A 50,153-nucleotide genomic window follows, 5' to 3' on the forward strand; every position below is an offset into this window, starting at 1 on the left:
GCCTTCCTCCGCGATCGCCAGCACCGCCAGCGCGTTCGGCCCCGCCTTGGCGGTGATCGTCGTTCCTTCCAATGGATCGAGCGCGATGTCGATGCGCGGTCCTTTGCCCGGCGCATTGCCGACCTTTTCCCCGATGAACAGCATCGGCGCCTCGTCCCGCTCGCCCTCGCCGATCACGACGGTGCCATCCATGTAGAGGTCGTTCAGCGCCTCGCGCATCGCCTCGACCGCTGCCGCGTCAGCGGCCTTTTCATCGCCGCGACCGACCAGCCGTGCCGCAGAGATCGCGGCCGCCTCGGTCACGCGGACCATTTCGAGGACGAGAACGCGATCGAGTACGGAGCTGGCGACGGGCATGATCGGACGGTTCCCCTGAATACCTATGCACTGGCGCGATAGGCGAGGGGCCGCGGCTTGTCGAGCGGTCAGCGCGATGGCTGCCACATTTCCGCCCGGATGGGGGGAGAGCATCTGCACCGGGAGCGAAAGGGGGGCGCGATGATGGTCATGGCGATGGCGATGGCGTTGGCGATGCTGGCCCAGCCCCAGCCCCAGCCAGTCGTGCAGTCGGATGCCGACACCCTGCTCGCCGCGCACCGGCAACGCACGAGCGCGCGGGTGCCGTGCTCGACGACTGCGGATGAAGGGGAAACCATCGTCTGTGCCCGTCGCGGGGCGGACCGCGACCGGGTACCGCTGATCACCTATGACATGGGCGATCCCCGTCGGCCCGACGCGCTTGGCGAGCGGGAACGGCTGATCGCGCAGCGCACCCCGTGTCAGGAAATGGGCCCTTACCTGGTCGGGTGCGGGCATGTCGGCGTGACGGTCAGCAGCCGGACGGGGCTGACGGGCGCGCGGATGCGGCCGCTGGCCCCCTGACCCCCTTCGGTCAAGCCAGGATGTGCATCCACATCGGCTGGCCGATGATGCTTGGGCTGCCCGTCAGCTTGTCCAGCGCATGGGCGACGGCGCGTTCCGGGCCGTCATGGGTGACGATGACCACCAGCACGCTGCCGTCGCTGGCCGCGCCGCGCTGGATCAGGCTTTCGATGGAAACACCGGCATCGCGCATGGCTGCGGCGATTTCAGCGAGCACGCCCACTTTGTCCGCGACGGTCAGGCGCAGATAGGCGCGGCCACGGCGTTCGCCTGCCGCTTCCGGCTCTGCAGCCGCCAGCGCATCGGCGGGCATGGCATAGGGCGGGCCATATTCACCGCGTGCGATGTCGATCAGGTCGGCGACGACCGCGCTGGCGGTCGGGCCCTCGCCCGCGCCGCGCCCCTGGAACAAGAGCGGGCCGACGAAATTGCCCTCCGCCATTACTGCGTTCAGCGATCCGGTGACATGCGCCAGCGGATGATCCATCGGCACCAGATGCGGGTGAACCCGCTGGAACAGGCCGTGCGATCCGGCCTCTGCAATTCCGATCAGCCGGATGCGATATCCAAGCGCCGCTGCCTCGGCGATGTCGGCGGCGATGACATGGCGGATGCCGCCGATGGCGACATCGTTAAAAGCGGGGCGCGTGCCGAATGCCAGCGCGGACAGGATCGACAGCTTGTGCGCCGCGTCCACCCCGTCGATGTCGAAGCTGGGGTCCGCCTCTGCAAAGCCGAGCCGCTGCGCCTCGGCCAGCACCTCCGCAAAATCGCGGCCCTCCGCCTCCATCTTGGACAGGATGAAGTTGCAGGTGCCGTTCAGGATGCCCGCCACGCGGGTCAGTTCATTGGCGGCCGCGCCCTCGCGCAGCCCCTTGATGACCGGTACGCCGCCTGCGACCGCCGCCTCGAACTTCAGCGGAACCGATGCGGATTCGGCGGCGCGGGCCAGCTCCAGCCCGTGATGCGCGATCATCGCCTTGTTGGCGGTCACCAGCCCCTTGCCACCGCCCAGCGTCGCGCGGGCCAGAGCCAGCGCCGGTCCGTCCGATCCGCCGACCAGCTCGACAACCACATCGACATCGGCATGACGGGCCAGATCGACGGGATCGTCCATCCAGTCGAACCGGGCAATGTCGACGCCCCGATCCTTGTTCCGGTCGCGGGCGGAAACCGCCACCACCTCGATCCGGCGACCGGCGCGACGGGAAATCAGTCCGGCATTGGTATCGATCAGGCGAATGACGCCCGCGCCCACCGTACCCAGTCCCGCAATCGCCACCCGCAAGCTGTCGCCCATCTTACCCTCGATCATTCCATGGTCGTGGGGCGACTAGCCGCGAAAGCAGGGGGCGTCCAGCTTCGCGCAGCTTTGCACGCCCATACCGGCGGTTATGCGAAATCTTGTTACGCGGCGCGGGCCAGCGCTTCGCCCATGAGACTGTTCGGGCCGGCATCGGCGATGCGCACGGTCACGATGTCGCCGATGGCATGATCGCCCGCGATCACCACCGATTGCAGCCAGGGCGATTTGCCCAGCATCTGGCCGGGATATTTGCCGATGCGCTCGATGAGGACGTCGCAGGTCCGGCCAACCGTCGCCCGGTTGAACGCCATCTGATCGCGGTTCAGCGCCGCCTGAAGCCGTTGCAGGCGATCGTCCATCACCTCCGGCGCAACCTGATCGTCCATCGTCGCGGCGGGCGTGCCGGGGCGGGGGGAGTATTTGAAGCTGAAACACTGCGCATAGCCGACGGCATCGACCAGGCTGAGCGTATCGGCGAACTCCGCTTCGGTTTCGCCGGGAAATCCGACGATGAAATCGCCGGACAGGGCGATGTCGGGCCGGACGGCACGCACGCGGTCGAGGATGCGCAAATAGCTGTCGCGGTCGTGGCTGCGGTTCATCGCGCGCAGGATACGGTCGTTGCCCGATTGCACCGGCAGATGCAGGAAGGGCATCAGTTGCGGCAGATCGCGGTGCGCGGCGATCAGGCCGTCGGTCATGTCGTTGGGATGGCTGGTGGTATAGCGGATGCGCGCCAGGCCGGGGATGGCGGCCAGGGCCTCGGCCAGCTTTTCCAGCCCGCGCCCGTCCGCATCGCGCCAGGCATTGACGTTCTGGCCCAGGAGCGTGATTTCCCGCGCGCCGGCGTCCACCAGCGACTTCGCCTCATCGACGATCGCGGCGAACGGGCGGCTGACCTCTGCCCCGCGCGTATAGGGCACGACGCAATAGGTGCAGAATTTGTCGCACCCTTCCTGCACCGTCAGGAATGCCGAGGGGCCGACTTTTCGCCGCGCCGGCAAGGCCGCGAACTTGAGTTCGGGCGGCATGTCGGTGTCGAGTGCCAGCCCCTTTTCCGCCGCATCGCTGACCAGTGCGGGCAGGTTGTGATAGGCTTGCGGCCCGACCACCACGTCGACCTTTGCCCGACGCGCAATCTCCTCGCCCTCCGCCTGGGCGACGCAGCCGGCCACCGCGATCATCGGCTTGCGCCCGTTCTTTCGCAGGCGGCCGATTTCCGAATAGACCTTTTCCGTCGCCTTTTCGCGGATATGACAGGTGTTCAGGATCACCAGGTCGGCATCGGTGGCATCGGCGGCAGAGAGGCCCTGTTCGGCCATCAGTTCGGCCATGCGCTCGCCGTCATAGACGTTCATCTGGCAGCCGAACGACTTGACGGCATAGGTTTTGGGCGCGGGTTTCATGATGGCGGCCGCTATAGGCGAGGCGGCAGAGGGGCGCAAATCGGCTGGCACCGCAGCAAGCGGGATCGGGACATACCCGGGCGCACCCTAAACCGGTTCTGCGGGCGGCGTGCCCTCTCCCTTGTACCGCACCGCCTCGACGATATGGGCGAACGGGCGGGGCGGCTGGCCGAGCAGGCTGGTCAGGCGTTCCTCGATCCGGCGGCGGCTTTCGGCGGCGATCGCCTTTCGGCCCGGAAAGTCGTTGGGGTCGAAGGGTTCCAGATAATGCAGCGCAACGGTAAAGCTGCCCCGGCGTGACAACAGGCGGCGGGCGTTGTTCAGTCCGCCTTCCTGCCCGATCCAACCGATCTCTTCACCAACATCTCCGTAGAACAGCACGACCGGCTGAACCATCACGCCCGGTGGCGGCGGCTCCAGCACGCGGAGCATCGGCGTCTTGAACGGCAGCAGGGACCGGTTGTCGGTCGTCGTGCCTTCGGGAAACACCGTGATCGACCAGTTGTCGGCCAGGGCGCCGCGCAGCGTGTTGATCTGTTCGGCCACCCCCATCCGGTTCTCGCGCTTGACATAGACCGTGCGGTTGAGCCCGGCGAGCCAGCCGACCACCGGTGCGCTGGCCAGTTCGGCCTTGGCGACGAACGCCGTGCCGCTGGCCCCGCCGAGCGCAAGGATGTCGATCCACGATACGTGATTGGCGACGAAGAACACGTCGCGGCGCAGCGGCGTACCGACGGTATCGACCCGCGCCCCGCAAATCCGCGCCGCCAGTCCCAGAAACAGCTTTGGCCAGGGGGAGGTGAGCCGAACCAGGCGGAACAGGTAATGCAACGGCACGCACAGGATCAGGGCAAGCAACAGGCCGGTCGCTCGGGCGATGATGCGGACCCGACCGATGGTATCGACCGGCGTCGCTTCACCCGCAATCGCCCGGTCGCGTAGTTCGGCTGGGGTCATCGCCGCTGCGGCTCAAACCTTGCGGTCGAGCGCGACGCCGTAGAGTTCCATCCGGTGATCGACCAGCCGAAAGCCGAGCCGTTCGGCGATCTGTTTCTGGAGCAATTCGATTTCGGGATCGACAAATTCGATCACCCTGCCGGTTTCAACGTCGATCAGATGATCGTGATGGGTTTCGGGCGCGGGTTCGTAGCGTGCCCGGCCGTCGCCAAATTCGTGCCTGTCGAGGATACCCGCCTCTTCGAACAAGCGGACGGTGCGATAGACCGTGGCGATGGAGATGCCGCTGTCGATGGCGGATGCGCGCTCATAGACCTTTTCGACGTCCGGATGATCGTCGGCTTCGGACAGGACGCGGGCGATGACGCGCCGTTGTTCGGTGATGCGCAGCCCCTTTTCGTGGCACAGTGCTTCCAGGTCGATCTTACGGGGCATCGCCGGTTCCTTGTCCTTCGCTTGTGTCGTGTAGTCACTCCGGCGCTCGGAAAAAAGAGGGGTGCCGCGGCATTGGCTGCCGGGCACCCCCTTTTCCGGTCTGGTGACGATGGATCAGCGGCCAGTCTTGCGACGCTGGGTACCCAGTCCGATCTTCTTGGCCAGGCTGCGCCGCTGTTCGGCATAGTTGGGCGCGACCATCGGGTAATCCGCAGGCAGGTTCCATTTGGCCCGATACTGTTCCGGCGTCATCTGATAATGCGTCATCAGGTGCCGCTTCAGCATCTTGAGCTTCTTACCGTCCTCAAGGCAGACGATATAGTCGGGCTTGATCGACGCGCGCACCGAAACCGCCGGCTCCTGCTTGACCTCCGGTTCGGGGACTACCGTGCCCAGCGAAGCCAGCGCATTGTGAACATTGTGAATGATCAGCGGCAGGTCCGACACCGCAACGCTGTTGTTGCTGACATGAGCGGCCACGATATCCGCGGTCAACGTCACTAGCGTTTCGTTGATTTCGACGGTTCCAGACATGATGTTTCCTTTCGACCCGATGCTCGTTGTTCTTTACTCGACAACGGCGCTCTATCGGTCCGTTTCGGATCAAACGCAAGTGCATTCGCCGCGGACCAATGCGGGTCATTCGAAGCGCAGGCTATAGCTATGCGCATCGTATAATTGGCGATCGACCCCCCGATAATAACCTGGCCGAACACCGGACTGCACGAAGCCGACCCGCCGATACAAAGCAATTGCTGGATTGTTAGCGCGAACTTCAAGATGAAGATGATGAACACCATGCATTCTACATTCGTCAATGACGCTGCGAAGTAATGCCCCGCCGATCCCGCGTTTGCGGGCGGCGGGATCGACCGCAAGCAGCAGCAATTCGGCTTCGTCCAGAATGCGCCGGGTCAGGGCAAAGCCAATCGCCGCGCCCTCCGCCGCCGCCAAGACAAGCGCGACGCCGGGCAGAGCGAGCATTCCGCCGACCTGCGCCTGCGTCCATGCCTCGCCAAAGCGCGGGTCGAACGCGGCACGCATGATGCGGTCGACGCCCGCAAGGTGCGTGGCGTTGCCGGAGAGCAATTGAACCGTGGCAATCCGCGTCACCGCGCCGCGACCTTGGCATCGGGTGCGCGGCCATAGATGGGCCGGGGTGCAAGATCGCGGAAGGCAGGCGGCAAATGCATGGCCCCGGCGGCATCGGGCAGGGCGTCCAGCGCATCCAGTGCCGGGTTCAGGGCCAGCAGCCGCGCCACGCCGCTGCCGACCAGTGGCAGGGTGTCGGCATATGCCAGTGCAGGTTCGGGCGGCAGCGACTGCAGCTCGTCCATTGCCAGCAGGGGGGCCCGGTCGAACCGCTGGACGAACACCTCGCCGTGCCCACCCTCAAGCACCACTGCGACTAGGCCATTGCCCGGCGCACTGGCGGCGATCAATGCCAGCGAAGAATATCCGCGCACCGGCACGCCCCAGCCGATCCCAAGGCCGATTGCCGCAGCCAGTCCCACCCGGACCCCGGTAAAGCTGCCCGGGCCGCAATCGACGAGCACCCGGTCGGCGCGACCGGCGCCCGGCAGCGCGGCGATCATCGGCACCAGCCGTTCGGCATGGCCACGGCCGACGACAGCATGGTCATGGGCAATCAGCGAGTCTCCGTCGAACAGCGCGACGGAACAGGCAGCGGTGGCGGTATCGATGACAAGCGTTTTCACGCCGCCGTCGTCAGTCGATCCGGTTGAACTTGTCAAATGCCGGACGCGGGCTGCGGTCGAAAATCGTCGACGGATCGCCGACGCCCAGCGTCGAGATAAAGTTGGCGGTCACGCCGGGCTGATCGGCAAAGAACGTCGCATTCAGCTTGTCGGCGTCGAACCCCGACATCGGGCCGGTATCCAGGCCGATCGCCCGCGCCGCCAGGATGAAATAGGCACCCTGCAGCGAGGAATTGCGCATCGCGCTGATCCGCCGTGCCTCGACCTTGTCATCGCCCGCGAACCAGCTTTTCGCATCGGTATGGGGGAACAGCCAGGGCAGTTCGTCGTGGAAGTTTTCGTCCATGCCGATGATGACGCTGGCCGGCGCGGCGCGGATCTTGTCCGGATTGCTGCCGGTCGCGCAATCGGCCAGCCGGTCCTTTGCCGACTGGCTGAGGCACCAGACGAAGCGGGCGGGCTGCTGGTTGGCCGATGTCGGCCCCATCTTGAGCAGATCGTAGATCGCATGGACGTGATCCGGCGTCACCGGCGCGTCGGTAAAGCCATTATAAGTGCGTGCGGTGCGGAACAGCGTGTCGAGCGCAGCGTCGTCGAGCGGCTTGCCCATCGGCATTCTCCCAGGATGGCGTTGAACAGGGCGCGGGATCAGACCTCGCGGACCTCGGTCACTTCGGGCACATAATATTTCAGCAGCTGCTCGATGCCGTTCTTCAGCGTCGCGGTGGACGACGGGCAGCCGGAACAGGCACCCTGCATCTGCAGGAACACCTTACCCTCCTTGAACCCGCGATAGACGATGTCGCCGCCGTCATTGGCGACGGCAGGGCGGACGCGGGTGTCGATCAGGTCGCGGATCTGGGCCACGATTTCGGCGTCGGCGGGATCGTCGGCAACCGCCTCTTCCTCCGACGGTACCGCGATGCCCGCCGCCGATCCGGGGGCGAACAGGGGCATGCCGGCCGAGAAGTGATCGAGCAGGATGTTCAGCACATCGGGCTTCACATCCGACCAGGATGCGCCGGGCGCGATCGACACCGATACGAAGTCGCGGCCGAAGAACACGCCGGTCACGTCCCCCAGTCCGAAGATCGCCTCTGCCAGCGGGGACGCCACAGCTTCCTCCGGGCTAGCGAAGTCGCGGGTCCCGGCATCCATCACGGTGCGGCCCGGCAGGAACTTCAAGGTTGCGGGATTGGGTGTCGGTTCGGTTTCGATCAGCATGGTGCGCATGTGGGCCGCTCGCGCTGTCGGATCAACCGGGATCGGCAAAAAGCTGACGCAAGGCGCGGCGGGTGTCGGCTTCACTGGCCGTTCAGGTTAAAGCCAGCTAGGCTTGGTTCATGAACCTGATCCAGCGTTTGCCGCGTCTGTTGGCGCTTGGCGCCGTCCTTTGTGCACCCGTGGCGGGCCTTGCCCAGACCCAGCCAGCCCCCTCTGCCCCGCCCGCAGCGGCGGCGCCCGCTGCGACGGACGACATACCGTGGCTGTTCAAGGGCAGCGACATTCCGCCCGACCGGTCCTGGACCTTTGGCGTATTGTCGAACGGCGTGCGCTATGCCGTGCGCAACAACGGGGTGCCGCCGCAACAGGTTTCGGTGCGCGTTGCCATCGATGCGGGGTCGTTGATGGAACGCGATCACGAACGCGGCTTTGCGCATCTGCTGGAACATCTGTCGGTGCGCGGGTCCGAGCATGTGCCGGACGGCGAATCCAAGCGGGTATGGCAGCGGCTGGGCGTGACCTTTGGCGCGGACAGCAATGCATCGACCAGTTTCACCCAGACGATCTACAAACTGGATCTGCCGGCCGCGACGCCGCAGGGGCTAGACGACAGTATGCGCATCCTGGCGGGCATGATGACCGGCCCGGTGCTGACCCAGGCTGCGCTGGATGCCGAACGGCCAGTCGTGCTGGCCGAGCTGCGCGAGCGGCCGGGCGCGCAGGTCCGCCTGTCGGATGCCAGCCGCGAGCATCTGTTCCAGGGTCAGCCCATCGCCAACCGGTCGCCCATCGGCACGGTCGAGACGTTGCAGGGGGCGACGGCCGAAACCGTCGCCGAGTTCCATCGCCGCTGGTACCGGCCCGAACGCGCGGTGGTGATCGTGGTCGGCGACGCCGAACCGGCGGTGCTGGAAGCGGCAGTGAAGAAGCATTTTTCCGCCTGGACCGCCGATGGCCCGCCGCCGCCCGAGCCGGATTTCGGCAAGCCCCGCGCCGACGGACCGGAAGTGCGCGTGGTCAGCGAGGCCGCGCTGCCGTCGATCCTGTCCTATGGCTATGTTCGCCCATGGGCGATCGAGGCGGATACGATCCTGTTCAACCAGGAACGGATGATCGACTGGCTGGCGGTTCAGGTGCTGAACCGGCGGCTCGAATCGCGGGCGCGAGCCGGGGGCAGCTTCATCAGCGCGCAGGCGTCGCTGGACGATGTGTCGCGTTCGGCAAATGTCACCAGCCTGCAGATCCTGCCGCTGGGCAGTGACTGGCAGGCCGCGCTGCGCGACGTGCGGACAGCGGTGGCCGAATTGATCGCCGTGCCCCCAACCCAGGCCGAAATCGATCAGGAGGTGGCCGTATTCCGGTCCAGCCTGGAAACCGCCGTGGCGACGCAGCGGGTGGAGGCGGGTGCGCGCATCGCGGACAATATGGCCGATGCGGTCGGCATCCGCGAAACGGTGGCCGGCCCGGACATGTCGCTGGAAATCTTCAAGGGCGCGGTGGACAAGGGCTTTTTCGTGCCCGAACGGATCAAGGCGTCGCTTGAACGGCTGATGCAGGGGACGGCGCGTCGGGCATTGATCAACGCGCCGCAGGGCGGGGCCGATATCGGCAACCAGCTGGCAGCCGCACTGGATGCGCCCGTGGTGGTGCCGACCACCCAGAGCGAGCGTCGGACGGTCAGTTTCGATGCGTTGCCCGCGCTCGGCAAGCCGGGGACGGTGGCCGAACGGCGCACGGTGTTGACCGACCCGGCCATCGAACAGGTGGATTACCGCAACGGCACCCGGATGCTGTTGTTTCCGAACGATGCCGAAACCGGCAAGGTTTATGTCAAGATGCGGTTCGGGCGAGGACGCCAGGCGTTGCCGCCGGGCCGCGAAAGCGCCGCCTGGGCCGCTTCGCTGGCGCTGCTTCCGGGCGGCATCGGCGACCTGTCGCAGGACGAACTGGACCGGATGACCGCCGGCCGCCAGATCGGCATGAGCTTTTCGGTCGAGGACGATGCCTTTGTCCTGAGCGGTCAGACGACGCCGGCCGATCTGCGCGATCAATTGCGGCTGATGACGGCAAAGCTGGCCAAGCCGGCCTGGGACCCGCGCCCGGTGGAACGCGCCCGGGCCGTGGCGCTGGCGGGTTACGACACCCGCGACCTGTCGCCCGATGCCGTGCTGTCGGCACAGCTCGACCGGCTGATGATGAACGGCGATCCCCGCTGGGGTCAGCCGGATCGGGCAACGATCGAGGCGACGACGCCCGCTGCGTTCCGCAAGCTGTGGGAGCCATTGCTGGCTGCCGGACCGATCGAGGTGCAGATTTTCGGTGACGTGCCCCGCGAAACCGCCGTGGCCCTGGTTGCCGAAACCGTGGGTGCGCTGCCCAAGCGGCGCGCGGCGCGCGGTTCGGATCAGAACATCCGGTTTGCCGCGCCCAATGCGGAGCCGATGACCCTGGTCCATCGCGGGCAGCCGGATCAGGCCGCAGCGGTCATCGCCTGGCCGACGGGCGGCGGGGTGGCGGGGATCGCCGAAAGCCGCAAGCTGGAGCTGCTCGCGGCGATCTTCCGCGACCGGTTGTTGGACCAGCTGCGGTCGCAGGCGGGGATCAGCTATACCCCGAATGTCGGCAATCAATGGCCCGTGGGCCTGCCCGCCGGCGGATCGATGCTGGCGATCGGCCAGGTGCCGCCCGACAAGACGGCGTTCTTTTTCGAGCTGGCCAGCGGCATTGCCGCCGATTTGGTGGCCAAGCCCGTCGAAGCCGACGAGTTCCGCCGGGCGATCGTGCCGACCCTCCAGCTGATCTCGCGCTATGCCAGCGGCAACATGTTCTGGATGCAGCAGACCGAAGGCGGAACCCAGGAACCGGCGCGGCTGGCGGCCGTCGATTCGCTGATCGACGATTTCACGCGCACGACGCCGCAGGAGCTGCAGGGACTGGCGGCGAAATATCTGGTGCCGGAACGCGCATGGAAGCTGCAGGTGGTGCCGCAGGGTGCGAATGCCACGGCCCAGCAGGGCCGCTGAACGCGCAAAAGAAAACGGGGGCGGCGCGTCAGTCCCGCGCCGCCCCCGATGAAGCGTTGGTCAGGACGGGCCGATCAGCCCTTGGGCGTCAGCTTTAGCAGCCGTCCCTGCGAGCCGCGGCCGCCATCTTCCAGCACGAACAGCTCGCCCTTCGGCCCCTGTTCCACTTCGCGGATGCGCGCGCCCATGTCCCACTGATTGCCCTTGGTCGCATCGGTGCCGTTGACCTTCACATGCACCAGCGCCTGTGACGACAGGCCCCCGATGAACAGGTCGCCCTGATAATCCGGGAACATGGCCCCCGAATAGACGATCAGGCCACCGGGCGAGATCACCGGGTTCCAGACGACCTTCGGCTTCTCGAATTCGGGCCGGGTCGAATGGTCGGGAATGTCGCGGCCGTCATAATGGTCGCCGTCGGACACGATGGGATAACCATAGTTGCGACCGGGCAGGACCAGATTGACCTCGTCACCGCCCTTTGGCCCCATTTCCTGTTCCCACAGATTGCCCGCACCGTCGAAGGCGATTCCGAGCAGGTTGCGGTGCCCATAGGACCAGATGGCGGGATGGAACCCCTTTGCCGTCAGACCGGGATCGCCCGCCGGGCTGCCATCGTCCTTCAGCCGCAGCACCTTGCCCAGCGTCGCTTTCGGATCCTGCGCCGGATCGAACTGCTGCCGCTCGCCATTGGTGAAGAACAGATGCCCGTCGGGGGCAAAGGCGATGCGGCCCGAATAATGGCCGCTGCCTTCGACGAACGGATTGGCGGTAAAGATGGTCTGGACGCTGTCCAGCTTGGCGGCCGGCCCGTCGATGAACTTGCCGCGCGCCAGCGACACCGCCTTGCCGCCGGGGCCGCCGCCCGAATAGCTGAGATAGACCATGCCGTTTTCGGCGAACTTGGGATGCAGGACAACATCCATCAGGCCGCCCTGACCCTCTGCATCCACATCCATCTTGATCAGCTGGGTCTTGGTCTTGCCATCGGCGGACAGCAGCATCAGCGCGCCCTGCTTTTCGGTGACCAGGGCCCGGCCATCCGGCAGGAACGTCATCGCCCATGGCGCATCGAAATCCGCGACCTCAGTGATGGTGAAGGCATCGGCGGCCTTGCCCGTGGACGGGCTGTTCTGTGCCACCGCATCGCTCAGCGCGCCACAGGCGGCAAGCAGGGTCGCAGTCGATGCGAGCAGGGACAGGCGCGAGAGGATCATGGCAATTCCTTTGCTAACAGGCCGGACGGCGTCGATCATTCACAACCTGTGTGGGGCTGAAACGATCCATCCGCAACCGGCCGATCAGAGGGTAAAGCGCGGCGCTTGATTCGCAGGACCGTTCGGCGTATAGCGGCAGTGCTTTCTCGACATTTGAACCATGACGAGGTCGGGCCCAACCGGGTCCGGCGCCAAAGCTGCTTGGATAACTCGACCGGAGTGCCGATGGCCGATCTTGCCGCCCTGACCCAGATTATCGAGCCGGAGGCGCGTGCGCTCGGCCTGGCCCTGGTCCGCGTCAAGATGTATGGCGGCACGTCCGATCCCACATTGCAGGTAATGGCCGAACGGCCGGATACCCGCCAGTTGACGATCGACGACTGCGCCACCCTGTCGCGCCGCATTTCGGATGCGATGGACGCGCTGGAGGCGGCAGGCCGCGATCCGATCGATCATGCCTATCGGCTGGAGGTTTCCTCGCCCGGCATCGACCGGCCGCTCACCCGGATCGGCGATTTCGCCGACTGGGCGGGGCACGAGGCGCGGATCACGCTGGCCGAAAAGCTGGACGGCCGCAAACAGTTCAAGGGCGATCTGACCGGCGTCGACGGCGACCGGGTCGGCATCGTCGATCCGCAGGGCGTGCAGCATTGGCTGCCCTTTGCGATGGTCGAGGATGCCAAGCTGGTCATGACCGACCGGCTGATCGCTGCAACCCAACCCCTTTCGGCCAATGGTGCCGATACGATTATCGAAGAAGAGGTCTGACGATGGTCACTGCCGTTACTGCCAACCGCGCCGAATTGATCGCCATCGCCGATGCCGTTGCGCGCGAAAAGCTGATCGACAAGGCGATCGTGATCGAGGCGCTGGAAGAAGCGATCCAGCGGGCGGCAAAGACCCGCTATGGCGCGGAAAACGACATCCGGGCCAAGCTGGACCCCCAGACCGGCGACCTGCGCCTGTGGCGCGTCGTCGAAGTGGTCGAGGCGGTCGACGATTTCTTCAAGCAGGTCGATGTCGCCAGCGCACAGAAGCTGCAGAAAGGCGCGGTCGTCGGCGACTATATCGTCGATCCGCTGCCCCCCATCGAATTCGGCCGCATTCAGGCCCAGGCATCGAAGCAGATCATCTTTCAGAAGGTCCGCGATGCCGAGCGCGAGCGCCAGTTCGAGGAATTCAAGGACCGCCAGGGCGAGATCATCACCGGCGTCGTCAAGCGCGTCGAGTTCGGCCATGTCGTCGTCGATCTGGGCCGCGCCGAAGGCGTGATCCGCCGCGACCAGCAGATCCCGCGCGAAGTCGTCCGCGTGAACGACCGGGTGCGGTCGATCATCCTGAACGTCCGCCGCGAAAATCGCGGGCCGCAGATTTTCCTGAGCCGCGCGCATCCCGATTTCATGAAGAAGCTGTTCGCGCAGGAAGTGCCCGAAATCTATGACGGCATCATCGAGATCAAGGCAGCCGCCCGCGATCCGGGCAGCCGGGCAAAGATCGGCGTCATCAGCAATGATTCCAGCATCGATCCGGTCGGCGCCTGTGTCGGCATGAAGGGCAGCCGCGTGCAGGCGGTGGTGCAGGAAATGCAGGGCGAAAAGATCGACATCATCCCCTGGTCGCCCGACACCGCGACCTTCGTCGTCAACGCGCTGCAGCCGGCCAATGTCGCCCGCGTCGTCATCGACGAGGAAGAGGACCGGATCGAGGTGGTGGTGCCCGACGACCAGCTGTCGCTGGCGATCGGTCGTCGCGGCCAGAACGTCCGACTGGCCAGCCAGCTGACCGGCAAGGCCATCGACATCCTGACCGAAACCGACGCCAGCGAAAAGCGCCAGCAGGAGTTTGTCGAGCGTTCGGCGATGTTCGAAAAGGAGCTGGACGTCGACGAGACGCTGGCCCAGCTGTTGGTGGCCGAAGGCTTCACCGAGCTGGAGGAAGTCGCCTATGTCGAGCTGGACGAGCTGGCTGGCATCGAAGGGTTCGACGAGGAACTCGGCCAGGAATTGCAGAGCCGCGCCCAGGAGGCGCTGGACCGGCGCGAGGAAGCCAATCGCGAGGCGCGTCGCGCCCTGGGGGTCGAGGACGCGCTGGCCGAGCTGCCCTACCTGACCGAGGCCATGCTGGTGACGCTGGGCAAGGCCGGTATCAGGACGCTGGACGACCTGGCCGATCTGGCCACCGACGAACTGGTCGCCAAGAAGCGGGCCGAGCCGCGTCGCCGGGGCAATGATGCGCCCGCGCCGCAGCGGGCGGAGGACAAGGGCGGCGTGCTGGCCGAATATGGCCTGAGCGAGGAACAGGGCAACGAGATCATCATGGCCGCGCGCGCGCATTGGTTCGCCGATGAGGACGCGGCTGAAGCTCAGGAGGACGCAGTTGCGGAATCCGAGCAATGATCACGCGGGCTTAGACAGCACCGAACAGCGGCCGTCGCGGGGGGCAACCCTCGCGATGCGGACCTGTGTCCTTACCCGGACGGAAGCGCCGCAGGATCAGCTGATCCGGCTGGCGCTGTCGCCGGATGGCGAGGTGCTGCCCGACATTCGCGCCAAGGCGCCGGGGCGGGGTGCGTGGATCGGCGTCGATCATCCGGCGCTGGCCGAGGCGATTGCGCGCGGGAAGCTGCGCGGTGCGCTGGCGCGAGCGTTCAAGACCAATATACTGACCATCCCGGACGACCTTGCCGACCAGGTAGCGGATCGGCTGCGACAGGCCGCGCTCGACCGGCTGGGGCTGGAAGCGCGGGCGGGCACCGTGTTGACCGGATCGGAAAAGATCGCTGCGGAGGCCCGCTCGGGAAAGTTGACGCTGCTGCTTCATGCCGCCGATGCCGCCGACGACGGCGCGGCGAAGCTGGCCCAGGCATGGCGGGTTGGCATGGGTGAGGAGGGGGGTGGCCGCCGGGGGCTGACATTACCGGTCGGACGTCCCATATTGTCCGCAGCGCTGGGCCGCGAAAATGTGGTCCATATCGGGGTCGTCGATCCTGGTGCTGGCAGGCGGGTATTCGGCGCTATCGAACGCTGGCTGCGATTTATCGGACCCGCACCCAATGCCTAACCTTGCGAAAGCGCCTCGCAAGAGGCATTCGGCTGTCGGCGGCTGACGAAACGAATTGAAAAGACGGACGGGCCGATCCCGTCCGACATGGGAAATCAGAGTAACCGGATGAGCGATACCGACAACGACAAGCCGAAACTGGGCGCACGCGCGCCGCTGGGTCTGAAGCGCACGGTGGAAACGGGCAAGGTGAAGCAGAGCTTCAGCCATGGCCGGTCGAACACCGTCGTCGTGGAGGTCAAGCGGCGCCGGGTGATCGGTCGTCCGGGTGAAGAGGCACCGCAGCAAACCGCCCCGCAGCCGGCAGCCCCACCGCCTCCGCCGCCGCCACCTCCGCCGCCCCCGTCGCGGGCACCGGCCGGCGAAACCGCGCAGGAACGCCAGGCGCGCATGCTGCGCGAGGCAGAGGAACAGCGCATGACCGCGCTGGAGGAAGCGCGCCGGCGCGAGGAGCGCGAGCGTCAGGAAGCGATCGAGGAAGAGCGGCGTCGTGCAGAGGCAAAGGCCCGCGCAGAAGCCGAAGCGGCCGCCGCGCCGCCCGAGGCCGACGTGGCCGCTGCGCCCGAACCCGCATCCCCGCCCGCCCCGGCACCGGTGGCGGCCCCGACCCCGGCACCTGCTCCGGAGCCGGTCGTCGAGTTGCGGCTGGACCCCGGCCTGCCCGCTCCGCGCCGCTTTACGCCGGTCCAGCGACCGGAAATCCCGAAGCGCGAAGAGCAGCGCCCGGCAGCGGCGACGGTAGATGCCGCCGCGCCCGCCGCAGCGCCGACTTCGCCCGCCGGCCCGGTCAACCGTGGTGGCCCCGCCCCGGCGCCGAAGCGTGCCGAGCCGCCGGCCAAGCAGCCGTCGCGCGGTCGCCAGGGCGATGATCGCCGTCAGTCGGGCAAGCTGACCGTCAACCGTGCGCTTGGCGGCGACGAAGGTGCGCGTGCGCGGAGCCTGGCCGCGCTGAAGCGGGCGCGCGAGAAGGAAAAGCGGTCGCACATGGGCGGCAGCGGCCAGCCCCGTGAAAAGCAGGTCCGCGATGTTGTGGTGCCGGAAACGATCACGGTCCAGGAACTGGCCAACCGCATGGCCGAAAAGGGCGCGGACCTCGTCAAGACCCTGTTTAAGATGGGTTCGCCCGTCACCATGACGCAGACGATCGATCAAGACACGGCCGAATTGCTGGTGACCGAATTCGGCCACAACATCGTTCGCGTCAGCGACGCCGATATCGATCTGGTCCAGAACATGGTTCCCGATGACGAGGGGACGCAATTGCCGCGCCCTGCGGTCGTCACGATCATGGGCCATGTCGATCACGGCAAGACGTCGCTGCTCGACGCGCTGCGCGGGACCGATGTGGTCAAGGGCGAAGCCGGCGGCATCACCCAGCATATCGGCGCCTATCAGGTGACGTTGAAGGACAAGTCGAAGATCACCTTCCTCGACACGCCGGGCCATGAGGCGTTCACGGAGATGCGGGCACGCGGTGCCAATGTTACCGACATCGTCGTGCTGGTGGTGGCGGCCAATGACGGGCTGATGCCGCAGACGATCGAGGCGATCAACCACACCAAGGCGGCCGGCGTGCCGATGATCGTGGCGATCAACAAGGTCGATCTGGACAGTGCCAATCCCCAGCGTGTGCGCGAGCGCCTGCTGGAGCATGAGGTGATGGTCGAGGCGATGGGCGGCGAGACCCAGGATGTCGAGGTATCCGCGCTGAAGAAGACCGGGTTGGACGACCTGATCGAGAAGATCCAGCTTCAGGCGGAACTGCTCGAATTGCGTGCCAACCCTGACCGCGATGCCGAGGGTACGGTGGTCGAGGCCAAGCTGGACAAGGGCCGCGGGCCGGTTGCGACCATTTTGGTCAATCGCGGTACGCTGAAAGTCGGCGACATCTTTGTCGTCGGTGCCGAAAGCGGCAAGGTGCGCGCGCTGGTCGACGACAAGGGGCGGCAGATCAAGGAAGCCGGGCCGTCCGTGCCTGTGGAGGTGCTGGGCCTGTCCGGCGTGCCGATGGCCGGCGACCTGTTGCAGGTCGTTGAGAACGAGGCGCGCGCCCGCGAGGTCGCGGCGTACCGCGCCGGCGTCATTCAGCAGAAGCGCACGACCCAGGCCCCGGCCAGCCTGGAATCGATGTTCAGCGCGCTGAAGGACAAGCAGGCGATGGAATATCCGCTTGTCGTCAAGGCGGATACGCAAGGTACTGTCGAGGCGATCGTTGCCGCGATCAACAAGATCAGCACCGACGACATCAAGGCGCGGGTGCTGCATTCGGGCGTCGGCGGCATCACCGAAAGCGACGTGACGCTGGCGGCCGCCAGCGGTGCGCCGATCATCGGCTTCAACGTCCGCCCGAACGCCAAGGCACGGGAGATCGCCGAGCGCCAGAAGGTCGCGTTCAAATATTATGACGTGATCTATGACCTGACCGACGAAATCCGCGCCGGGATGGCGGGTCAGCTTGGCCCGGAAGCGTTCGAAACGGTCGTCGGCCGCGCCGAAATCCGCGAGGTGTTTTCGGCAGGCAAGCATGGCAAGGCCGCTGGTCTGCTGGTGGTCGATGGTGCGATCCGCAAGGCGCTCAAGGCCCGCATCACGCGGGACGACGTCATCATCTATCAGGGCGAGATCGCTTCGCTGCGCCGGTTCAAGGACGATGTGGCGGAAGTGCGCGCGGGTCTGGAATGCGGTGTGACGTTCAGCCAGAACTTCACCGACATCAAGCCGGGCGATTTCCTGGAAACGTTCGAAGTGGAACTGCGCGAACGGACGCTTTGAGCGGCCCTATACAAGACGAGCAAAAAGGGGCGGTCCGGGAACGGGCCGCCCCTTTTCTGCGTCAGTCTGCGCAACCGCAATGGCAGTTTGCCGGGCACAAATGGCGGTCAGCGGTCGGGAATGATGGATTGTTCCGGCGGCGGGCGGGGTTGGTGGAGCTGAGGGGAATCGAACCCCTGACCTCTGCAGTGCGATTGCAGCGCTCTCCCATCTGAGCTACAGCCCCGCACCCGCCCGGCACCGCCGGAAGGCGCTCCCCTTAGCCAGCTCAACCGGCCAATGCAACGGACATTTGCGGCACCAACCGGCGCGCTCCCTTGGCCGTCCGTCGCAACCACGCCGATTAGACCGGATCGCAAGGAACCTTAACCGGCCTGACCGTTTCCCCAACCATGGACGCGCGGCATCGATGCGCCGCGCGATGGCAAGGAGGAGAGGATCAATGTCCGACAATCGCTATCCCCGCTATGTATCGGGTGCTCCGGAGGACTATCGCGACCTGTACAGCGGCGGGCGCCGGACCGAGCAGGCGCGCAGCACCGGCCGGCTATACGAGGCAGCACGCGACGAGGACTGGCGGACCCGCTGGCGGGATCGGGACGAACGCGCGTTCGATGACCGCGACGACCGCAGTGACCGGGACGATCATGATCGCAATTACTCCGGGCGTCCTGGCAACGACCGGTCATATGGGTATCCAAGCGACCGCAACCGTGGCTATCGTCAGGACTGGCGTGACCGCGAGGCTCGGGGCAGCCGTTACGACAGTCGGCCCCAGCGTCAACATGGCATGAACGACCGCGATTACGACTACGAGGATCGCGGCTTCATGGCCCGTGCCGGCGACGAGATGGCGTCCTGGTTCGGCGACGACGAAGCCGCGCGTCGGCGTGAACTCGACCGGCGCTACGACGAACGCCATGGGCAGGCCAGCGACGCCTTTTACAGCAAGTGGCGGCAGGACCGGATCAGCGAGCTTGATCGCGACTATGACGAATATCGTCGCGAACATGCCGACCGGTTTCACCAGGAATTTCAGGGCTGGCGCACCGAGCGCCAAGGGCAGCGGGACAGCCTGTCGCGAGTAGCCGAACATATGGAGGTCGTCGGGTCCGATGGGACCCATGTCGGCACCGTGGACAAGGTCCGTGGCGACCGCATCATCCTGACCAAGAACGACCGGGATGCGGACGGACGCCATCATTCCATCCCGTCGCGCTGGATACAGACCGTCGATGACAAGGTCATGTTGCGCAAGACTGCGGACGAGGCACAGTCCCACTGGCGGGACGAGGATCGCTCCAGTCAGGAATCGACCGGCGGCGCCACTATCGGCCAGTCGCAGTCGGGTGACCGGTGGCAGGCAACCGGATGGCGCAACGACTGATCGGCGCGCGGTATCCGAATGTGGAAAGGCCCCGGCATCGCCGGGGCCTTTTTCGGATCGGAAGGATGGATCGGTCCGTCGATAACGGGTCAGTCGATCGGGCCGGTTTCAACGATTTCGATTGCGTCCGTTTTGCCATGCCAGTCGGCAGTATCGCCGGGGGCAAGGCCCATCAATGCCTGAGCCAGCGGCGCAGTGAACGGAATACGTCCCGCAGCCGCGTCGGCCTCGTCGCTGCCGACCAGGTCGACCACGCGCTCCGCCCCGTTCAGGCGAATGCGCACCCGCGATCCGAAGGCGACCTCGCTGTCGTCGGGCAGCGGCTGAACTTCGGCGGTCGAGAACCGCGTCTGCCAGTAATGCTGGTCGCGGCGGGCCGCCTTCAGCGCGTCGGCATCGCCGGTTGCCGCTTCGACCGCCGCATTCCGTTCGGCCAGTCGCTGTTCGATCATCGCCAGGCCCGCCGCCGTCACCCAGTTGGGACCGGGGGGCAGGGGCAGGGCGAATTGCGGCTCTAGATGCGCTTCATCCGATTCGCGGCGGAATGCGACGCTCATATCGGCTGACCGAAGGTGTCGCAGGCAGCGGGATTGCCGCTCTCCAGGCCGATGCGTAGCCATTTCTGGCGCTGGGCCGACGATCCATGCGTGAAGCTGTCGGGCACGACGCGGCCCTGCGCCTGGCGCTGGAGCGTGTCGTCACCGATCGCTTCGGCCGCGCGCAGCCCCTCTTCGATGTCGCCTGCCTCCAGATACTGCCGGTTCCGGTTGGCCCAGACGCCGGCATAGCAGTCCGCCTGCAATTCCATGCGGACGGACAGCTGATTGCCCTCCCGCTCGCCCACCCGCGCCTGTTCGCGGCGGACGCGTTCCGACGTGCCGGTGACGGTCTGGATATGATGGCCGACCTCATGCGCGATGACATAGGCTTGCGCGAAATCGCCCGCCGCGCCGAAGCGGCCCGCCAATTCGTCGAAGAAACTGGTGTCGAGGAACACCCCCTGATCCGCCGGGCAATAATAGGGGCCGACCGCCGAGGAGGCGAAGCCGCAGCCGGAGGTCGCACCGCCCTGATAGAAGTTCAGGGTGGGAGCCGGGTATCGCTGACCGCTTTCGGCAAAGATGCGCTGCCAGGTCTGTTCGGTGCTGGCCAGTACCTGACAGGAAAAACGGCGCTCTGGCGTGTTGCAGGCCGCCGCACCCGTCGCGCCGCCACCGCTGCCCGCAGGCGCCTGAACGCCGGATTGTGGCGCGATCAGACCGCCGCCACCGCCCATCGAGAAGAACAGGACTGCGCCGATTGCCAGGATGGCCAGCGTTCCACAGCCCAGCCGCCTGCCCAGCAGCAACGGCAACAGGCCGAGCAGGATGTTGCCCCCGCCGCCAAAGCCGCCGCCACTCGGCCCGGACGAGCTGCCCAGATCGCGCACATTTTCGCTGGGATCGAAATCGTCGAGCCGCATCGGCCCATTCCCCCTGATGATTGGTCTATCGTAACAATGCCCGAACGAACCCGTCGTTGCATCCCCCCGATCGCAATTCGGCACGGCCGGGGATTTGGCAGTTGATGCGCCGCACCATCGCCCCCATTTTGACGGCATGGCCGATGCCGAACCCAGCCGCCCGCGCCGTCGCGCCAAGGCGATGCCCCTGCCGGACAGCGTTGCGCTGGTGCTGCAGGGCGGCGGCGCGCTTGGCAGCTATCAGGCCGGGGTGTTCGAGGGGCTGGCAGAAGCCGGCGTGCCGATCGACTGGGTCGCCGGCATTTCCATCGGCGCGGTCAATGCCGCGATCATCGCTGGCAATCCGCCCGAAGTGCGGATGGAGCGGCTTGCCGAATTCTGGGCTTTGGTCACCAGCGGCCTGCCGAGTTTCCCGCTCTATCCCGACGTCCGGCTGCGCGAGGCGGTACATGAGGGCGCGGCCATGTGGGTCGCTGCCTTTGGCGTGCCCGGATTTTTCCAGCCGCGATGGATGCACCCGCTGTTCTCCACGCCGGGCAGCTGCGAGGCGCTCAGCTTCTACGACACAGCGCCGCTGATCGAAACGCTGAACCGGCTCATTGACTGGGATCGGCTGAACAGCGGCGAGACGCGGGTTTCGATCGGTGCGGTCAATGTCGAGACGGGGAACTTCCGGTTCTTCGACACGATGACCGACCGGATCGATGCGCGGCACATCATGGCATCGGGCGCGCTGCCGCCCGGCCTGCCGCCCGTCGAGATCGACGGATGCTGGTGGTGGGACGGGGGATTGGTATCCAACACGCCGCTGACGCATGTGCTGGACAACCAGACCGGATCGATGCTGGTGTTCCAGGTCGATCTGTTCCCGGCGCGGGGCCACCGTCCGGCCACCCTGAGCGAAGTGACGGCGCGCGAAAAGGAAATCCGCTATTCCAGCCGGACCCGCCAGATCACCGACGAACGGATGCGGTTGCGCGCCGAGCGGGAAGTGGTCCAGCGCCTGCTGGGCAAGCTGCCGACCGAGCTGGCAGAAGATGCGGACGTAAAGGCGCTGGCGGCATGGGCCGAGCACAAGCCGGTCAGCATCGTCCATCTGATCCACCGGCGACCCGATTGGGAAGGCGGCAACCGTGATTTCGAGTTCTCGGCGCGGACCATGCGGGATCATTGGCAGGCTGGACAGCGGGACGTCGCGACCACCCTTGCCAATTCGGCCATCCTGGCGACCAATATCGAGGACGGCAAGACTGCCGTCTATGACCTGACCCGATAACCGTTTCGGAGGCGTTTGAATGTTCCTGAAGGGCAAGACCGCGATCATCACCGGTTCGACGAGCGGCATCGGCCTGGCCTATGCCAAGGCGCTGGCCGCCGAAGGGGCGGCGATCGTCATCAATGGCTTTGGCGATGCCGATGCCATCGAACAGGAGCGGGTGGCGCTGGCGGGGCTTTCCGGGGCCGGTGCCCTGTATGATGCAGCCGACATGACCAAGCCCGATCAGATCGCGGCGATGGTCCAGCGATGCCATGAAGAACTGGGCGGGCCGGACATCGTCATCAACAATGCCGGTATCCAGCACGTGGCGAAGATCGAGGAATTTCCGCCGGAAAAATGGGATGCGATCATCGCGATCAACCTGTCGTCCGCATGGCACATGATGCGGGCCGCCGTGCCCCACATGAAGGAAAAGGGCTGGGGCCGGATCATCAGCACCGCCTCTGCCCATTCGCTGGTCGCCAGCCCCGGCAAGTCCGCCTATGTCGCCGCCAAGCACGGCATTGCCGGCCTGACCAAGACCATTGCTCTCGAAGTGGCGGAGCACGGCGTGACCGTGAACTGCATCTCGCCCGGCTATGTCTGGACCCCGCTGGTCGAGCAGCAGATCCCCGACACGATGAAGGCGCGCGGGCTGACCCGCGAACAGGTGATCAACGACGTGCTGCTGGATGCGCAGCCGACGAAGGAGTTCGTGACGTCCGAACAGGTGGCGGCGCTCGCCCTGTTCCTGTGCCGGGACGAGGCGGCGTCGATTACGGGTGCGAACCTGAACATGGACGGCGGCTGGACAGCCGCCTGACCGCTAGGCGAAGGCGGCAAGCCGGGGTAGGAGCATCGGATGCGCCATCCCATCCTGTCCGCCCTGATTCCGCCCGCCCTGGCCCTGTCGGCCCTGACCGGCTGCACATCGCGCGATCGGTTGCAGGTGCCCGAAAGCGTCAGTGCAGTCGTGCCGGCGGGCGCCGAACAGGGCATGGTGTGGCGTGCCATCGCCACGCCGGACGACCGGACCCGACTGCGGAAATGGCGGGCGACGTGGATGGAGGTGCTGGACAGCGTGCGGCCGGCAGCGGCCTCGGCGTTGGCCGCAGAAGGCGCATTGTTCGATCCCGACCTGGCAGTCGAAATGCCGTTGCCGCCCAGCGGGCAGTATCGCTGCCGCTGGTTCAAGCTGGGCACGCAGGGGCGGGCGACTGACCCCTTTTCCCAGCTTCCGGCGCAGCAATGCACGCTGTGGCGCGACGGCGATCACGGGGGCATCCGGTTTGAGGATGGCGCTCAGCGGCCCATTGCCATGCTGCTGCCCGAAAACAGTGCCCGGGCCATGGTGCTCGGGTCGCTGATGCTGGCCGATGAAACCGTGCCTCATGCCTATGGCCGCGACCCGTTGCGCGATTTGGCCGGCTATATCGAACGGATCGGAGAGGCGCGCTGGCGGATCGTCCTGCCCCGCCCACGCTTTGAATCGCAACTGGACATCATCGAAATCGCGCCAGTCGGCTGAACCCTCTTTCCCGGTTGGAAAAGAGGGTTCGATCCCGACCTAAGCTTCGGTCGGAGCCGATTTTCGGCCGCCCTTGCGCTTGGCCTTTTTCGGCGGGGCCGCGACCATTTCAAAGGCAAGCGCCCCGTCCTTCAGCTTGACGCTGACTTCGCCGCCATGAATCAGCTTTCCGAACAACAGCTCCTCAGCCAGGGGCTGCTTGATCTTTTCCTGGATCAGTCGGCCCATCGGGCGCGCGCCGTAGAGCTTGTCATAGCCGCGCTCTGTCAGCCACGCCTTGGCCGCATCGTCCAGCTGAATATGGACGCCGCGGTCCGACAGCTGCAATTCCAGCTGCAGGATGAACTTGTCCACGACCCGCGCAACCACTTCCGGTGGCAGATAGCCAAAGGGCACGATCGCATCGAGCCGGTTGCGGAATTCCGGCGTGAAGAGCTTCTTGACCGCGTCCTCCTGAACATCCTCCCGCGTGAAATCGCCGAAGCCGATCGATTCCCGGGCCATGTCGGACGCGCCGGCATTGGTCGTCATGATCAGGATGGTGTTGCGGAAATCCACCGTCTTGCCGTGGTGATCGGTCAGCTTGCCGTTGTCCATCACCTGCAGCAGGATATTGAACAGATCGGGATGAGCCTTTTCGATTTCGTCCAGCAGCAACACGCTGTGCGGATTCTGGTCGACCGCATCCGTCAGCAGGCCGCCCTGATCATAGCCGACATAGCCGGGAGGCGCGCCGATCAGGCGGCTGACCGAATGGCGCTCCATATATTCCGACATGTCGAACCGCTGGAGCGGGATGCCGAGCAATTCTGCGACCTGCTTGGCCACTTCCGTCTTGCCGACGCCGGTGGGACCGCTGAACAGATAGTTGCCGATCGGCTTTTCGAGTTCGCGCAGACCCGCACGGCTGAGCTTGATCGCGGAGGACAGGACCTCGATCGCCTTGTCCTGACCGAAAACGACCCGCTTCAGATCGGTTTCCAGGTTGGCGAGGACGCGCGTGTCGTCGGTGCTGACCGTTTTCGGCGGGATGCGCGCCATGGTGGCGATCACCTGTTCGATCTCCTTGACGGTGATCGTCTTTTTCCGCTTCGACGGCGGCACCAGCATCTGCATCGCGCCCACTTCGTCGATCACGTCGATCGCCTTGTCGGGCAGCTTGCGGTCGTTGATGTAGCGGCTGGAGAGTTCCACCGCCGCCTTGATCGCATCGGGCGTGTATTTGACCGAGTGATGCTCCTCGAATGCCGAGCGCAGTCCCGCGAGGATCTTGATCGTATCTTCCACCGTCGGCTCGTTCACGTCGATCTTCTGGAACCGGCGCAGCAGGGCGCGGTCCTTTTCGAAGTGATTGCGGAACTCCTTGTAGGTGGTCGAGCCGATGCAGCGGATCGTGCCGCCGGACAGGGCGGGCTTCAGCAGGTTGGACGCATCCATCGCCCCGCCGCTGGTCGCACCCGCGCCGATCACCGTGTGGATTTCGTCAATGAACAAAACCGCATGGGGCAGCTTTTCCAGTTCGGAAACGACCTGTTTCAGCCGCTCCTCGAAATCACCGCGATAGCGGGTGCCCGCCAGCAACGCGCCCATGTCGAGCGAATAGATGACGGCAGGCTTCAGCACCTCCGGCACGTCGCCCTCGACGATCTTGCGGGCCAGCCCCTCGGCAATCGCGGTTTTGCCGACGCCGGGATCGCCCACATAGAGCGGGTTGTTCTTGCTGCGGCGGCAGAGGATCTGGACGGTGCGATCGACCTCTGGCCCGCGACCGATCAGCGGATCGACCTTGCCGTTCTTCGCCTTTTCATTCAGGTCGACGCAGAACTGCTTGAGCGCGCTTTCGCCCTTGCCGCCCTTTTGCTCCGGCTTGGCCGCTTTTTCTTCCTCGGCCGCACCCTTGACCTCTCGGTTTTCGGTGGGCGTACCCCCCTTACCGACGCCGTGGCTGATATAGCTGACCGCATCCAGTCGACTCATATCCTGTTGCTGCAGGAAATAGACGGCATAGCTTTCCCGCTCGCTGAACAGCGCGACCAGGACATTGGCGCCGGTCACTTCGTCGCGGCCCGATGACTGGACGTGCAGGATCGCGCGCTGGACGACGCGCTGAAAGCCGCTGGTCGGCGAGGGGTCTGTCTGGGTATCGACCTTCAGCGCCTCAAGCTCGGTATCCAGATATTTGGCGACCGCCGCCTTCAGGTCGCCCAGTTCGACGCCGCATGCGCTCATCACCTTGGACGCATGTTCATCGTCGATCAGCGCCAGCAACAGATGTTCCAATGTCGCATATTCATGGCGGCGCGCGGACGCGGCCTCCAGCGCCTTGTGCAGCGTGGATTCCAGGGCAGAGGCAAAGGATGGCATTTATTTTACTCCGGGCGGGGCGGATGGGACGCGCGCCCCGGACTGCGTATGTCGGGTCTCGATGGCGGCGCATCAAGCACCAGGGGATGCGTGACGGATCGACGGGTGGAGTCGGCGATCATCGGTTGAACAGGGCATCGGCACTGGCGCGGTGGCTTGCCGCGCGCTGCCGATGTGCCTGAACGCGTTCGATTTCCCGCTGAAGCGCGACGATCCGCGCATCCAGTTCGGCCAGGGACAGGGGATCGAGATCCTGTTGGGACAGCAGCGGGATCAGGTCGCCTGCGCGAGCGCGGGGTGGATCGTCCATATCCATATGCGTGATGCTTGCGCGGCAGGACGGGCAAGTCAATCGCTTCCGGCCAGAAATCGCCGCAGTCCGCCGTTAACGACCGGTTGACCGGGGCGAGCGCCGCAGCGTAAGCGGACGATGCGGTGCCATGGGGGGGCCGTAACGGCGCGATTCAAGAACGGGGGCGGAAATCGGCATGGCGATTCCCGACAGGATGCGTGCAATCGATCCGACGGAGGCCGGCGGCCCGGCGGTGCTGGTGCCGGTCGAACGACCGGTGCCTTTGCCCGGCGATGGCGAGGTGCTGATCCGCGTTGCGGCGGCCGGGGTCAACCGGCCCGACATCCTGCAACGCCAGGGCATGTACCCGCCGCCGCCCGGTGCGCCGAGCATCCCCGGCCTTGAGGTTGCGGGTCAGGTTGTGGCGATCGGTACCGGCGTCGGACAGGAATGGATGGGCCAGAGCGTCTGTGCCCTGCTGTCCGGCGGTGGATATGCCGATTATGTGTCGGCCCCCGCTGGCCAGTGCCTGCCGGTGCCGGAATCGTTGAGCCTTGTCGAGGCGGCGGCCATGCCGGAGACGTTGTTCACCGTGTGGACCAACCTGTTCGAGCGTGCCTATGCCAGCGAGGGCGATATGGTGCTCGTGCATGGCGGGACCAGTGGCATCGGCACCATGGCAATCAGCCTGGCCCGCTTGTTCGGGTTGAAGATCATCGTAACGGCCGGTTCGGACGCCAAGTGCGAGGCCGCGATCGCCCATGGCGCGCACCATGCGATCAATTACCGGACGCACGACTTTGTCGAAGCGGTCAGGGCGCTGACCGGCGGGGCGGGGGTTCAGGTGGTACTGGACATGGTCGGCGGCGATTATGTCGCGCGCAACATCGCCTGCCTGGCTGATGACGGTCGGCACGTGTCGATCGCGGTCCAGGGCGGGTCGATGGCCACGATTCCGGTTTTCGAGGTGATGCGCCGTCGGCTGACGCTGACCGGATCGACGCTGCGGCCGCGTGACCGAGGGTTCAAGACGCTGGTCTGCGACGAGCTGTTCCGGATCGTCTGGCCGCTGGTCCGCGAGGGCAGGCTGAAGCCGCTGGTGGACACCACCTTTCCGTTGGAACAGGCTGCTGCCGCTCACGCCCGGATGGAAGCCGGCAACCATGTCGGCAAGATCGTCCTGACCATGGAATGACGCCGCGGTGCGGGATCGACGCCGCGTCGCCGTGCGGGCACCTGGTCCTGCCCCACAGGCTTGCGCGGGTTGCAATCGCCCCGAAGCTGCTTTCTAAGGGCCATGTGACCGCTATCATGGTGCAGGACTGGGAATGACGCGTCCGTTGAAGCTAGACCCCGACCGGCTGTTTCCCGTCGAGGAACGTGCGCGGTCGATCGCGCGCGCACTGTACGAAACGGTCGCGCCGTTGCCGATCATCAGCCCGCATGGCCATACCGATGCCGGCTGGTTCGCGTCGGACGAGCATTGGACCAATGCCACGGAATTGCTGCTGGCGCCGGATCACTACGTCTTTCGGATGCTGTATTCCCAGGGGATCGCGCTTGCCGATCTGGGCGTGCCGGACCGCAACGGCCCACCGGCCCACGACCCGCGCGCCGCATGGCGGACCTTTGCCGCGCACTATCATCTGTTCCGGGGCACGCCGTCCCGCCTGTGGCTGGACCATGTATTTGCCGAAGTGTTCGGCATGGACGTCGCGCTGGATGATGCGACCGCCGACCGATATTTCGACCATATCACCGGACAGCTCGCCACGGACGCCTTTCGGCCGCGCGCGTTGTTCGACCAGTTCAACATCGCCTTTCTGGCGACGACCGAGGGGCCGCAGGACGACCTGTCCGCTCATCACGCCATACAGGCATCGGGGTGGAACGGGCGCGTCGTCACCACCTATCGCCCCGATGCAGTCATCGATGTGGAGCATGAGGCCTTTCGAGCGTCCATGGAACGGTTCGCCGAACTGACTGGCGAAGATGTCTGGTCCTGGCGCGGCTACCTCGCCGCGCATCGGGCGCGCCGCGCCGATTTTCGCGCGGCCGGCGCGACGGCCACGGATCATGGGCATGCGACACCGCAGACCGCCAACCTTTCTCCTGCCGAAGCCGAGGCGCTGTTCGACACCGTGACACGGGGTGACTGGACGCCGGCCGATGCCGAGTTGTTCCGTGCCCAGATGCTGACTGAAATGGCGGCGATGAGCATCGACGACGGGATGGTGATGCAGATTCACCCCGGCGTGTATCGCAACCATAATCGCGGCCTGTTCGACAGCCATGGCCGGGACAAGGGCGCCGACATGCCGATGCGCACCGATTACGTGGGGGCGCTCCGGCCGCTGCTCGACCGGTTCGGCACCTCGACCGACCTGTCCGTGATCCTGTTCACCCTCGACGAGAGCACCTATGCCCGCGAACTGGCGCCGCTGGCCGGGCATTATCCGTGCCTGAAGCTCGGTCCCGCCTGGTGGTTTCACGACAGCCCGGAAGGGATGCGCCGGTACCGCGAGATGACGACGGAAACCGCCGGATTCTACAACACCGTCGGTTTCAACGACGACACGCGCGCCTTTCTGTCCATTCCGGCCAGGCATGATGTCGCCCGCCGGGTGGACTGCGCCTTTCTGGCGCGGCTGGTGGCAGAGGGGCGGCTTGCCGACTGGGAAGCGGCGGAACTGGCACATGAACTGACCAACGGGCTGGTTACGCGGGCCTACCGCATCGACGGCCCGCAACCGGCATCGGCCCGCGCTGCCGCATAAACGCTCGGCTGTCAGTTCACCGATTTCGGGAATGGCTTGCGGATCCGCCCGGCTGACCGCGCCTTCATCCGTCTATGCCTTCGCATTTGCAGCAATGAGGGTTGTAATAGTGTAACATATCGTTAGGGACAGGGCAGATTCGATTCGTTCAAAGGGTTTGCGTCCATGTCCATTCTTGCCACCCTGCTGGGAAGTTCCGCCCTGATCGCCGCCGCTGCGCCCGCGCCGAAGGAGCCGGTGGCGGTACCCTCCAGCGTCGCCGAGCCAGCCGACATGCAGGACCGCGACCGCGTGCACGGCGAGGAATCGACCGACATCATCATCACCGCCCCGTTCGTGCGTGAACTGGACGTGCTGGCGCAGAAGTCGGTGCTGACCGGCGACGATCTGCTGCGCGACCTGCGGCCCCAGATCGGCGACACCCTGACCCGGCTGCCCGGCGTGTCGGCCACGTCCTTTACGCCCGGTGCGTCGCGACCCGTGCTGCGCGGCTTTCAGGGCGAGCGGATCCGGGTGTTGAGCGACGGGCTGGGGTCGCTGGACGTGTCGAACACCTCGGCGGATCACGGGGTCACCATCGATCCGCTGACGGCAGAGCGCGTCGAGGTGCTGCGCGGCCCGGCCGTGCTGCTGTTCGGCAGCCAGGCGATCGGCGGCGCGGTCAATGTCATCGACCGCCGGATCCCCCGCGCGGTGCCCGAAAACGGCGTCCATGTGGATGCCATCGGCAGCTATGGGTCGGCGGCTGAGGAGCGCAGCGTCGGCGGCGCGCTCGATCTGGCGCTGACGCCCAATATTGTTGCCCATGTCGACGGCAGCTATCGCCGGTCGAACGACCTGCGGGTCGGCGGGTTCGTCCTGTCGCCGGGCCTGCGCGCCGAGCAACTGGAAATTGCGGCCGAGGAGCGCGAGGAAGGGCATCTGGAGGAAGCGGAGGAGGCCGAGGCGCTGGCGGGGCTGCGCGGCCGGGTGCCGAACACGGGCACCGAAACCTATACGCTGGGCGGCGGCATCGCGCTGATCAACGACCGAGGCAGCCTGGGCTTTTCGGTCGGCTATTTCGACAGCAATTACGGCGTGCCGATGCGGCCGGGCGCATCGCACCATCATGGCGAGGAAGACCATGACCATGAAGAGGAAGCGGCGCGTGCGCGGCTGCTGAGCGGTCGCACGGCGTCGGTCGGTCCGATCGCGGCGGGCGAAGCGCATGACGAGGAAGGTCATGAGCATGGCGAGGAAGCCGTGACCATCGGCATCAAGCAGTTCCGCGCCGACATGCGCGGCGAGATCAATGTCGAAGGCGGATTCCTGGATACCATCCGCACCCGTGTCGGCTTTTCCGATTACGAGCATACCGAATTCGAGGGCGACGAGGTCGGCACGCGGTTCTTTTCCGAAGCATTCGAGGGGCGGCTGGAGCTGGTGCAGGCCGACCGCAACGGCTGGCGCGGGGTGACGGGCGTTCAGGGCTTTACCCGTCGGTTCGATGCGATCGGCGCGGAGGCGTTCGTGCCGCGCAACGATACGACCCAGTTCGGCGTCTTCACGGTACAGGAATTCGGGCTTGGCCCGGTCGAACTGGAAGTGGCAGGCCGGTACGAGCGGACCGCCGTGTCGTCCAATTCCGTGCTGATCGGCGACGAGGAGGATGGCCAGCGCGTCGTTATCGATCGGGGCTTCGATACCTTTTCGGGTGCCGTCGGGCTGACTTATGCGCCGACGGACCAGCTTCGGCTTGGCGTCACCGGATCACGGGCCGAGCGTGCCCCGGCGGCGGAGGAGCTGTTTTCCAACGGCCCGCATATCGCCACGCAGGCGTTCGAGATCGGCAATCCGTTCTTCGATACCGAAAAGAGCTGGGGCTTCGAGGCGTTCGTGCGGGGCACGGCGGGGCCGCTGCGGTTCAACCTGGCGGCCTATGCCACCTGGTTCGACGATTACATCTATGAGTTCAACACCGGCGAGGAACTGGATGAGCTGCCCGTGTTCCAGTACGCCCAGGCCGATGCCCGTTATTACGGGTTCGAGGCAGAGGTTTCGGCGACGCTGATCGAGCGGGACGGATATGCGCTGCGCATCGATGCGCTGGGCGATTATGTGAATGCGACGCTGACCGACGCCGGGACTGCGGTTCCGCGCATCCCGCCGCTGCGGCTGCGGGGCGGGATCGAGGCGGATGCGGGGGCAGTCAGCGCCCGGGCCGAGGTCGAACATGTGTTCGAACAGGACCGGGTGGCCACGTTCGAACTGCCGACCGAGGCATTCACGCTGGTCAACGCATCCGTCGCCTGGCGGCCGTTCGGTGCTGCCAGCGAAAGCGCGGTGGTCCTGTCCGCCAACAACATCTTCGATGTCGATGCCCGCCGCCATGCCAGCTTTACCAAGGATTTCGTGCCCTTGGCCGGGCGGGACATCCGGGTGTCGCTGCGGCTGAGCATCTGAACCGGTCCCCTCTGGAAACAGGCCGGAGCGTCCCTGCCCCCTTTCGCCCATGCCCCGGGCGGAAGGGGGTTTTCTTATCCGACCGGCACGCCGCCCTGATAATGGTGCCAGGCGAAGATGGCGGCGGCCCCACGATGCGGCCGCCAGGGTTCGGCAAGCGCGCGGGTTTCCTTTTCGGTCGGCTTGGTATCCAGGCCGAGGATCCGGCCCACCGCCACCTGGACCGCCAGGTCGCCCGCCGGCCAGATATCGGCGCGTCCTTCGGCAAAGAGCAGGTAGATTTCGGCCGACCAGCGCCCGATCCCCTTGAGCGACACCAGGGCGGCGATCGCGGCTTCGTCATCGGCGGGCAGGTCGTTGAGGTCGATCCGCCCCGATGCCACCGCATCGGCCAGGCCGAGCGCATAGCCCGCCTTTTGCCGCGACAGGCCCGCTGTGCGCAGCGTGTCCGGCTGGAGGGCCAGCAGCGCCCGAGGGTCGAGGATCGCGCCGTCCAGCAGGGTATCCAGCCGGTTCCACACCGACTGGGCGGCCGCCACGCTGACTTGCTGGCCCAGGATGGTGCGCAGCAAGGTGCCATAGCCGCGTTCGCGCAGCCGCGGGGCGGGATAGCCATATTCGGCCAGCGCCGCCGCCATGGCCGGTTCGCGCGCCGCCAGCGCATCCACGCCCTGCATCAACATTTCGGCCGTCAGTCCCATGGTCCCGATCCTTGATCTTTTGCCGATCGCCCGGCAAGGCGGAGGGGCATCAGCCCCCGTGGAGAATTCAATGCCGAACCTGATCGTCGTCACCCGCGATGGCACCGAACATATGGTCGACGCCACGCCCGGCCTGAGCGTGATGGAGGTGATCCGCGATCATGGGTTCGACGAATTGCTGGCGCTGTGCGGCGGCAATTGTTCGTGCGCCACCTGTCACGTCCATGTCGATCCGGATTTTGCGGCCAAACTGCGCCCGATAAGCGAGGACGAGGACGATTTGCTGGACAGCGCGTCGGACCGGGATGCGACGTCGCGCCTGTCGTGCCAGCTCCTGTTCACCGCCGAACTGGACGGCATGAAGGTGCGGATCGCCGAAGAGGACTGACCCCCCAATCGGTTGACAGTTTTGACGGATTGAACGGGGTTCACGCGGTTGACGACCGGGCCGACTGGCGGGCGCGTAAGCCCAGGCATGGGCGAAAACCGTAGCTGAACCGTTCGAGTCATCGCACCGACTGATCAGAAAAAATCCAACAACGCCAGCCCGTTGACGCAAATGCCCGGCATCAGCGGGCCGGGGGCAGGGGCGCCAGTTTCAGGACGGCCATCGGCGCGTCCTTGTTGAGCGGGGTGGCGCGCCAGGTGATGCTGCGCTTGCCGTTCGCCTCCACCGCGCCTTCCTCGTTGTTCTGGCTGACGATTTCGGCATCCGTCGTCAGGGTGAAGGTGCCGTCGAGGCGTTCGGCGGCCTTGCTGGCGCTGTCGCCGCCCATGCCGCCCATCGGGCCGGAGGATTGGCCGCTGTCGCCGAAGGCAGGGGCCTTGACCCGCACCCGGTCGGCGCCGCGCAGTTCGATGACGACGAAGGGAAAGACGATCTCAGCATCGATATTATAGGGATAGACGAAGCCGTGATCGAGGCGGCCCGAAATCGCATAGTCGATCACGAAGACGCCTTCGCCCTTGTATTCGACCGAGCGATAGCCCGCTTCCTTGCGCAGTGCATCGGCGACGGCGCGAAGCTTGCGGTCCTTGTCCGCCTTGTCCTCGGCATCCTCCGCTTTATCCTCGAACGGGTTGGGCGCGTCCTGAAGCAGGGCGGTTTCGGTCCATGCCGCCTCGCCCTCTTCATCGCGCATGCCTTCGCCGAGGTCGCCCAGGCCTTTCATGCTCTCGTCGAGGTCGAGCGCGATCACCTCGCCCTTGTAGGCAAAGGTGAAGCTGCGGTCGGCGGCGATGTCGAGGGTGGAGACGAACGAGCCCGGCGCAATGAAGCAGCCGCTGAGGATCAGCGGTGCTAGCAGCAGCGCCGCCATCGCCATCCACCGGTTTGGCATTGCCCTACCTCTCCGTTCGAGCCCCTATCCGGGCCGACGATGCGTTGCCGCCGCGTAAAGCGCAATGGCGGCGGCGTTGGACACGTTCAGGCTTTCCATGCGCGGGCTGATCGGCAGGCGGGCGATGATGTCGCAATGCGCCATGGTGTTCTGGCGCATCCCGTCGCCCTCCGCCCCCAGCACCAGCGCGACCTTTTCCGTGCCGAGCGCGGCATCGAGCGTGGTTTCGGTTTCCCCGGCCAGGCCGATGCGCCAATAGCCCGCCTCGCTAATCTCATCCAGCGCGCGGGACAGGTTGACCACGCGGACCCAGGGAATGAACTCCAGCGCCCCCGATGCCGCGCGCGCGACCGTTCCCGATTCGGGCGGCGAATGCCGGTCCTGCGTCACGATGCACAGCGCATCGAACGCGGCGGCGGAGCGCAGGATCGCGCCGACATTGTGGGGATCGGTCACCTGATCCAGCATCAGGATCGGGCGATTGTCCCGCTCCCCCTGACCCAGCACTTCGCTGAGCCACAGATCCTCCAGCGGATCGACCTCTGCCACCAGCCCCTGATGCGGGGCATCGGACGGCACCAGCCGGGCCAGATCGGCGACATCGGCATAGGTGATCGGCAGCACGGGCGGCAGATCGAGCGCGGACAGCGCCTCGCGCGTCCCCCACAGCTTTCGCACGGTGCGTTCGGGATTGGCGAGCGCAGCCAGCACGGCATGACGGCCCCAGAAACGGGGTCGGCCGGCCGGGGCCTGAGAGGGGCGATGTCCGCGTCGTGCCATGATATCGTTCTTTCCTGCGCGCCTGTAACCGATGATCCCGCCTGCTATGCCCCCCGCCAGCCACGCGCAAGCCATTGCCCGGCCGGGACACGCGGGGCGTTGACACGAGGGGCAGGGGACGGCAAAGGCTCGCGCTCGCTTCGGCGGCTGGCCCGGAAGGGTGGCCGAGTGGTTAAAGGCAGCAGACTGTAAATCTGCCCGGGTTTCCCGTACACTGGTTCGAATCCAGTCCCTTCCACCATCGCCGCCGCCGAAGCGATACCCCGTCATCGCAGCCAGCATTTCATGAATGTCCGCAGATGGACCGGTGGCGGACCGGCAATGCGGTGAGCCCGGCGTTCAATAAAAAAGAATCCCGGCGCGCATCCTTCCTCCAATCGCACTCGTATCTTGGATCGCCGTGCCACTGAACGGTCCGGGCGCCAGCGCCCTGACCGATGGTGGCCCGGCCAAATGGGGAGAAGCCGTTCGCCCGGGGCCTTGAGCTTTCGTGCGTATCATCGGCCGGACTGGGACGCATACCGCCGGCCTCGCGCTATGTAGCGCGCGTTCCCCGGCGGTGGGGAGAAGCAATCATGCGATATTTGAAATTGGGTGCTGGGATCGGTGCAATGCTGATCGCCGCGCCACTGGCGTTCATGGCGGCCGAACAGTTCAGTCCGGCGGCCGATCACCTGGATCCACCGACACGAACGGACTCCACCCTTGATGCCACGCCCGATCGTGCCGCCGACATCGCCGATCTCTATGCCTGGCATACCGATACCTCCGTCATCCTGGCACTGACATTCTCGGGGCCTCAGGCGACGACCCTTCCCGCGACCTTCGATCGCGATGTGCTCTATACGATCAACCTGTCCAATGACGGATCGCGGACGACCGCGAACATCCCGATCCGTGTCCGGTTCGGCGAGGATACGAGCCGCGCGGGCAACCAGTTCGGGGTCAGCGTCTCCGGGCTGCCGGGCGTGACAGGGGGTGCCATTTCCGGTCCGGTCGAAACCGATCTGACCCGCGACGGCGTTACGGTGCGCGCGGGTCTGTTCGACGATCCGTTCTTCTTCGACCTTCAGGGGTTCCGGACGACCCGGATGACCGGCACCCTGAGCTTCGACCGCAATCGCGACTTTTTCGCGGGCCAGAACCTGACGGCGGTCGTCATCGAAATCCCCCGCAGTCGCATCGCGAATGGCAGTAATCCGGTCGACGTCTGGGCGACGACCGCACGTTTCGGAGGGCAGCTGTGATGCGCGCATTCACTCACAAACTGATGCTGGCGACGGCATTGGGCAGCATCGGCGTTCTGTCGGCATGCGATCATGAAGATTCGCCCGGGCAGGTGATGACCCCGCCGCCGGCCCCCACGCCGACGCCAACGCCGGTCCCCACGCCAACCCCGTCGCCGACCCCTGCGCCGACATCGTTCAACGTCCAGCCCTGTCTGGACCAGATGATCCCCGGTACCGGTACGACCGTCGCGGGCGCGGTGGTGCCGGATACGCTGACGCTCAATCTGGCCGCCGCATCGGGCTTTCCGAACGGCCGCCGGCTCGCCGATCCGGTGATCGACGTCACCTTGAACGTCATCTTCCTGAACCTGGCGGCCAATGGCCCGGGCACGCTTGCCGGCGTCCCGGTCAATCCGCCCGCCAACGACCAGCCGTTCCGGGCCAGCTTCCCCTATCTGGCAGCGGCACAGGGCACGCCCCCTGCCGCCGATACCAGCGGAACGACGTTCAACTTCCGTACGGACGACGCTTCAGCGTTCGTCAGGGTCGATCGCATGGGGATGCCGGCGGTGGCGACCGCGCTGATCGGCACCAACCGGAAGAACGCGTATAACGACGCCAACCCATCCGACGATGCAGCCGGCACATTCGTGCCCGACCTTGGCGGCGAGCTGACGACGTTGACCAATGCGCTGGCCGACGACCTGATCGGGCTTGGGCTTACCCCCTGTGCTCGTCCGTCCTAACTGACCGGGCCCGGTGCGGCGTTCATTCGCCGGACCGGGCTCTCCCAGCGGGAGAACCAGCGACATGAGCATGTCTGTGAGGCTCGCTGATGGTGGCCGGCTGAATCGGGTTGCGGTGATGCTGGTTCTGGCCGGGGCGCTGGTCGCACTGGCCGCGCGCTTGTTTTCGGCCGACCCGACGCCCGAATGGCCGCCGGCTGCGGCCAGCTATGGCCCGGCCACTTATGCCGACGCACTGCGGATGCAGGACGCGCAGGTGCAGCTTGGCGCAGAACGGGTCGCTCGTACCCCCGACGCGTGGGCCGCTCAGGAAAGTCTGGCGCGCGCGTTGATGGCGCGGGCACGGCTGACGGGCGGGCATGACGACCTGGTGCGCGCCGGGAAGGCGCTGGCACAGGCGCGCGAAAGCGCTCCGGCCGGTGCGGGGCCGATCCTGACCCAATCGGCCTATTCGCTGCTGATCCATGATCTGTCCGCTGCGGCAAGCGCATCCGCGCAAGTGGCCAACTTCGCCGTCCCCGCGGCGGATGCGGAACGTGCCGAAGCAGCTGCAATCGCCGGCGACGTCGCCTTTTACCGCGGCGATTATGCTGCGGCATCGCGCGCCTATGCCGCAATCGCGGCCGGGCGGCCGGATGCCGCCACGGCATTCCGCATGGCCGTCTGGCAGCGCAAGATGGGCAACCCGTCCGCCGCAGAACAGCTGCTGCGCGACGCGGCGCGGCGGCACTCCGGCCGGACGCCGCAATTCCTGGCGACGATGGAACTGGCGATCGGCGCGACGCTGCTCGATCGCGGCGAATGGTCCACGGCAAGCGCTGCCTTTGACCGGGCGGCAGAGGTTCTTCCCGGCTATTGGCTCGCCGATGCGCATCGGGCGCAAATGATGGCGGTTGCGGGCGACGTGGCCGGTGCCGAGCGCGTCTATCGTGCGATCCTGGCCCGCAACCCGCAGCCTGCAGTGATGGATGCGCTGGCGTCCCTGTACCGCAGCCAGGGAAGAATTGCGGAGATGCAGGCGCTGGCGGCGCGTGCTGGCCGGATATGGGCAGAGCGGCTGGCAACGCTGCCGGATGCGACGCGCGCGCACATGATCGAGCATCTGCTGGTATTCGGCGATCGTCGACGCGCGCTGGCGCTTGCCCGCGACGACTATCAGGCCCGGCCTTACGGCGAAACCGCAACGCTGCTGGCGGCCGCCTTGCTTGCCAACGCCCGAGCAAGCGAGGCCGATCGTATCCTGACCGACCTTGTTGCCACCGGCTGGCGAACGGCCCAGGCGAACGCCCTGCTCGCACAGGCTCGCACGATGCGGGGCGATAGCGCCGGTGCAGCCGAGGCGCGCGCGGCGGCGCTGGCGATCAATCCCCGTGCGGTCGATGCAGCAGCATCGCTCATCTGGTTCGGACATCACTGATGCCCGCGCTTCGCCGTGCGATCTCGCTCCTGGTCCTGGCGATTGCGATCTGCGGGGGTCAGGTGAGCCTGTGGGCGCACCTGACGCCCAATTCCGAGGTCCGGCTTGCCTTCGAGCGAGATCAGGTGCGGGCCACCGTCATCATCCCGCTGGGCGATTACGCGCTGGCGACCGGCAATCCGGTGACGAACGATTCGGCGTCGATCGCGCGCGCCCGCGCCTATCTCGCGCAACATATCGCGGTGCGCGGTGAGGATGGAACGCCCTGGTCATTGCGTGTCGATTCAGCACAATTTGTCCAGGTCGCCGGGCCGCCGGATCTTCGCGCGACCTTGCACCTGATACCGCCCGATCGAAAGCTGCCCGAACAAATGACCTTGGCGTGGTCGGCGATCGTCGATGCCGTGCCGGGCCATTTCGCCATGGTGATCGCGGAACCGGGCGCCAGCGATCGCTTGCTGGGTGCTCAGGCGCGGGTGCTGGGCACCGTCAATGCCGAGCGGCGGCTGCTGCAGATCCGACCGGCCGCGCCCAGCAGGCTTAGCGCCTTTGTCGACGCGTTCAATTTGGGGGCGCATCACATCGCCATCGGTCACGACCATCTGCTGTTTCTGATCATGCTGCTGGTGCCGGCCCCATTGATCGCGGCGAACGGTCGGTGGCGCGAGGTCCGGCCGGTTCGGCGTACCCTTGCGATCCTTGTCGGCACGGTGACCGCATTCACCATCGGCCACAGCCTGACCCTGGTCGGGGCGACCTTCTGGGGTTGGCGGCTGCCTGCCCAGCCGATCGAAGTGCTGATCGCGCTGTCGATCCTGATTTCCGCGATCCACGTCGCGCGGCCGCTGTTTCCCGGGCGCGAAGCGTGGGTCGCCATGGGGTTCGGCCTAATCCACGGCCTGGCTTTTGCCACGATCGTCCAGGATTACGACCTCGACCGCCTGGGAACTGCATCAGCGATCCTGGGCTTCAATCTCGGGATCGAAGCGGTCCAGCTGCTGGTCGTGTCGGTGCTGATGCCATCCCTGATCCTGCTCGCGCGGACACGACATTATGGGCATTTTCGGCTTGCCGCCGCCGCGATCGGCGCCATGGCCGCAACTATCTGGATCCACCAGCGCCTTGCCGGGACGAGCAATCCGGTTGCCGAGGTTTTGGACCAGGCCTTTGCGTTGGGGCCGTTCGCAATCGCGGTGTTAACGGTGGTCGCCCTGGTGCTTCGAAAGCGCGAACCCGCTCGTTCAGGACAGGAGAGAGGGCGGTGAACCGCAAGATTGGATTAGTCATCGGCACCATGCTGTGTGGTGCAGGCCTGCCCGCGCATGGCCAGGAACGTGAGCCGCCCGTCGAAGTACCTGATCCAACGCCCGGCGACATCATCGTGTACGGGCGGGCGATCGAACAGATCGGGACGGCGCGGTCGGCCAGCGAAGGCGTTGTCGGTTATCGCGACTTTGCCGACCGTCCGTTGTCGCGGGTGGGCGAACTGGTCGAAAACATACCCGGCGTCATCGCAACCCAGCACAGCGGGACCGGCAAGGCCAACCAGTATTTCCTGCGCGGGTTCAACTTGGATCACGGGACCGATTTTGCCGCCTATGTCGACGGCGTTCCGGTGAACATGCGAAGCCATGGCCATGGCCAGGGCTATCTCGACCTGAATTTCCTGATCCCCGAACTTGTCCAGCGGATCGATTATCGAAAAGGCCCCTATTTCGCCGACGATGGCGACTTCTCGGCAGCCGGCAGCGCGCGATTCGTCACTGCCGATACCCTTGCCCCCTTTGCCGAGGTGACTGGGGGCAGCTTCGGCTATCTGCGCGGGCTGGCCGCAGGCAGCGGGCCGGTCGGCGGAGGCGATGTGCTGATCGGCGTGGAGGGCGTAACGACCAATGGCCCCTGGGCGCTCGACGAAGATCTGGCCAAGATAAACGGGTTCGCCAAGTTCACGAGCGGCGCGGGCCCGGATGCCACCCGGATCAGCGTGTCGGGCTATCACGCCAGCTGGACCTCGACGGACCAAGTTCCGGTGCGCGCCATCGAGAGCGGGCGCATCGATCGCTTCGGCTTCATCGATCCCGATCTGGGGGGGCGGACCACGCGGATCGCAGTCAGCGGAAGCGGGCGCGCAGGGGGCGTCGATTTAAGCGCCTATGCACTATACTATGATTTCGCGCTGACCTCGAACTTCACCTATTTCCTCGACGATCCCGTGAATGGCGATCAATTCCAACAACGCGACCGCCGCTGGGTGGCGGGTGGTGCCGCTCGACACCAATTTGCGGACCAAGTCAGCGCCGTTCCGGTCCGCTTTCAGATCGGTGCCGACTGGCGATACGACCATATCACGAATGTCGGGCTTTATCGCGCCACCGCTGGCGAAATCCGCGAGCCGGTGCGCGAAGACGGGATCGACCAGCTCTCCGCTGCGCTGTTTGCGTCTGCCGAGGTCAAGCTCGCACCTCGGCTGCGGCTGTCGCTGGGGCTGCGCGGCGATCTGTATCGTTACGACGTGGCAGCGTCGCTATCCGCCAATAGCGACGATGGCTGGGATGCGCTGGTAGCGCCGAAGCTCGCGCTGGCCTGGTCGCCGGTCGATACGGTGGAGCTGTACGCGAATTACGGAGAGGGCTTTCATTCCAACGACGCGCGCGGTGCGGCAATCCGGGTCGATCCGGTTACGGGCGATCCCGTCGATCGCGTGCCGCTGCTGGTCCGCGCGCGGGGTGCGGAGTTGGGCACGCGGATCGAGGTTGACCGCTTCACCTTGACCTTGGCCGCCTTTTACCTGGGCCTGGAATCGGAGCTGGTCTTTGTCGGGGATGGCGGCGCGACCGAGCCCAACCCGCCGTCGCGGCGGTTCGGCGGTGAAGCGGTGCTGTTCTGGCGTCCGGCGAACTGGCTGACCCTGGATGGATCCGCCGCTTACACCAACGCCCGGTTTCGTGCGGTTCCCTCTGGCCAGCGGGACATTCCGGGCGCGGTACCCACGGTCATTTCGGGTGGGGCCGCCATTCAACTTTCCGAGCAGTTCAGCGCCACGGCCCGGGTCCGCCATTTCGGCGGGGCGCCCCTGATCGAGGATGCGAGCGCCAAGTCCCGGTCGACGACGCTGGTGAACGTCGGTGGTTATTATCGGCTCGGGCGAGCGCGGCTTGGGCTGGAACTGCTCAATCTCTTCGACGCCCGTGATGCGGATGTCACCTATTTCTATGCCTCGCAGCTGCCTGGAGAAGCTGAACCCGTCGACGACATCCATCTCCACCCCGTCGAGCCTTTCACCGCGCGCATTTCGGCGCGGCTGTCGTTCTGATTTGCAAAGCCGATCCCGAAGGGCTTTTCCGGCTTATCTTGTCCGTGCCGCGCTCAGAGCGGTAGCTTCTCCGGCGGCGTCAAGCGGCGACCCCGCTATCATTTCCTGCGCGTCGCGCAGCGCAAGAGGCGCGCCGGAGTTCGCCTGGCGATAGTCGCCGCGGGTGCGACCGTTGCCGCCATAGAGGCGTTCAAGCTGCCAAACGTGACCGTCGCTGCAGGCAATGCCGCTGAATTCGGCACGTTCGAACGTGCGGCACAGCCGGCGTTCACCGTCGTAGAAGCTGACGCCGATCCGAACCGGAGCATCGGTCGATTGGGTCGATGCGAGCTGCGTGTCGAGCGCGCGGTCGAGCGGGCCGCGCGCGACGAGGCGGCTTTCCTCGAACGCAATTTGCTGACCGGTCTGCGGCGCCCACACCCATGGCGCCAGAATGACCCCGACCGCCAGGCTGGCTGCAACTGCGCTCAACCAGAATGCACGCTCGCGTGCCCTGGCGGGAGGCATGGCGCGGGGCGCGAATTGCGCTACGCGAGCGGCCGCTTCGATGCTGTGCACGGCAGCCGTCGGGACCGGCCCGGTCGGCGGATCAGCCATGGGTGACGGGATGATCGTGACGGATGGCGACGCGGTGCCGGCGCTGAACCCCGGCATGCGGATCGAGGATGCACGCGGCCGGCTGATCGGCAAGCTTCGCAGCGTGAACCGCGATTCTCAGGGTAATATCGAATCGATCGGGGTCGGCATGGGCGACCGTGTCCACATGCTGCCGGCGGACAACTTCACCCTCAGCGGCGATGTGCTCGTTTCCGCAATGGGGAAGGGCGAAGTGCGGAAGTCGGCGGTCGGCCAGTAAGCACAAGGGTCGGGACATTGCTTTGCCGATGTCCCGACCCTTCGTTTCGTGAAATCAGCCCATGTCCGAGGGCCGCCCAGCAATACCAAAGATTGCGGGGAGCCTGCCAGATTCAGGTGGACGGAGAAGTGGAGCGGGTAACGGGAATCGAACCCGTGTATTCAGCTTGGAAGGCTGCTGCACTACCATTGTGCTATACCCGCCCGGCCCCGATGGGCAGGCGCGCTGTCTAGCGGGCGTGGGCGGGCTAGGCAAGCGGATGCGAACGCGGATTGCGCAGCTACTGGCATTTGCGCCGCAGCGCTTCTAGATAGCCGCGAGCCATGGCCAAGATTCAGACCCCGCAGCGGATACGCGGCACCCAGGATATTTTCGGCGAGGAGCAGCGGCGCTTTGCCGCGGTGCTCGATGCGTTCGATCGCGTCCGCCGGCTTTATTGTTTTCAGCGGGTCGACATTCCGGTGTTCGAGAGCACGGCGGTCTTTGCCCGGTCGCTGGGCGAGACCACCGATGTGGTGTCGAAGGAGATGTACACGTTCGAGGATCGCGGCGGCGATTCGATCACGCTGCGCCCCGAATTCACCGCCGGGATCGCCCGCGCCTTCCTGACCGAGGGGTGGCAGCAATATGCGCCGCTGAAGCTGGCGACGAGCGGGCCGGTGTTCCGGTATGAGCGGCCGCAAAAGGGGCGGTTTCGCCAGTTCCACCAGATCGACGCCGAGGTGATCGGCGCGGCCGAGCCGATGGCGGATGTGGAATTGCTGGCGTTCGCGGATCAGCTTCTCAAGGAGCTGGGGATCAGCGACGGCGTGACGTTGCAGCTCAACACGCTGGGCGATGCGGCGACGCGCGATGCGTGGCGGGCGGCACTGGTCGAGCATTTTCAGAGCCACCGGGCGGACCTGTCCGAGGACAGCCTGGCGCGACTGGACAAGAATCCGCTGCGCATTCTGGATTCGAAGGACCCGCGCGATCGGCCGATTGCCGACTCGGCGCCGGATATCGACCAGTTTCTGACGGCTGAGGCAGCGGACTTTTTCGCCGCGGTGACCGGCGGGCTGGACGCGGCGGGGGTGGCGTGGACGCGCAATGCGCGGCTGGTGCGCGGGCTGGATTATTACCGGCATACCGCGTTCGAGTTTGTCACGGACCGGCTGGGCGCACAGGGCACCGTGCTGGCGGGCGGGCGCTATGACGGGCTGATCGAAAGCTTGGGCGGCAACCCCACGCCCGGCGTCGGGTGGGCGGCTGGCGTCGAGCGGCTGGCGATGCTGATCGCGGAGCCGGAGGTGGAGCAATTCGATATTGCCGTGATCCCGATGGGTGAGATCGCAGTTGCACCTTGCATAAGCGTTGTGACTGGTTTGCGGCGCGCCGGTCTCGTCGCTGACATGAGTTTTCGCGGAAACTTGAAGAGGCGGATGTCGAAAGCCTCTGAAGGCGGCGCGCGTTACGCGGTTCTTGTTGGCGAGGAAGAGGTCCGCTCGGGATACTACGCCATCAAGGATTTGGTGACGGGGCAGCAGGAAAAGCTGCTCGCTGCGCTCGTTCCTCAAACGCTGTGGGATTTGATTTGGGACGACGATGGGCTCAGCGGGGCTGAAGGCAGTGTTCCGTTGAGCGAGCGAATGCCCCAGAAACAGGGTATTTTCTGGGTGCTACCCTCCGGCAAGATTGTCGATCCACTGTGACGTTCGTATTTTTTCGTCGTCCCGGCCTTGAGCTGGGACCAGGCTTCTTCGTGACGGCTCAAGGCAGCCTTGCCCCGGATCAAGTCCGGGGCGACGAGGATTTGGGCGCGAGAGCATGAACCGCATTCCAGTCACGATCCTCCCCTGCGAGGGGAGGTGGCAGCGCATCGCGCTGACGGAGGCGTGTTGCCCCCTCAATAGTGCGATACCCCTCCACCATTCGCTGGCGCGAATGGTACCCCTCCCCTTGCAGGGGAGGATCGAAGGGTGACCCGCATTCCGGCGGATCGCATCCGCGCGATCGAGGCGCGGCGGGATGAATTGTCGGCGATGATGGCGACGGGCGACCTGCCCGGCGACCGGTTCGTGGCCGTGTCCAAGGAATATGCTGAGCTGGAGCCGGTGGCCAATGCCGCCGCAGAGGTGCGCCGGTTGCGCCAGGAGGCGGAGTCGCTGGCGCATATGACGCGTGATGCCGACGACGAGTTGCGCCAGATGGCGTCGGAGGAACTGCACGACAACAAGACCGCGCTGGAGGCGGCCGAATTGCGGCTGGCCCTGTCGCTGCTGCCGCGCGACGTGGCGGACGAGCGGGCGGCGATGCTGGAAATCCGGGCAGGCACCGGCGGGGACGAGGCGGCGCTGTTCGCGGGCGACCTGATGCGGATGTATGAACGCTATGCCGCCAATCATGGCTGGCGGGTCGAGATCATCTCGGCCAGCGCGTCCGAGGCGGGCGGATACAAGGAAGTCGTCGCCAGCGTGGCGGGGCAGGGGGTGTTCGCGCGGCTGAAGTTCGAAAGCGGTGTCCACCGGGTGCAGCGCGTGCCGACCACCGAAAGCGGCGGGCGCATCCACACCAGCGCCGCGACGGTCGCCGTCCTGCCCGAGGCGCAGGAAGTGGACGTGCAGATCGAGGACAAGGATCTGCGCATCGACATCTACCGCGCATCCGGCGCGGGCGGGCAGCATGTGAACACCACCGACAGCGCGGTGCGACTGACGCATATCCCCACCGGCCTGGTCGTCATCCAGCAGGACGAACGGTCGCAGCACAAGAACAAGGCCAAGGCGATGCAGGTGCTGCGCACGCGCCTGTACGAGGCGGAGCGCGAGCGGTTGGCCAGCGAGCGGGCGGGCACGCGGAAATCCATGGTGGGATCGGGCGACCGGTCGGAGCGCATCCGCACCTATAATTTCCCGCAGGGGCGGGTGACGGATCACCGCATCAACCTGACGCTGCACCGGCTGCCCGAAATCCTGGAAGGCGAGATGGACGAGCTGATCGGGGCGCTGATCAGTGCGGACCAGGCGGACCGGCTGGCGGCGCTGGATGGCGCAGCCTAATCGCGCCGCGCTGGCGGCCGCGACGATGCGGCTGGCGGCGGTGAGCGATACCCCCAGGCTCGATGCCGAACTCCTGATGGCGCACGCGCTGGGCGTGTCGCGTTCGGACCTGTTGCTGCGTCATCTGGATGCGCCGGAGCCGGAGGGATTCGACGCGCTGATCGAGCGGCGGCTGGCGCTGGAGCCGGTGGCGTATATTGTCGGCAGCCGCGATTTCTGGACGATCACCCTGTCGGTCGGGCCGGGCGCGTTGATCCCACGGGGGGACAGCGAAACGCTGATCGAGGCGGCGGTCGATCATTTCGCCGGGACTGCCGGGCCGCGCCGGGTGCTCGATCTGGGCACCGGGCCGGGGACGCTATTGCTGGCGGCGCTGGCGGAATGGCCGGGGGCGAGCGGGCTGGGCGTGGATGTGAGCGAGGCGGCGCTTGGTTATGCCCGTGCCAATGGCGAACGGATCGCGCCCGCCCGCGCCGCATGGCGGCTGGGCGACTGGACGACGGGACTGGACGAACGGTTCGACCTGATCCTGTGCAATCCACCCTATATTGCCGTGGACGATCCCGATGTCGGGGACGGGGTGCGGGCGCACGAGCCGCCGGGCGCGCTATTTGCCGGGACGGACGGGCTGGCGGCGTATCGTCGCATCCTGCCCGATCTGCCGCGATTGTTGATGCCCGGGGGGTGCGCGGTACTGGAAATCGGCTGGCGACAGGGGGAGGCTGTGGCCGCCCTGGCCATGGCAGCGGGACTGGCGGTCACTCTGGCGCGCGACCTGGCCGGGCGGGACCGCGCCATCGTCGCCCGGTAGCGGCGCGGCGGCGCAACAGTTTTCGCTTGGAGAACGGCCGATCAGCCGCTAACACGGGCTCCGGGGAAACCTTGTTCAGCCAACGTGTTGAAATCAGGGCATTGCCCATTCCAGTCATGAATGCTGCCCTTGTCCGGTGGCCATGGCGCGCGGAACGCGCGGCGCACACCGCCGCCGGTTCGCGGGGTTAGGACCACTCCGGGATCGGGTTTGGATCGGCGGACTTTTTAGACAGGACCGACATATCTTGATGAACAATCGTCAGGCCGGCCGCCGTCGCGGCCGTGGTGGCCAGCGCCCGAACGGGGGCGGATCGAACCAGGGCAATGGCAGCCGGATCGACAACCGCGCGCGCGGCAATGCTGCGCAGCTGCTGGAAAAATACAAGAACCTGGCCCGCGATGCGCAGATGCAGGGCGACCGGGTGAACACCGAATATTATCTGCAGTTCGCCGATCATTATTTCCGCGTGCTCAACGAGAACCGGTCGCGGTTCGAGGAGCAGAATCGTCGCCACAGCCAGGATGGCCAGGACGAGGACGGCGACGAGGACGGCTTTGAGCTGGACGGCGAAGAGGGCGAGATCGACGCCGCCGATTCCCGGCCGCAGCGCCGCGAACAGCGCCCGGACCGGGAGCAGCGCGCGGATCGCCAGCAGCGTGAAGAGCGCCGCCCACGCGGCGACGATCGTCAGCGCGGCGAGCAGCGCGGTGGCGGTCAGGTCCGCAGCGAAGCCGGTGCCGACGAGGCGCAGGGCGAGGCAGGCGAAGCCCAGGCCGAACAGGGCGAGGATCGCAGCCAGCGTCGCCGCACCCGCCGCCCCCGCGCCGAGTCCGCCGAAGCTGCCGGGACGGGCGATCAACCTGCCGCGATCGACAGCGCGGTATTGCCGCCGTCCATCGGCACCGCCGGTGCCCCGGCAGAACCCGATACGGGCGAGGAAGACGATGCAAAGCCCCGCCGCCGTGGCCGCAAGCCGCGTGCCGAAACGGCCGATGAGGGCGCGAACGCCGCCTGAACCGTTCAATCCCACCGAATACAGCAAGGCCCCGGTCGCCCGCCGGGGCCTTTTTTTCATGCGGCGGCCAACGCCCCGACGCATTTGCCCTTTCCGTCCACCGTCAAGGCGTTAGGCTGTCCCGACAAGGCGAACGGGAGAGGCCGGATGCGGACTGTTTGGATGGCGGCGTTTGGACTGGCGCCGGTGATCATACCCGGTGTCGCAGCGGCGCAGACCGAAGCACCAACCGCACAGGGCGATGTTTCCGTCACCATCTACAACAACAATGTCGCGCTGGTGCAGGACCGGCGGCAACTCAGCCTGACCGGTGGGGTCAATCGTCAGGAGTTCCCCGACGTGTCGGCGCAGATCCGGCCGGAAACGGTGACGCTGGGCGTGGACGGCGCGACCATCGTCGAACAGAATTTCGATTACGACCTGCTGACGCCGGACAAGCTGCTCGACAAGTCGGTCGGGCGGACGATAACCGTCGTGCGGCAGAATCCGGCGACGGGGGCGGAGACATCGGACAATGTTGAGGTGCTGGCCAATAATGGCGGCACGATCATCCGGTCGGGCGGGCGGATCGAGGTGCTGCCGGACACTGACCGCCGCCTGATCTTTCCCAGCCTGCCGCCCAATCTGCGCGCGCGGCCCACCCTGTCCGTCACGCTGGATGCCGAGCGGGCGGGTGCGCGCCCGGCGACGCTCGCCTATCTGACCGGCGGCCTGTCGTGGAAGGCGGATTATGTCGCGCTGTTCGATGAGGGCGCGGGCAAGATCGACGTGCAGGGCTGGATCACGCTCAGCAACAACAGCGGCACGACCTATTCCAACGCGCGCACGCTGCTGGTGGCGGGGGCAGTTGGGCAGGGCGGCAATCCGCGTGGGCAATACCAGCCCCCGCGTCCCCGCCAGGTGCCGGGCAATCAGCCGGGGATGGAAAGCGCCGACCGCGAACGCTTGGGCGATTTCTACCTCTATCCCATTACCGGCCGCACCACGATCGCCAATGCGCAGCAGAAGCAGGTGAGTTTTCTCGATGTATCCGGTGCGGATGCCAGCAAGGGCTATCTGTTCCGCAACGCCTGGCTGGGGCGGCAGGACGATCCGGTCAGTGCGGAGACGATCCTGCGCTTTTCGTCGATGAGCGGGGGTGGGGGCCTGGGCGATGCGCTGCCCGCCGGGACGATCCGCGTCTATATGCGCGATGCCAAGGGCGCGCCCCAGTTCATCGGCGAGAACCAGATCGGCCACCTGCCGATGGGCAGCCGGATTGCCATGAAGACGGGCGATGCGTTCGACGTGAAGGTGCAGCCGATCGTCGAGAAGCGCGAGAAGATCACCACCGACGAATGGGAGCGGAGCGTCCGGTTCCGCATCAACGACAGCCGGGATGGCGAGCGGATCGTGACTGTCGACCGGACGGTCGATCTGTGGCGCACGACAATGCGCTATGTCGTCACCAATGCGCGGCCCGCGCCGGTGACGGTGGAGGTCGTGCAGTCGGGCCTTGGCGGCTATTATGCCGATACCCGCGTGCCGAACGAGAGCATCAAGGGCGAGCAGCGGTCGCTGGACGAGCGGGCGTGGATGGTGCCGGTGCCCGCCAATGGCGAGACGGTGCTGACCGTTACCTTTGACACCCGCTATTGATCCGGCCGGGCGATGCGCCTGTTCCTGTTCCTTGTTCTAGCCCTTGGCTGCGCTCATGCTGAGCCTGTCGAAGCATTGTCCTTTCTTGAAACTGAGCAAGAGCAGCGCAGTGCTTCGACAAGCTCAGCACGAGCGGTTGAGGGGGCGGGGGTGGTCGTGTCCGAGCGGCCGGATACGGTCGCGGTCACCATCTATCGCGCGCCGGACCGGGATGCGGATGAGACGATCAATCGCGACTGGCTTCGGGGCTATGCGCTGATTACCGAGGAGCGGGTGGTGAATGTGCCCGCGGGCCGCGCGGTGATCCGGTTCGAGGGGGTGGCGAGCGGGATGCTGCCCGAAAGCGCGCTGGTGACCGGCCTTCCTTCCGGGGTGAGCGAGAAGAATCTGGACGCGGACCTGCTGTCCCCGCGCAGCCTGTTCGACCGGGCCTATGGCCGCCCGGTGACGCTCAGGCGGACCAACCGGGCAAGCGGCCAGGTGAGCGAGGAGCGGGCGATCATCCGTTCCGGCCAGGATGGCGCGGCGATCCTGCAGACGGCAAAGGGGTTCGAGGCGGTGACGTGCGGGCCGCTGGACGACGAGATCGTCTATGATTCGCTGCCCGCCGGCCTGTCGGCGCGGCCCACCCTGTCGGTGGAGACCAATGCGCCGCAGGGCGGGCAGGTGCGGCTGAAGCTCAGCTACCTCGCCTGGGGATTCGACTGGCAGGCCAATTACGTGGTGACGCTGGACCAGACGCGGGCAGGGCGGGCGGAACTGTTCGCCTGGGTGACGCTGGCCAGTCAGGATGTGACCAGTTTCGAGGGCGCGACGACCGCCGTAGTGGCGGGCGAGGTGAATCGGGAGGATGAGGCAGGCTATCCCGATGAGCCGGATGGCGAACTCTATCTGGAATGCTTTGCGGCGCCACCCCCTCCGCCGCCCCCGCCACCGCCGCCGCCGGCAATGATGGTCGATTCGATTATGGCCGAAGATATCGGTGCCATGCCGGAGATCACCGTGACTGGTGCGCTGCAGCGGGTACGCGGTGTTTCGGTCCAGGCCGTGCAGGAGGAGCTGGGCGACCTGAAGCTCTATCGGGTGCCGTTCCCGACTACGGTTGCCGCCAATGCTCAGAAGCAGGTGGCGATGCTGAACAAGCCCGGCGTGCCGGTGACGGTCGTGCACAAGACGGACATTTTTTCGGGCAATCCCGATGACGTGACCATCGAATTGCGTGCGATGAACAAGGCGAGCGAGGGGCTGGGCGTGCCGTTGCCCGCCGGACCGGTGGCACTGTTCGAGCCGGAGGGCGGGGAGCCGCTGCTGATCGGGGAATCCTCGCTGGCCGACAAGGCGGTCGGTGAGGAAGTGGAGATCGTGGTCGGCCGATCGAGCCAGGTGAGTGTGGAAGGAGAGGACCTGAAACAAGGTCGCCGCTGGATCGAGCATCAGGTGACCGTCAGTAATGCCAATCCCTGGCCGGTGCTGTTCGAAGGGCGCATGATCCTGAACGATGGCGAGCGCATCGAACGCGCTTCGGCTCGGCTGGGTCGGAAAGAGGGGCGACCGATCTGGACGCCGACGGTGCCCGCCAATGGCCGCGCGACACTGACCTATCGCGTGCGGCGTCCGCGCGACTGAACGCTCAATCCTCGCCCAGCACTTCCTTCGAAACCCGGTCCTCGACGCGCGCGTCGTGTCCGCTGCCGGAGGACAGGAAGACGAGCCCCATCAGCGCGGCGGTGAGCGCCATGGTGCCGAAAATGCCGAT

The 50,153-nt window shown here is 66.1% G+C and carries 46 protein-coding genes and 3 tRNA genes (2 of these 49 only partly in view); 27 read left to right on the forward strand and 22 right to left on the reverse strand.

Going from position 1 to position 50,153, the window contains the following annotated elements; translation table 11 throughout:
- Nucleotides 1-357: the 5' portion of a class II fructose-bisphosphatase gene (gene glpX / locus ACPVPU_RS04315; protein WP_448659754.1), read on the reverse strand. It extends 612 nt beyond the left edge of the window; the window shows 357 of its 969 coding nt (coding positions 1-357); its start codon is at nucleotides 355-357; the stop codon falls past the left edge of the window.
- Nucleotides 358-498: 141 nt separating this feature from the next.
- Here glpX and ACPVPU_RS04320 point away from each other — a divergent pair, with 141 nt between their 5' ends.
- A complete protein-coding gene (locus ACPVPU_RS04320; protein ID WP_448659755.1) occupies nucleotides 499-882 on the forward strand; it encodes a hypothetical protein in 384 nt (127 codons plus the stop codon).
- Between the two features lie 10 nt (nucleotides 883-892).
- Here the strand turns inward: ACPVPU_RS04320 and ACPVPU_RS04325 are convergent, their stop codons facing one another.
- The 9 genes from ACPVPU_RS04325 to ACPVPU_RS04365 all read right to left on the reverse strand — a co-directional run bounded on the left by ACPVPU_RS04325 (nucleotide 893) and on the right by ACPVPU_RS04365 (nucleotide 7,928).
- Nucleotides 893-2,182 (reverse strand): homoserine dehydrogenase, encoded by a 1,290-nt coding sequence (locus ACPVPU_RS04325; RefSeq protein WP_448660411.1) that lies wholly within the window; start codon nucleotides 2,180-2,182, stop codon nucleotides 893-895.
- A gap of 107 nt (nucleotides 2,183-2,289) precedes the next feature.
- Nucleotides 2,290-3,594, reverse strand: coding sequence for a tRNA (N6-isopentenyl adenosine(37)-C2)-methylthiotransferase MiaB (gene miaB, locus ACPVPU_RS04330; RefSeq protein ID WP_448659756.1), 1,305 nt, complete (start codon nucleotides 3,592-3,594; stop codon nucleotides 2,290-2,292).
- An 87-nt stretch (nucleotides 3,595-3,681) separates the two neighbouring features.
- Nucleotides 3,682-4,551, reverse strand: coding sequence for a lysophospholipid acyltransferase family protein (locus tag ACPVPU_RS04335; protein WP_448659757.1), 870 nt, complete (start codon nucleotides 4,549-4,551; stop codon nucleotides 3,682-3,684).
- Nucleotides 4,552-4,563: 12 nt separating this feature from the next.
- Nucleotides 4,564-4,986 (reverse strand): Fur family transcriptional regulator, encoded by a 423-nt coding sequence (locus tag ACPVPU_RS04340; RefSeq protein WP_448659758.1) that lies wholly within the window; start codon nucleotides 4,984-4,986, stop codon nucleotides 4,564-4,566.
- Nucleotides 4,987-5,100: 114 nt separating this feature from the next.
- Nucleotides 5,101-5,520, reverse strand: a complete 420-nt coding sequence (locus tag ACPVPU_RS04345) for a MucR family transcriptional regulator (protein ID WP_448659759.1) — start codon at nucleotides 5,518-5,520, stop codon at nucleotides 5,101-5,103.
- Between the two features lie 105 nt (nucleotides 5,521-5,625).
- Nucleotides 5,626-6,099 carry a ribosomal protein S18-alanine N-acetyltransferase gene (rimI, locus tag ACPVPU_RS04350; protein ID WP_448659760.1) on the reverse strand — a complete coding sequence of 158 codons (474 nt, stop codon included), beginning with the start codon at nucleotides 6,097-6,099 and terminating at the stop codon, nucleotides 5,626-5,628.
- Entirely contained in the window at nucleotides 6,096-6,704 is a 609-nt protein-coding gene (gene tsaB / locus ACPVPU_RS04355) for a tRNA (adenosine(37)-N6)-threonylcarbamoyltransferase complex dimerization subunit type 1 TsaB (protein ID WP_448659761.1), read from the reverse strand. The genes rimI and tsaB overlap by 4 nt, the downstream gene beginning before the upstream one ends.
- Before the next feature lie 10 nt (nucleotides 6,705-6,714).
- The gene (locus ACPVPU_RS04360; RefSeq protein ID WP_448660412.1) at nucleotides 6,715-7,314 is read right to left on the reverse strand and encodes a malonic semialdehyde reductase; all 600 of its coding nucleotides are present in this window, start codon (nucleotides 7,312-7,314) and stop codon (nucleotides 6,715-6,717) included.
- 38 nt (nucleotides 7,315-7,352) lie between these two features.
- On the reverse strand, nucleotides 7,353-7,928 hold the full coding sequence (locus ACPVPU_RS04365; protein ID WP_448660413.1) for a NifU family protein: 576 nt from the start codon (nucleotides 7,926-7,928) through the stop codon (nucleotides 7,353-7,355).
- 119 nt (nucleotides 7,929-8,047) lie between these two features.
- On the opposite strand from ACPVPU_RS04365, the gene ACPVPU_RS04370 reads away from it, so the two are divergent.
- Entirely contained in the window at nucleotides 8,048-10,951 is a 2,904-nt protein-coding gene (locus ACPVPU_RS04370; protein ID WP_448659762.1) for a M16 family metallopeptidase, read from the forward strand.
- 74 nt (nucleotides 10,952-11,025) lie between these two features.
- Here ACPVPU_RS04370 and ACPVPU_RS04375 read toward each other — a convergent pair whose 3' ends face one another.
- On the reverse strand, nucleotides 11,026-12,168 hold the full coding sequence (locus ACPVPU_RS04375; RefSeq protein ID WP_448659763.1) for a PQQ-dependent sugar dehydrogenase: 1,143 nt from the start codon (nucleotides 12,166-12,168) through the stop codon (nucleotides 11,026-11,028).
- A gap of 225 nt (nucleotides 12,169-12,393) precedes the next feature.
- Here ACPVPU_RS04375 and rimP point away from each other — a divergent pair, with 225 nt between their 5' ends.
- From rimP to infB, 4 genes are all read left to right on the forward strand, one after another.
- Nucleotides 12,394-12,936, forward strand: a complete 543-nt coding sequence (gene rimP, locus ACPVPU_RS04380; RefSeq protein ID WP_448659764.1) for a ribosome maturation protein RimP — start codon at nucleotides 12,394-12,396, stop codon at nucleotides 12,934-12,936.
- A 2-nt stretch (nucleotides 12,937-12,938) separates the two neighbouring features.
- Nucleotides 12,939-14,564 (forward strand): transcription termination factor NusA, encoded by a 1,626-nt coding sequence (nusA, locus tag ACPVPU_RS04385; protein WP_448659765.1) that lies wholly within the window; start codon nucleotides 12,939-12,941, stop codon nucleotides 14,562-14,564.
- A gap of 55 nt (nucleotides 14,565-14,619) precedes the next feature.
- Nucleotides 14,620-15,228 carry a DUF448 domain-containing protein gene (locus tag ACPVPU_RS04390; RefSeq protein WP_448659766.1) on the forward strand — a complete coding sequence of 203 codons (609 nt, stop codon included), beginning with the start codon at nucleotides 14,620-14,622 and terminating at the stop codon, nucleotides 15,226-15,228.
- Between the two features lie 108 nt (nucleotides 15,229-15,336).
- Complete coding sequence (gene infB / locus ACPVPU_RS04395; RefSeq protein WP_448659767.1) at nucleotides 15,337-18,000, forward strand: translation initiation factor IF-2; 2,664 nt, start codon at nucleotides 15,337-15,339, stop codon at nucleotides 17,998-18,000.
- 150 nt (nucleotides 18,001-18,150) lie between these two features.
- On the opposite strand, the gene ACPVPU_RS04400 is transcribed toward infB, so the two are convergent.
- A tRNA-Ala gene (locus tag ACPVPU_RS04400) sits at nucleotides 18,151-18,226 on the reverse strand.
- 216 nt (nucleotides 18,227-18,442) lie between these two features.
- Here ACPVPU_RS04400 and ACPVPU_RS04405 point away from each other — a divergent pair.
- Nucleotides 18,443-19,387 carry a DUF2171 domain-containing protein gene (locus ACPVPU_RS04405; RefSeq protein WP_448659768.1) on the forward strand — a complete coding sequence of 315 codons (945 nt, stop codon included), beginning with the start codon at nucleotides 18,443-18,445 and terminating at the stop codon, nucleotides 19,385-19,387.
- Nucleotides 19,388-19,476: 89 nt separating this feature from the next.
- Here ACPVPU_RS04405 and ACPVPU_RS04410 read toward each other — a convergent pair whose 3' ends face one another.
- Nucleotides 19,477-19,944 carry a GreA/GreB family elongation factor gene (locus tag ACPVPU_RS04410; protein WP_448659769.1) on the reverse strand — a complete coding sequence of 156 codons (468 nt, stop codon included), beginning with the start codon at nucleotides 19,942-19,944 and terminating at the stop codon, nucleotides 19,477-19,479.
- Nucleotides 19,941-20,849: a KPN_02809 family neutral zinc metallopeptidase gene (gene ypfJ, locus ACPVPU_RS04415; RefSeq protein ID WP_448659770.1), complete on the reverse strand. Its 909-nt coding sequence runs from the start codon at nucleotides 20,847-20,849 to the stop codon at nucleotides 19,941-19,943. Before ypfJ ends, ACPVPU_RS04410 begins: the two co-directional genes overlap by 4 nt.
- Nucleotides 20,850-20,985: 136 nt before the next feature.
- On the opposite strand from ypfJ, the gene ACPVPU_RS04420 reads away from it, so the two are divergent.
- Genes ACPVPU_RS04420 through ACPVPU_RS04430 form a run of 3 tightly spaced genes read left to right on the forward strand, consistent with a single transcriptional unit; the run spans nucleotide 20,986 to nucleotide 23,635 of the window.
- On the forward strand, nucleotides 20,986-22,125 hold the full coding sequence (locus ACPVPU_RS04420) for a patatin-like phospholipase family protein (RefSeq protein WP_448659771.1): 1,140 nt from the start codon (nucleotides 20,986-20,988) through the stop codon (nucleotides 22,123-22,125).
- A gap of 19 nt (nucleotides 22,126-22,144) precedes the next feature.
- Nucleotides 22,145-22,930, forward strand: coding sequence for a 3-hydroxybutyrate dehydrogenase (locus ACPVPU_RS04425; RefSeq protein WP_448659772.1), 786 nt, complete (start codon nucleotides 22,145-22,147; stop codon nucleotides 22,928-22,930).
- Nucleotides 22,931-22,969: 39 nt separating this feature from the next.
- Complete coding sequence (locus tag ACPVPU_RS04430) at nucleotides 22,970-23,635, forward strand: DUF4893 domain-containing protein (RefSeq protein ID WP_448659773.1); 666 nt, start codon at nucleotides 22,970-22,972, stop codon at nucleotides 23,633-23,635.
- A 39-nt stretch (nucleotides 23,636-23,674) separates the two neighbouring features.
- On the opposite strand, the gene clpA is transcribed toward ACPVPU_RS04430, so the two are convergent.
- Together clpA and ACPVPU_RS04440 are read right to left on the reverse strand one after the other, a co-directional pair.
- Nucleotides 23,675-25,999: an ATP-dependent Clp protease ATP-binding subunit ClpA gene (gene clpA / locus ACPVPU_RS04435; protein ID WP_448659774.1), complete on the reverse strand. Its 2,325-nt coding sequence runs from the start codon at nucleotides 25,997-25,999 to the stop codon at nucleotides 23,675-23,677.
- A gap of 118 nt (nucleotides 26,000-26,117) precedes the next feature.
- Nucleotides 26,118-26,309, reverse strand: a complete 192-nt coding sequence (locus ACPVPU_RS04440) for a DUF1192 domain-containing protein (RefSeq protein WP_448659775.1) — start codon at nucleotides 26,307-26,309, stop codon at nucleotides 26,118-26,120.
- A gap of 196 nt (nucleotides 26,310-26,505) precedes the next feature.
- Between ACPVPU_RS04440 and ACPVPU_RS04445 the strand changes: the two genes are divergently transcribed.
- The 3 genes from ACPVPU_RS04445 (at nucleotide 26,506) to ACPVPU_RS04455 (ending at nucleotide 31,510) form a co-directional block, all read left to right on the forward strand.
- Nucleotides 26,506-27,486, forward strand: a complete 981-nt coding sequence (locus tag ACPVPU_RS04445) for an NAD(P)H-quinone oxidoreductase (RefSeq protein ID WP_448659776.1) — start codon at nucleotides 26,506-26,508, stop codon at nucleotides 27,484-27,486.
- A gap of 133 nt (nucleotides 27,487-27,619) precedes the next feature.
- Nucleotides 27,620-29,068 (forward strand): glucuronate isomerase, encoded by a 1,449-nt coding sequence (gene uxaC / locus ACPVPU_RS04450; protein ID WP_448659777.1) that lies wholly within the window; start codon nucleotides 27,620-27,622, stop codon nucleotides 29,066-29,068.
- Between the two features lie 165 nt (nucleotides 29,069-29,233).
- Nucleotides 29,234-31,510, forward strand: coding sequence for a TonB-dependent receptor (locus ACPVPU_RS04455; RefSeq protein ID WP_448659778.1), 2,277 nt, complete (start codon nucleotides 29,234-29,236; stop codon nucleotides 31,508-31,510).
- A 74-nt stretch (nucleotides 31,511-31,584) separates the two neighbouring features.
- Here ACPVPU_RS04455 and ACPVPU_RS04460 read toward each other — a convergent pair whose 3' ends face one another.
- Nucleotides 31,585-32,211 (reverse strand): DNA-3-methyladenine glycosylase family protein, encoded by a 627-nt coding sequence (locus ACPVPU_RS04460; protein WP_448659779.1) that lies wholly within the window; start codon nucleotides 32,209-32,211, stop codon nucleotides 31,585-31,587.
- A 70-nt stretch (nucleotides 32,212-32,281) separates the two neighbouring features.
- Here ACPVPU_RS04460 and ACPVPU_RS04465 point away from each other — a divergent pair, with 70 nt between their 5' ends.
- Complete coding sequence (locus ACPVPU_RS04465) at nucleotides 32,282-32,599, forward strand: 2Fe-2S iron-sulfur cluster-binding protein (RefSeq protein WP_448659780.1); 318 nt, start codon at nucleotides 32,282-32,284, stop codon at nucleotides 32,597-32,599.
- Nucleotides 32,600-32,780: 181 nt separating this feature from the next.
- Here the strand turns inward: ACPVPU_RS04465 and ACPVPU_RS04470 are convergent, their stop codons facing one another.
- Nucleotides 32,781-33,551 carry a hypothetical protein gene (locus ACPVPU_RS04470; protein WP_448659781.1) on the reverse strand — a complete coding sequence of 257 codons (771 nt, stop codon included), beginning with the start codon at nucleotides 33,549-33,551 and terminating at the stop codon, nucleotides 32,781-32,783.
- A gap of 24 nt (nucleotides 33,552-33,575) precedes the next feature.
- The gene (gene rlmB, locus ACPVPU_RS04475) at nucleotides 33,576-34,331 is read right to left on the reverse strand and encodes a 23S rRNA (guanosine(2251)-2'-O)-methyltransferase RlmB (protein WP_448659782.1); all 756 of its coding nucleotides are present in this window, start codon (nucleotides 34,329-34,331) and stop codon (nucleotides 33,576-33,578) included.
- A gap of 154 nt (nucleotides 34,332-34,485) precedes the next feature.
- On the opposite strand from rlmB, the gene ACPVPU_RS04480 reads away from it, so the two are divergent.
- From ACPVPU_RS04480 to ACPVPU_RS04505, 6 genes are all read left to right on the forward strand, one after another.
- A tRNA-Tyr gene (locus tag ACPVPU_RS04480) sits at nucleotides 34,486-34,572 on the forward strand.
- Nucleotides 34,573-34,942: 370 nt separating this feature from the next.
- On the forward strand, nucleotides 34,943-35,578 hold the full coding sequence (locus tag ACPVPU_RS04485) for a DUF4331 family protein (RefSeq protein ID WP_448659783.1): 636 nt from the start codon (nucleotides 34,943-34,945) through the stop codon (nucleotides 35,576-35,578).
- Nucleotides 35,578-36,306 (forward strand): DUF4331 family protein, encoded by a 729-nt coding sequence (locus tag ACPVPU_RS04490; RefSeq protein ID WP_448659784.1) that lies wholly within the window; start codon nucleotides 35,578-35,580, stop codon nucleotides 36,304-36,306. The genes ACPVPU_RS04485 and ACPVPU_RS04490 overlap by 1 nt, the downstream gene beginning before the upstream one ends.
- 64 nt (nucleotides 36,307-36,370) lie before the next feature.
- The gene (locus tag ACPVPU_RS04495) at nucleotides 36,371-37,723 is read left to right on the forward strand and encodes a hypothetical protein (RefSeq protein WP_448659785.1); all 1,353 of its coding nucleotides are present in this window, start codon (nucleotides 36,371-36,373) and stop codon (nucleotides 37,721-37,723) included.
- Nucleotides 37,723-38,988 carry a HupE/UreJ family protein gene (locus tag ACPVPU_RS04500; RefSeq protein WP_448659786.1) on the forward strand — a complete coding sequence of 422 codons (1,266 nt, stop codon included), beginning with the start codon at nucleotides 37,723-37,725 and terminating at the stop codon, nucleotides 38,986-38,988. The genes ACPVPU_RS04495 and ACPVPU_RS04500 overlap by 1 nt, the downstream gene beginning before the upstream one ends.
- Complete coding sequence (locus ACPVPU_RS04505; protein ID WP_448659787.1) at nucleotides 38,985-41,036, forward strand: TonB-dependent receptor; 2,052 nt, start codon at nucleotides 38,985-38,987, stop codon at nucleotides 41,034-41,036. Before ACPVPU_RS04500 ends, ACPVPU_RS04505 begins: the two co-directional genes overlap by 4 nt.
- Before the next feature lie 33 nt (nucleotides 41,037-41,069).
- Here the strand turns inward: ACPVPU_RS04505 and ACPVPU_RS04510 are convergent, their stop codons facing one another.
- Nucleotides 41,070-41,633 carry an anti-sigma factor family protein gene (locus tag ACPVPU_RS04510; protein WP_448659788.1) on the reverse strand — a complete coding sequence of 188 codons (564 nt, stop codon included), beginning with the start codon at nucleotides 41,631-41,633 and terminating at the stop codon, nucleotides 41,070-41,072.
- 10 nt (nucleotides 41,634-41,643) lie between these two features.
- Between ACPVPU_RS04510 and ACPVPU_RS04515 the strand changes: the two genes are divergently transcribed.
- Nucleotides 41,644-41,892, forward strand: coding sequence for a hypothetical protein (locus tag ACPVPU_RS04515; protein WP_448659789.1), 249 nt, complete (start codon nucleotides 41,644-41,646; stop codon nucleotides 41,890-41,892).
- Between the two features lie 129 nt (nucleotides 41,893-42,021).
- Here ACPVPU_RS04515 and ACPVPU_RS04520 read toward each other — a convergent pair.
- Nucleotides 42,022-42,095 (reverse strand) — tRNA-Gly (locus ACPVPU_RS04520).
- A gap of 120 nt (nucleotides 42,096-42,215) precedes the next feature.
- Between ACPVPU_RS04520 and hisS the strand changes: the two genes are divergently transcribed.
- The 6 genes from hisS to ACPVPU_RS04550 all read left to right on the forward strand — a co-directional run bounded on the left by hisS (nucleotide 42,216) and on the right by ACPVPU_RS04550 (nucleotide 50,023).
- Nucleotides 42,216-43,583 (forward strand): histidine--tRNA ligase, encoded by a 1,368-nt coding sequence (gene hisS, locus ACPVPU_RS04525; protein ID WP_448659790.1) that lies wholly within the window; start codon nucleotides 42,216-42,218, stop codon nucleotides 43,581-43,583.
- Between the two features lie 267 nt (nucleotides 43,584-43,850).
- Nucleotides 43,851-44,930 (forward strand): peptide chain release factor 1, encoded by a 1,080-nt coding sequence (gene prfA, locus ACPVPU_RS04530; protein ID WP_448659791.1) that lies wholly within the window; start codon nucleotides 43,851-43,853, stop codon nucleotides 44,928-44,930.
- Complete coding sequence (gene prmC / locus ACPVPU_RS04535) at nucleotides 44,917-45,741, forward strand: peptide chain release factor N(5)-glutamine methyltransferase (RefSeq protein WP_448659792.1); 825 nt, start codon at nucleotides 44,917-44,919, stop codon at nucleotides 45,739-45,741. The genes prfA and prmC overlap by 14 nt, the downstream gene beginning before the upstream one ends.
- Before the next feature lie 250 nt (nucleotides 45,742-45,991).
- Entirely contained in the window at nucleotides 45,992-46,759 is a 768-nt protein-coding gene (locus tag ACPVPU_RS04540; RefSeq protein WP_448659793.1) for a DUF4167 domain-containing protein, read from the forward strand.
- Between the two features lie 147 nt (nucleotides 46,760-46,906).
- On the forward strand, nucleotides 46,907-48,397 hold the full coding sequence (locus ACPVPU_RS04545; RefSeq protein WP_448659794.1) for a DUF4139 domain-containing protein: 1,491 nt from the start codon (nucleotides 46,907-46,909) through the stop codon (nucleotides 48,395-48,397).
- Nucleotides 48,398-48,553: 156 nt separating this feature from the next.
- Nucleotides 48,554-50,023 carry a DUF4139 domain-containing protein gene (locus tag ACPVPU_RS04550; RefSeq protein WP_448659795.1) on the forward strand — a complete coding sequence of 490 codons (1,470 nt, stop codon included), beginning with the start codon at nucleotides 48,554-48,556 and terminating at the stop codon, nucleotides 50,021-50,023.
- A gap of 4 nt (nucleotides 50,024-50,027) precedes the next feature.
- On the opposite strand, the gene ACPVPU_RS04555 is transcribed toward ACPVPU_RS04550, so the two are convergent.
- A protein-coding gene (locus tag ACPVPU_RS04555) for a hypothetical protein (protein ID WP_448659796.1) crosses the window boundary here: on the reverse strand, nucleotides 50,028-50,153 show its 3' portion. 177 nt of this gene lie beyond the right edge of the window; 126 of the gene's 303 nt are visible here — the last part of the coding sequence; the start codon falls outside the window, past its right edge — the gene reads right to left on this strand; its stop codon occupies nucleotides 50,028-50,030.

The sequence above is a fragment of the Sphingomonas paludis genome (genome assembly GCF_053502515.1).

Coding starts and splice junctions, on each gene's coding strand:
- ACPVPU_RS04410 (WP_448659769.1), bottom strand. CDS start 19,944: ATGAGCGTCGCATTCCGCCGCGAATCGGATGAAGCGCATCTAGAGCCG.
- ACPVPU_RS04510 (WP_448659788.1), bottom strand. CDS start 41,633: ATGGCTGATCCGCCGACCGGGCCGGTCCCGACGGCTGCCGTGCACAGC.
- ACPVPU_RS04445 (WP_448659776.1), top strand. CDS start 26,506: ATGCGTGCAATCGATCCGACGGAGGCCGGCGGCCCGGCGGTGCTGGTG.
- rlmB (WP_448659782.1), bottom strand. CDS start 34,331: ATGGCACGACGCGGACATCGCCCCTCTCAGGCCCCGGCCGGCCGACCC.
- ACPVPU_RS04320 (WP_448659755.1), top strand. CDS start 499: ATGATGGTCATGGCGATGGCGATGGCGTTGGCGATGCTGGCCCAGCCC.
- prmC (WP_448659792.1), top strand. CDS start 44,917: ATGGCGCAGCCTAATCGCGCCGCGCTGGCGGCCGCGACGATGCGGCTG.
- ACPVPU_RS04465 (WP_448659780.1), top strand. CDS start 32,282: ATGCCGAACCTGATCGTCGTCACCCGCGATGGCACCGAACATATGGTC.
- ACPVPU_RS04485 (WP_448659783.1), top strand. CDS start 34,943: ATGCTGATCGCCGCGCCACTGGCGTTCATGGCGGCCGAACAGTTCAGT.
- ACPVPU_RS04360 (WP_448660412.1), bottom strand. CDS start 7,314: ATGGGCAAGCCGCTCGACGACGCTGCGCTCGACACGCTGTTCCGCACC.
- ACPVPU_RS04470 (WP_448659781.1), bottom strand. CDS start 33,551: ATGCCAAACCGGTGGATGGCGATGGCGGCGCTGCTGCTAGCACCGCTG.
- ACPVPU_RS04500 (WP_448659786.1), top strand. CDS start 37,723: ATGCCCGCGCTTCGCCGTGCGATCTCGCTCCTGGTCCTGGCGATTGCG.
- ACPVPU_RS04540 (WP_448659793.1), top strand. CDS start 45,992: ATGAACAATCGTCAGGCCGGCCGCCGTCGCGGCCGTGGTGGCCAGCGC.
- hisS (WP_448659790.1), top strand. CDS start 42,216: ATGGCCAAGATTCAGACCCCGCAGCGGATACGCGGCACCCAGGATATT.
- ACPVPU_RS04455 (WP_448659778.1), top strand. CDS start 29,234: ATGTCCATTCTTGCCACCCTGCTGGGAAGTTCCGCCCTGATCGCCGCC.
- ACPVPU_RS04405 (WP_448659768.1), top strand. CDS start 18,443: ATGTCCGACAATCGCTATCCCCGCTATGTATCGGGTGCTCCGGAGGAC.
- ACPVPU_RS04490 (WP_448659784.1), top strand. CDS start 35,578: ATGCGCGCATTCACTCACAAACTGATGCTGGCGACGGCATTGGGCAGC.
- rimP (WP_448659764.1), top strand. CDS start 12,394: ATGGCCGATCTTGCCGCCCTGACCCAGATTATCGAGCCGGAGGCGCGT.
- ACPVPU_RS04345 (WP_448659759.1), bottom strand. CDS start 5,520: ATGTCTGGAACCGTCGAAATCAACGAAACGCTAGTGACGTTGACCGCG.
- ACPVPU_RS04325 (WP_448660411.1), bottom strand. CDS start 2,182: ATGGGCGACAGCTTGCGGGTGGCGATTGCGGGACTGGGTACGGTGGGC.
- uxaC (WP_448659777.1), top strand. CDS start 27,620: ATGACGCGTCCGTTGAAGCTAGACCCCGACCGGCTGTTTCCCGTCGAG.
- ACPVPU_RS04365 (WP_448660413.1), bottom strand. CDS start 7,928: ATGCTGATCGAAACCGAACCGACACCCAATCCCGCAACCTTGAAGTTC.
- nusA (WP_448659765.1), top strand. CDS start 12,939: ATGGTCACTGCCGTTACTGCCAACCGCGCCGAATTGATCGCCATCGCC.
- ACPVPU_RS04515 (WP_448659789.1), top strand. CDS start 41,644: ATGATCGTGACGGATGGCGACGCGGTGCCGGCGCTGAACCCCGGCATG.
- ACPVPU_RS04545 (WP_448659794.1), top strand. CDS start 46,907: ATGCGGACTGTTTGGATGGCGGCGTTTGGACTGGCGCCGGTGATCATA.
- clpA (WP_448659774.1), bottom strand. CDS start 25,999: ATGCCATCCTTTGCCTCTGCCCTGGAATCCACGCTGCACAAGGCGCTG.
- ACPVPU_RS04375 (WP_448659763.1), bottom strand. CDS start 12,168: ATGATCCTCTCGCGCCTGTCCCTGCTCGCATCGACTGCGACCCTGCTT.
- ACPVPU_RS04495 (WP_448659785.1), top strand. CDS start 36,371: ATGAGCATGTCTGTGAGGCTCGCTGATGGTGGCCGGCTGAATCGGGTT.
- ACPVPU_RS04420 (WP_448659771.1), top strand. CDS start 20,986: ATGGCCGATGCCGAACCCAGCCGCCCGCGCCGTCGCGCCAAGGCGATG.
- ypfJ (WP_448659770.1), bottom strand. CDS start 20,849: ATGCGGCTCGACGATTTCGATCCCAGCGAAAATGTGCGCGATCTGGGC.
- ACPVPU_RS04390 (WP_448659766.1), top strand. CDS start 14,620: ATGCGGACCTGTGTCCTTACCCGGACGGAAGCGCCGCAGGATCAGCTG.
- ACPVPU_RS04340 (WP_448659758.1), bottom strand. CDS start 4,986: ATGCCCCGTAAGATCGACCTGGAAGCACTGTGCCACGAAAAGGGGCTG.
- infB (WP_448659767.1), top strand. CDS start 15,337: ATGAGCGATACCGACAACGACAAGCCGAAACTGGGCGCACGCGCGCCG.
- ACPVPU_RS04440 (WP_448659775.1), bottom strand. CDS start 26,309: ATGGACGATCCACCCCGCGCTCGCGCAGGCGACCTGATCCCGCTGCTG.
- ACPVPU_RS04430 (WP_448659773.1), top strand. CDS start 22,970: ATGCGCCATCCCATCCTGTCCGCCCTGATTCCGCCCGCCCTGGCCCTG.
- ACPVPU_RS04425 (WP_448659772.1), top strand. CDS start 22,145: ATGTTCCTGAAGGGCAAGACCGCGATCATCACCGGTTCGACGAGCGGC.
- ACPVPU_RS04335 (WP_448659757.1), bottom strand. CDS start 4,551: ATGACCCCAGCCGAACTACGCGACCGGGCGATTGCGGGTGAAGCGACG.
- ACPVPU_RS04370 (WP_448659762.1), top strand. CDS start 8,048: ATGAACCTGATCCAGCGTTTGCCGCGTCTGTTGGCGCTTGGCGCCGTC.
- miaB (WP_448659756.1), bottom strand. CDS start 3,594: ATGAAACCCGCGCCCAAAACCTATGCCGTCAAGTCGTTCGGCTGCCAG.
- ACPVPU_RS04460 (WP_448659779.1), bottom strand. CDS start 32,211: ATGGGACTGACGGCCGAAATGTTGATGCAGGGCGTGGATGCGCTGGCG.